This is a genomic window from Lederbergia citri (assembly GCF_018343625.1).
Taxonomy (GTDB): Bacteria; Bacillota; Bacilli; order Bacillales; family Bacillaceae_C; genus Lederbergia; species Lederbergia citri.
Genome location: NZ_JAGYPG010000004.1, coordinates 233,786 through 291,456, shown reverse-complemented (window position 1 = coordinate 291,456; position 57,671 = coordinate 233,786). Strand labels below are relative to the sequence as shown.

Here is a 57,671-nt window from a genome sequence, read left to right as displayed (position 1 = left end):
GCCATTAAAACTGCTGAGGCATGTTCTGCAGCATTTCCGACAATTGCTACAATGATAACACCAATGAATAGCTCGCTCCATCCAAATTTTTCTCCTACCTCATGAAACGTATGAACAAGTTTTTCGGAAGTAAAAGCTACAGCCAATGTAGCAATACCCAAAATGAGAATGGCTTTGCCTTTTCCCCATTCAGGTTCTTCATGCTTAATATTTTGTTTCGATTCTTTTGTGTTGTAGACGCCTCGATGAGTAACTAATTTAAAGTACAAAGCAGCTATATAGAGGATAATCATAATAATCGATACACCAATACTCAATGTAATGGTTTTGGAATCGTTCATATTTTTCGAAAATAACTCTGGAATAATAAAAGCTACAATGACCGCAAACATAAGCAGCCCAGAATTATGTCTTGCATCAAACACATTGAAATTTTGACGTTTAAACTTTAAACCTCCAATAAAAAAGGATAACCCCATTACAAGTAGAAGATTTCCGATTACAGAGCCTGTTAAAGAAGCAAGCACAACACCGATAAGCCCGGCCTTTAATGAAAAAATCGAAATAATTAACTCTACAGCATTTCCAAACGTGGCATTCAATAATCCGCCAATCCGTGGTCCTACTACAATCGTCAAACTTTCAGTAGCTCTCCCCATAAAACTTGAAAGACCGATAATAGTAAGGCATGACAGACCAAATATCAATATACTTGGAAACTGCAATAACGAGCCGATAACAATTAAAGGAAAACCAATGAAAACGACAATTAGAAATATTCTATTTACCAAAGCCTTCAATTCCTCTCTAGTTCTTAAAAAACGTGCAAGCTGCTTGCATAACACATTTAAATCGCGAGTGAAATTTATTAACTTTCCACCATCAATCACATCTGGATAGCGGCGAATACTACATATCCGCCCAATCTTTTTCCAAATGCCTCCTTAGTTTATACAATATAACCGTAATTCCATTCATTTAACATTTATCTTTTTCTCTTGAAATAAGGGAGTTTATTTCTCCACCAACCATAATGATTAAGGCAGTGATATAAAACCAAAGCATTAATACAATGATTCCTCCTATACTTCCGTATGTGGCTGAATAGTTGCCAAAGTGAGAAATATAAAAGGAAAAGCCAATTGACACAATTATCCACCCTATACTTGAAAAAATGGCTCCGGGAACTGCCGTAATGCATCTTATTTTAATGCTTGGAGCTAAATAATAAATAGCAAGAAAAACAATGAATAAGATGACAGGGCTAAGAGCCCAGCGTACTACTCCCCAAACTTTCAAAAAAATGTCTGAATAACCTAAGGTTGAAAAAAGGAATATTCCTATTTGTTTTCCAAAAACAGGTATCAATAACGCAAATATAAATACGAAAATCATTGCAAAAGTAAAAGCTATTGCAAGTGATCTTGCAACAAAAAATGAACGTTTTTCCTTAACATCATAGGCGCGATTCAAAGATTTCATCAATGCATTCATTCCATTTGATGCAGACCAAAGTGTACCAATAATTCCAACTGTCAATAAACCGCCACTTCTATTTTGCATAATTTCATTAAGTGTCTTTTCGATCATCAAGATAGTTTCAGCTGGAGCAACATCCTTAATTAAATTAAATATGTCCTGCTGGGTTAAAGGGGTAAATGGAAGCAGCGTAACAACAAAAAAGAGTAATGGGAATAAGGAGAGCAAAAAGAAATAAGCTAATTGTGCAGCCATTCCAGTAACATCATTATCCAATATTTTACGAATCAATGGTTTCATAAATTTCATTAGTTTATTTTTTTCTTTTCTAATTTTTAATCTTGCCTTTCCCACATTACCACCTCAATCTCTAAGTCAAGCTTTGTATATGTTTTACCTTTCTAAAGAGCAATAAAACATAAATTAAAATAAAGCTTGACATACCCATACATTTTTCTGAATAATTTAAGTTGAAGCAAGATTAAAAAAGGAGGGAAAGCCTGAAATGTCGGATAAGATTTTAAAAGTGTTGGAAGCAATTAGTGGTCAAGTATGGGGAATACCATTGCTCATCCTTATTGTCGGTACTGGAATCTACTTAACTATTAGAATCGGATTTTTACAATTAAGACTTCTCCCCTATTCGTTAAAGCTTGCATTTAGTTTTAAACAAGATAAAAAATCAGAAGGCGATATTTCTCATTTTCAAGCATTAATGACAGCGCTTGCAGCAACAGTGGGAACAGGTAATATTGTTGGGGTTGCTACAGCAGTTGTTTTAGGTGGACCAGGTGCTGTCCTTTGGATGTGGCTATCTGCATTTTTTGGTATGGCTACAAAGTACGCCGAAGCTGTTTTAGCCGTAAAATATCGAGTTGTCGATGAGAATGGTGAAATGTCGGGAGGACCGATGTATTATTTGGAACGAGGCTTGAAACAAAAATGGTTAGGAGTATTATTTGCCATTTTTGGAGCGATTGCTGCATTTGGAATTGGAAATCTTGTTCAATCCAACGCCGTTTCCAAGGTTGTTAATACGACTTTCCATGTCCCGTCAGCTGTTACTGGACTTGTGTTAATGGTCTTTGCTGGGCTTGCAATTATTGGGGGAATCAAAAGTATTGGAAGGGTAACTTCCTTCTTTGTTCCTTTTATGGCAGTATTTTATGTAATCGGTGGACTAATTATTTTAGTGATGAATATTAATTTAATCCCAGAAGCAGTCGGAGTCATTTTTTCTGATGCATTTACTGGAAAAGCTGTTGCCGGTGGAGCAATCGGAGCCGTTATTCGATATGGGGTTGCTCGTGGAGTCTTCTCCAACGAAGCAGGTCTTGGATCTGCGCCAATTGCTGCCGCGGCCGCTAAAACGGATATGCCTGGTCGTCAAGCTCTCGTTTCCATGACTCAAGTATTTATCGACACCCTCATTATATGTTCGATTACAGGAATTACGATTGTTATGGCAGGGTTATACGGTGACACATCAATTGAGGCAGGAGATTTAACTACTGCATCATTTGCTCATTTCCTCGGAAATACAGGATCCATCATTGTTGCACTTGGTTTATTGTTTTTTGCGTCTTCTACGATTATCGGTTGGTCCTATTATGGAGAAAAATGTTTCTCCTATTTATTCAATGCAAAAATAGTGATCTATTATCGAGTTATATTTGTACTAGTTGTTTTCATCGGAGCGATTATCGAATTAGAAATCGTTTGGACATTCTCAGACATTATGAATGGTTTAATGGCCATTCCAAACTTAATTGGACTGTTAGGTCTCTCTGGTGTCGTCATACATGAAACTAGAAAAGTGTTAAAAACGATTAAAGAGGAAAAAGCGGAAATGAAAAAAAGCGCTTAAAACCTAAAATACCTTTCCTTGCTTGGGAAAGGTATTTTTTCATACCTGGAAATTACAGATTGGAACCTTGTTGGATAACTTTTAAGCAGGTAGTTCACGTCTAGTTCCAGCGCCTAGCGACTAGCAAACTTTCAGTTTCTTCCTACGATAAGTCAACATCGGCTCGCCTTTAGGCTCACTGTGTTTCCTTTATCTCGTCAGAACCCTAAAAAGTTTGTACGTCGCTGTACAGGCGCTTCTGCTTTTGTTCTTGACAATACTTATCCTACATGGAAGGATAGGTATTATGGACGACAGAGAGGATGAAAGTTATATGGATTTATCGAAAAACACCCCTGAAAATATTGAATTTATGGTTAATGAAATTGTAACAAAGATGAAGATGGTTAATATAGGAGCAATTAAATCAGATAGCATGGATTCTGAAATGTATGAGGAACTGCATGAAATCTATGAAATGGTTATGAGAAAAGATAATTTTAGCCCGAGTGAAATGCAAGCGTTGGCTGAAGAACTCGGTCGATTAAGGAAAGTAAAATAAGGAACTGCGCCTCAATAAAGAGGCGCAGTTCACTTTTTTATCTAATGATAGAAGGCTCTCTATCTACCATACAAAGACCTTTTAGAATGGAAAGCATTTTTCTAATGTCTTTTTCTCCTACATCATTAATACAAGAAATCTGCATCCAATTTCTTTCATTTAAATAAGAACTTTCATAATGAAGATTGTACCCATTCAAATATAAATTATCTCCTAGCTCTTTTGCAGAAATCTCTTTTGGCAGCAAAATCGTCATGATTGGGTTTGCAGAATCACTTTTTTCAGATAATATCGTTAACCCAGCTTCCTCCACGCCGTTTCTTATCAAATCATAGCGCTTTTCTATAATATCAAACTCTACTTCAGGGCTTTTATATCTTTTTAACGCCTCAGCAAGCGCAGTTACTAAATTAGAAGATTGAGAATAAGGAATGCCATCAGCTGCTGCATAAGCACCTAGATCCAAATATCTTGGAAGATTTTTATTCGGACTCACCTGTACATTATGGAAGACAAATGAAAGACCTGAATAACTTGCCAAGGCTTTTCCACTGACTCCAGAAGCAAATAATACACCATCTAAATTCAACGGGACTGCTCCGATTGAACTAATGCAATCTAGTGAAAGTTGTAAATTGTTTGATTCACAAATGCTTTTAAGCAACTCAATATCATTTAAAACGCCAGTGGACGTTTCACAGTGAACTGCCCATAACCAATGATGCACACCACTTTTTACAGCTTCTTCAATATGCTCTTTACGAAAAGGGGTTCCCCATTCTGTTTCAACAATATCAAAATCAAGGCCAAATCGTTCTGCATGATTTACAAGCCGCTCTCCAAACTCGCCATTAACTAAAATTAACCCTTTTCCTGACATCAACGATAATTGTCCAGCTACAACATCATTTGCCAAAGTGCCAGTTCCATGTAATATCTGGACATACTTTGCATTAGCAAGTGTAGTTAGCTTATTTTGGACAGCTTGCAGAAGCGTTTCAAAACCTTTTGATCTATGTGAAAATGGCGATGCCGACAGTGCTGCCTTTACAGATTCGGAAATGGTTGCAGGTCCAGGTAAAAAATTCACCTGCTCCTTTAATATTCTCCCAGCAATCCCTTCATCAAAAGTTGTCTTTGTAAGATACATAGGCTGGAACGCCGCATCTTCATCACCAGTTAAATACGCAAATGGCTGGAATCCCATTTGTCCATATAGTTTTTGCTCGCGTGTAGTACCAGATATAAGTGCTGCATCGTACCCCAATTTTAAGCAGTAACGTATCAATGCCTGTGCCAAGCCTAAAAAAGCCCTTCCATTTCGATATTGAGGATCCACAGCTAAAAGTCTAATTTCACAAGGGTTTTCAACTATAACAGGCAAATGCTCCTCGACCTTGCCTATTTTTCCGTCCAATGAAAACGGACGGTTACTTCGTACACAGATCATTCCAATTAGTTGTTCGTCTTTCATGCAGACAATATATTTATTTTCATTATGAAACTTATCTATTAAAGTACGAGATTCATTTTCATTATGCTGAGGAATTTCTTCCACAAAAGTTCGGTAATTTAGTTTTAAAATTTGTTCGAATTCTGATTGTTTAGTAGCTATTTTATAAATTAAGCTCATCAGCTGATGTTCCTTTCACTGAAAAATTTATCTCTAATATTTTGCCGATGTGCAAAAATAACAATGGCAGAAAGTAAAATTGCGGAAAGAATTAAGTATAAGTCGAATGTAAAAAAATATATTATGGCTGGCAAAAAAAGGACAGCAGACATACCGGCTAAAGTTAAACTTTTTAAAAAGAAATAAGATAAAATAAAGACGCCTGCGAATGCAGAAAATAATAATGGATCAAAAGCTAATAGTCCTCCTATAAAAGTTGACATGCCTTTCCCACCTTTAAAATGAAGTAGTATGGGAAAAATGTGTCCAAGTACTACAAAGAATAATGCAAGAATTTGAGCTTCAACACTGAATTCGAGCCATTTCGAAATTAAAACTACGATAGCCCCTTTACCTGCATCACCTAAAAACGTGATGACAAAAGCTTTTTTGCCAAATATTCTACCCGCGTTCCGAGCACCTACATTCCCACTCCCTTCCAAATGGATGTTTTTGTGAAAAAAAAACTTAGCTAAAACAAAACCTGTTAAAATGTTTCCTACTATGTAAGCCCCTAAAAACAAAAGAGTCTCTCTCATTTTACTTCCTTTTTTAAATTGGTTATTTTTTAATAATATTAACATAATTTTAAAGTTTTTGTGTCAATTTTTGTAAAGCTCCCTTTATCTTCACACCATTGTGATAATTTCTTTCATGTATTTTTGATAAAATGATATAGGAACAATTTGAAAGAGTGAATATGATGACAAAAATTATTGTAATATATACGAGTATGACAGGTAACACCGCATTACTTGCGGAAGAAATAATAAAAGGTCTAGAACAAATGAATGTGGAAGTTACAGTCAAGGAAGCATTTGACTCCATCCCGACTGATTTACTTGATTATGATGGTTTTTTAATTGGAACATACACGTGGGAAGGCGATATCCCTGATGAATTTATGGATTTCTTTGAGGAATTGGATCATATAAATTTGTTGGAGAAAAAAGCTGCTATTTTTGGCTCTGGAGATTCTTATTATAGATCTACTTTTGGAGCGGCAATAAAATTATTTTCGGAAAGAATAAAGGATATAGGTGCTGATATACTACTACCTAATCTAATAGTTGACGTTTATCCAGATGAAGGAGAACTTTTGAAATGTAGAGATTATGGTAGAAAATTTGCAGAATTAATAATAAGCAGTTAAAAAAATCGGGGAATGAACTTCCCCGATTTTCTTTATTCGACGTCATTTTTATTTCGCGGCAAAATTAATACTTCAACACGACGGTTTTTTGCCCTACCCACTTCTGAATTGTTATCACCTATAGGTTGAAATTCACCATATCCTTTTGCGCTAAACCACTTTGGATCAAGGTTTTCATCCTCAAGTAGAACTTTCATGAAATTAACTGCCCTCATGACACTTAACTCCCAATTCGATTGAAAGCGAGCATTTCCAATCGGTACATTATCTGTATGACCACTAATGATGATATTTCTAGGAGGATCCATTTCTAGTAAAGTAGCTAATTCATTTGCTGTTTTTTTATCAGCTTCCCGCACTTCCGCTTTACCAGATTGAAACAGAACATTATCACGAATCGTGAGGAGAAGTCCTTCTGTCGTTAAAGATGTATCAAATTTATTATTCAGATCATTTTTTTGAATATATGCATTTATTTTTGATTGAATGGCTTCAAGTTCTTTCTGCTCTTCTAAATCTAGAAAGATCTCATCCTCTTGAACTGGCTTATCATGATCTTTATCTTCTTCTTTTTCCTTATCCTTATCTTTATCTGTTGGTTTTGGGTGGTCCTTGCTATTGTCATCATTTTCTATCGGCTGCTGAAAGTCCATTGGACCCGTTCCTCCGAGGAAAATACCGTTAAAAACTTGTGAGAGCTTTTGAAACTTCTGTGCATCTACAGAACTTGCTGCAAATAGGACGATGAATAACGCCAATAACAGTGTCAGTAAATCTGCATAAGGAAGAAGCCACGATTCATCTGTATGTGGCCCCTCTTGCTTTCCTCTTCTACGCCTGGACATTTCGGCTTTCACCACTTTCCTCAAATATTTCCTTTCGTTCTGAGGCAGGGAGGTAAGAGGCCAATTTTTGCTCAATGACGCGAGGTGCTTCTCCTTCCAATATGGATAAAATACCTTCGACCATCATTTCTTTAATCCGTACTTCTTCTTTCGATTTACGCTTTAATTTATTGGCAAATGGATGCCACCAAACATAACCGGTGAAAATACCGAGCATAGTAGCCACGAATGCTGCTGATATAGCCTTACCAAGCTCATCTGTATTATCCATATTTCCAAGAGCAGAAATTAATCCAATAACGGCACCAAGTACCCCAAGCGTTGGTGCATATGTACCAGCTTGCGAGAAAATAGAAGCCCCGACAGAGTGGCGCTCTTCCATAGCATCAATTTCTTCGTTTAATACATCTCGAATATAATCCGCACTATGTCCATCTACTGCAAGACTCAAGCCGTTTTTCATAAATGGATCTGCAATTTCATCAATCGATGCTTCTAATGCAAGCAAGCCTTCTTTTCTAGCCATCTGGGCTAGATCGGAGAATTCGCCGATAAGATCCTTCGCATTATAAGAATTTTTATCCTTAAATACTATTCCGAATAGTTTGGGAACCTTTTTTATTTCTGAAGTTGGAAAAGCAGTAACTACACTAGCCGTCGTCCCCACTATAATGATTAGTATAGCTGCAGGATTAATAAGTGCTCCAGGACTAACACCTTTTAACACCATCCCCACACCAACTGCTACCACTCCAAGAATTAATCCAATAAGCGATGTTCTATCCATAATGTTTCACCCTAAACTTTATAAATGTCTTATTCTATATATCGACAGATAGAAACAAATTTGAATCACTTTTCACTTAGAAAAACTTTTTTTCAATTTTGCTCTCATACTGTTTAAATACAGAAGAGTTTGTTTTGATTCTTTTTTTCGAAAGTAAACTGTTATAGTGGAGGATTTTTTCGTTTAATTTTCTTTTCAACCCTTTGACTTCCATCTCATCTTCCGTCTTACGAATTAAATCTTCTATCGTCATTATTTCTTTTTTCACATCCATCTCATCAGGCGAATACCCAGCGTTCTTCATAATCCTGTACGCCATTTTCAAATTATCCGGAATACCTTCCAATGAATCTTTTGGCAGTGGCTTTCCCATACCAGGAAGATTGTCAAATTCCCCTTCCTCATAAGCTTTGAGAATTCGTTCTTCAGATATCCCTCCAAATTTATCCATGATTCCGCCTCCTTTTTAACTTTGCTTTTATTATACCTTCTTGTAGGAAAAGGTTTGCATGGTAAAAATGACAAAGGAGTTACGATATGGTGCTGCATTGGATTTAGAAAGAAAGCGATTTGAACACTTCATTGTGACCTTTAAAATGAAGATATTAACTTTGAGGGCAGGATAAGCAGTGCATCGTTACCTTTGAAGCTAATAATTTCGATGTAAGAGAACTTTGACATAGATTATATTTTTAAACAGTGGGAAATTTTGTGAATTCAGTGATTGATTGAGGCTAAAAACGATATGAATTTAGGTTCCGGCCTTATTATTGCTCGACTGTGACTGAAATACGAAATAAGCATCCGTTCTGTCCTTATTCTCGCTCTATCGAGACTGAAATTCGAATTAAGCATCCGTTCTGTCCTTATTCTCGCTCAATCGAGACTCAACTCTGAAATAAGTATCGTTTTTGTCTTTATTCTTACTCAATCAGGACCGAAATCTGAAATAAGCATCGACTCTGTCCTTATTCTCGCTCAATCTAAACTGACAAACATATATTTGCGCAAAAAAAAAGAGAAGCGTCTGCTCCTCTTTATTCACTATATTGATATCTTTTTTCAAGGTAGGACTGCCCTAGTTCAACAATCGAACAAATCCCCCAATAAATCAACGCTACAAGAATATACATCGTCATGTAATCGAATTCCCTGCCCCCGACAATTTTTGCACGATTGAAAAGATCTGGGACCGTAATCATTGCTGCTAAGGACGATGCTTTTATTAAATCCAATAATACGTTCGATAATGGCGGCAAAGCTATCCTGGTCGCTTGTGGCAAAATAATCAATTTCATAGTTTGCCAATAGGACAAGCCGAGAGCTTTAGAAGCTTCCCATTGTCCCTTATTGACAGCGGTCAGGGCTGAACGATTAATTTCAGCCATATAGGCTGCAGAATGTAGGCTAAATCCTATCAAAGCACATGTAATCGCACTGAACTCAATTCCTACCATGGGAAGTCCGAAATACAATAAAAACAAAAAGACAAGCATCGGTGTTCCTCTCATGAAAGAAATATAAATTCGAGATGGCCAATTTAGAATAACTAACTTTGACATGCGTCCTAGCGCTAAAAAGAATCCAATCAATAATCCTACTATCATTCCTACAAATGAAATGAGGATTGTGTACCATATTCCCTGTATTACATACGGAAAGGATTTAATGGCAAGTGGAAGGTCGAAAATATATTGCCATTGAATATTACTCAATTTTCCAACCCCCACTTACTGAAAATCAAGATCTTGTTTAACAGAAACATCTGCTCCATTAAAAAATTTCTTAGATAGTTCGGTAATCGTTCCATCTTCATGCATTTCTTTTAAAACTTCATTGATTTTCTTTAAAAGTCCATCATTATCTTTTTTCATTACAATGGCCATTTCGCTAGGATGATACTGAATATCAGGATGAATCGTAATATTCAACTCTGGAAATGCCGCAAGAGCCAATGTTTGTAAATAATAATCATTTAAAATTACATCCGTTCTTCCAACGGAAACATCACGTAAATAAACCTCATTTGTCGCATTCTCATAGATTACTTCTTCTGCACCATGCTTTCGAGCAATGTCCATATATATAGATGTTGCTGCTCCTGCTGCTTTCTTTCCTTTTAAGTCTTCCAACTTTTTAATTCCGGAAAGATCATCTTTACGAACAATGGCTGTACCATACGAATATTTATATGGATCTGAAAAAGAGACTTTCTCTTTTCTTTCATCCGTTATTTCTATATCATTAGCAGCAATATCAATCACGCCACTCTTCAATGATGTTAAAAGACCATCAAAGCCCATTTCCTTAAACTCGATTTCAACGTCCAATCTTTTAGCAAGCTCTTTTAAAATTTCAGCTTCAAAACCAGTTAAATCATCAGAATCTTGTTCGTGATACGAAGTGGGATAAAGAGTTCCAGAAGTACCAGCAATGATTTTGCCTCTTTCTTTAATCGCCTCCCAAGAATTTTTATCTTTAACTGAATTTTTTGTTCCTGAAGAATTTTTATCCCCACTTGAACAGGCCGATACGAAAAATATAGCAATTAATACAACAAGTGAAAATAAGAAACTTCTACTTTTTAGCATTTCCATCCCCCTAATATAATTCCTAGTATTCCTACCAGTATTATTCAACCTTATAAAATATACATGGGAGTAGGAAATTTTGCAAATGATGTCCTATTTTTAAGCTAAATTTAATAATAACTTTGCCATCGTGAAATAAATGATCAATCCAGTGCCATCTACTAATGTAGAGATAAATGGTCCGGAAACGACAGCAGGGTCAATTTTCAATTTATGCAAAATCAATGGCATTACAGCTGCAACAATAGAAGCCCAAATGACTATACATATTGCAGTAATTGCCACAACGCTCCCAATGTCAAAGCCTACTCCTAATATTTGAGCACGAATAAATGCCACAAGCCCCATTACTGCACCAAGAAGAATACCAGTTGATAGTTCTTTCCGCAACACTTTGAAAACATCTTTGAATTCCACTTCCCCTACAGCCATTGCACGAACTAATGTAGTTACGGTCTGTGTTCCAGAGTTTCCACCAGTTCCAATTAATAATGGAATGAAAAAAGATAGTGCAATCACTTCATTAAGTGTGTCTTCATAGTGTCTTAAAACATTTCCGGTATAGGCCTCGGCTACAAATAAAATGAGCAACCAGCCAATCCGCTTTTTAAAAACGCTCCAAACAGAGTTTTTAAAATAAGGCTCTTCTAGCGGTTGACTTCCCCCTAATTTCTGAATATCTTCGGTTGCTTCTTCGTGGATAACATCAATCAAATCATCAACGGTGATAATTCCGATCATACGAGAATCATGTGTTACAACAGGGATTGCAACAAAGTCATATTTCGCTAAAATTTCAGCAACTTCCTCTTGGTGCATGTCAACTGTTACAGAGATGACTTCTTCAGTTAAAATTCCCTCTAATTTCGTCTCCGGTTTTTCTAAAATAATTTCTTTAAGGGATACTACTCCTGCCAATTTTCCATGTGTATCAATAACATATATATAGGAAACAAGTTCCGCATCGTGGCCAACCTTTCGAATATGTCGTAATGCATAGTCAATCGACCAAGTTTTTCTAGCTCCGATATAATCTACTGTTGCAAGACTTCCAGCAGTATCCGCTTCGTAAGTCATCAGTGTTTTAATTTTTTCACGGTAATCAGCCGGAATATATTTCATCAATCTTTTCGTCTGATGTGGATGGATAGCAAGGAGCAAATCCACCACTCTATCACTTGACATATGATCAAGTAATTCAACCGCATTGTCTTCAGACAAATGATCCATAATTCGATACTGTAATTCTGGCTCTAGATATTCAATAATTTCAGCACCTAAAGTAGATGGAGCTATTGTAAAGAAGCTGATTTGATCATCGTACTCAAGGTCAATGACCATTTCCGCCAAATCATATGGTTGATACTTCTCAATATATTCATCAAACTCTTTATTTTTCATTAATGCGATTTTTAATTCTTGTGTCATGTTTATTACCCCCAGTTGCATTAATTGACCATGAGGGCAGCTGCCATTCTCCATTTAGTGATAATGATTGGTGAAGAACCAACTGCCCTCATTTTGCGATATACAATTATGAATGTACAATTATCCGGGTCTCCTTCCATCATTATCACCTCCTTTGAGAAAAGCAGAAGCGCCTTGCTCATCGACGTACAAACTTCAGGTACTTTGACTGAGATAAAGGAAACACGACGAGTCCGATTGGACGAGTCGATGTTGACTTATCGTAGGGAAAAGGACAAGAAGTTTGCTAGTCGATAGGCGCTGGAGCTAGACACAAATTTACTATTTATTCATTTTCTCCTTACTGCAAAATAAAAATCCTCCCTAAAAATCATTAGGGAGGACTCACGTGAAAAAATCCCCCCTGTTGAGTTTTAGCACTGTACAACGTAGAGCATTCGCTCAGCCACATTATGTCATGCCTTAAGTCGACAAGACCTGTTCTACCCATTGGCATCTCTCGATGTTTTTGGGCAGTGGCTTATGTTTATACAGGAGCCTCACCTAACGAGGAATCATTATTTTTTTATCCTTATATACTATAATGCCAAATATCACACTTAATCAAGTGGCAGTTTCACTATTTTATTTAAGTGCCGCAACTTCTTCTGTACTAACATGATAGGTAGATAAAAACTTTTAATGCTTGTGTGTTTTTATCAAAATCGATACTTAAAACCGCCCCAACATCGACAAGTTCATTTGTTAACGTATCTTGTAGAGGTATTCTTAATGTCTCCATTGATATTTAATCCATTTACGTCTAGCTTTCTTTTTTTCTATTCTTCCCATAAGAGGTATCACCGATCTGTACGATATAACCACTTTCAAAAAGCTAGATGTTCTTCATTCTTTTGCAAGTAATTTGATTACGATGTTTACGGCAATCGCATCATCTAAATAGCCAATAGGAAAGATGTAATCAGGAATGACATCCACTGGAATAATAAAATATAAGAGGGTACCTCCAATTAAAGCTAGTTGATACTGAGTGCCTTTGCTAAGGCGAAACTTCTCAAATAAATCTTTTAATTGGCTAATAAATGGACCAATGCTACCTACTTTTTGCAGCTTTTCTTCAAAGCCATTATGGATGGTATCTCGTCCTTCATCAGTTTGTGAATATTGGCCGTAATTCGTGATTTTCTGTTCAACATTTGCTATCGAAAACTCATTATCATATACATTAGAGGATTCAAGAAAACTTTGAATCATTTCAACAGACTTTTGAATTTCAGAATGAGCCTCTTCTTCTTTATGTTCGATTGGGTAACCAGCTGCTTCAAATAACTCAGCTAATGGAACCTCTAGACATTCCGAAAATTTTTCTAAGTGTTGAAGATTTGCTTTTCGCTTGCCGTTAATGATTCTAGATATCGTAGCTGTATCGATTTCAGTAAGTTCACTAAATTTCCTCATTGACAAAGAACGATTGTTTAATAATTCTCTTAACAACAAACCGAGTTTATTATTTTTATTTATCTCAGACATGTGTTATTTTCCTTTCAAACTTATTTTGTGAGAATGATTTCGGTTGTCAGATGAGATGCGAACATTTCCAAATCTAGTATAATAACAAATCATTTTGTTTCTTGAAAAAGCTACCTACATCAAACCCATGTGTTCCTTTAACCCAGTCTGTATCTTGGTCCTTTCTTCTTCCGAAACAATATAATACCAAATGCCATCGATCATTGCGCCGGTCCCTTCAATTTGAAACTGTTCAATATGTTGACGGGCATCTCCATAGTTTTTTTGCATTTCTTTCATTTCATCAAACGAAATGTTCGTCTCAACATTTTTACTCAATGCATCTAGTATATCAGTATATTTCCATAGTGTAGACAAGTTTGCTGCTTTATTCAAAGCACCTTGGATAACTAAACGTTGGCGCATTTGACGTCCAAAGTCTCCACGTGGGTCCTGTTTGCGCATCCTGACAAAGTCTAATGCTTCTTCCCCATTCATGCTAATTTGACCAACCGGAAAATGATTTTTTCCAACAGAAAATTCATAATCATTATTAACATCTACCCCGCCTATCGCATCGACAATATCTTTAAATCCCGTCATGTCCATCTTCATATAGTAATCTACCGGAATATCAAGAAACTTCTCTACTGTATTCATAGACATTTCCACATCACCAAATGCATACGCATGATTAATCTTATCATCGATCCCCTTGCCGACAATCTCCACACGGGTATCGCGTGGAATACTTAGCATATCCATTGACATCTTTTCAGGGTTAACCGTTATTAATATCATTGAGTCTGAACGCCCCTTTTCTCCTTCATCCGCATCAATACCGAGGATAAGGACTGAAAATGGATCTTTCTTTTTCAATGAAAGCTCTGAGGTTCTCTCCACTTCAGGGCTACGGTCAATCGGGCTATGAACCTTATTGGCTGCATTATTTAAATTTTTGTAAACCGAAAATCCATAAGTGACTACACCTGCTATAAGAAGAAATATAGTTACTAAAATAATCTTTATCGTTTTTTTACTCTTTCTACGTAACTGTCTTTCCATCAATTCATACCTTCCCTCTATACATTTAATTCTCAAAATATAAGTATGTAATGTTTTATATTCATAATTGTATTTACAAGCCAAATCACCGGTTATAAAAAATATACTTCAAACGTTGACATTTTGTCAATTTAATTTTGTTGAATTAACAACCCAAAAGTTTAGTTTCAATAAAATAGTAGCTTTGATGGCAGTTAATGTTTCCGTTTATTCAATACAATATTTCTATATTGACAATTTTATGCTTGGTTTTTCAATTTATTAAACGATAATCATACACGGTTTGAATGAATCTCAATATAATAGTAAAAAAATGATGAGGATTAAGGGATGAGCTCATTTAAAGGTATGGTTGACAAAACCATATTGAGTCCTCTGGAGGTGATTAAGATTGAATAAGTATACAAGACAATCAATCTTTTTTTTAGCGGTCCATACTGTTTTTTTTCTAGACTTAACACTTTATTTTATTTTCCGATGATTCACGTTCAAATTGAGAAAGGTCATTCGTTTATAGTCTTACGAACTAATAAACGAATGACCTTTTTAGCATAAACTCTTCTTTATATCGTAAAATATTAAAAACGAAAAAGGCATGTGAGTATTGAAAAATGTAAGATAAACTTTCACATGACTCACAGCCCATTTTGTTAAAAGAATGCAGTGAAAGCGATAACCAATATGATGGCTCCACTTAAAACCGTTCCAAATTGTCCCAAAGTGAATGATCCAATCCGAACTTTGGCTACCTTTGCACCTAAATTCACACCTGCCCAAACACTGATAAAGCTTCCGATTGCAGCTGTTAAAGAAATAGCAAGTGGTGATAAACCAAGCAAACCAGCACCGAGTCCATTCGTAAGCGCATTTGCGGATAGCGCAACCCCAAGAAGGACTGCTTCCCCCCATCCAATATATCCCGACTTATCGAGATCTGCTAGTTCAGGATTTTTTAATATCTCTTTAATTCGATTGGAATGCTCATCTGTTTTGTTAACCACATTTACAGTTTCTTTTTTGCGAGGGGTCGCCAATAAAATGATCCTAATTCCAATAACAAATAATAAAAATGATCCAAAGATAACTGGGAGCATACCCGGAAGAATTTTTGAAAGCCAAAGCCCAAATGAAATGCCTGCCATACTAAACAGAAAGCAAATCACAGCAATCATAAAGTTCGGACCAGTTCTGATGTGTATTTTGCGAATTCCATAAGAAATACCTACTCCTAAATTATCAATGCTTGATGATACTGCAAAAGCTAAAATGATAAGCCACATAGACCAAATTGTCATTTTAAAAACACTCCTCTATTTTTTGTTACATGTTATTGTTCAAATTGAATAAATGTGCTTATCCACCTCAAAACCGTTGACAATTATTCAACATATATTATTAAAACAGAAAGGAGGTTTTATCATGAACAACGAAAATCTTGGTAGTTTAATAAAATCATTGTTAAAGGAACGATCGCTTTCAATGAGGAAGCTAAGTATGCTGACTGGAATTGACACTGCTACGATTTCAAGAATTGTAAATAATAAGCAGATGGCGAAACCTTCTCATTTACAACAATTTGCGAATCATTTAGGCGTTCCGATGGCAGTACTGTTGCAAGCTGCAGGATATGACATTGAAAAAGTTGAAAATAATACTATGGAGTCTGATATGTATGAATCAATTGATACGATACATCAAGTTCTTGTAACCTCTAACTTTTTAGGGGATACATTTAAAATAGAGCAAGTTCATCAAGAGTTGGTAAAGTACGAACAGTATGCACTAACTGAAGAAGGAGAAAAAAGGATTCGTGAAGAGTTTGAGGCGAAAATGGAACAGGTAAGAGGAGCAGGTCCATTTATGAATGAGTTGAAAAAAATGCATCAAATTTACCTCGATGAACATACATCTGAGGAAAAACGATCAATCCTGGGAAGCGCACTCCTTTATTTTATTTTATCAACAGACATTATACCTGATTACGTTTTTCCGTTTGGGTATTTAGACGATGCCATTGCTGTACAAATTGTAGCAGACCGCGTTTCAAAACTTGAAAATAGTAGTGAATAATAAAAAAAGATGTGCTCATTAAAAATGGCACATCTTTTTTATTAACTCAAAGGTGTGTAATATTCATACACATATGGATTTTCTGGCTCGTCAATCTTCTCTATGTTTGTAATTTGGAGAAATGGCAACTCCCAATCGTTCATTGTCGTGGTCGTTAACGTACCGCTCGCCCGTACCCATTGATCCTCTTCTATATGATCTTGCTTCTCTATCGTTGATATGATTCCATATACAGAAGCATCGGCAATACAACAAGATACTCCAAACCGCGCAACAACAAATTGATCTTTTTCAAAGTCTGGCTCCTTATAAACAAAACCGACAATCTCAATTTCTTTGCCAATAAATAAACTAGGATTTTCATGAAGTATGTTCAAAATTGCAAGATATTGATCATCGTCCACTACAACTTTATCGCTATGTAACAGCTCATTTTTTAACTTTTCTTGATCTTCGGATGTCATAATCCTTACATCGCTGCCATCTTGATTCGTTCCAAGTCCACTAGTTCCGTCCGCATTTCCATTTCCTGCTTCGCTTCCCTCTACCCCATCTTGAGATTCCGATTCAATTCTTTTATCTATATCAGCCATATATTCTTCTGGATTATCTAAATACTCTTCTGCTAGTGAAGTATCTAAGGAATTATCAGTATTCATCTCTGGTGGTTGAGTATATAGACTAGAGCCGTATTTTATCCCCCTCTTTGCAGCTACCGAACTATCAAGGGTCGTAATCGGAAACAATAGTCCTGTCAGTACGGGCAATAAAAAAATGGAATAAATCAAAATCGATTGTAAAGGCGAACCATTTTGATTATGGTCAAATCCGCAATTACAGTAAAGTTCTTCTTTATTCTTTGACCCGCTTCTCCAAATTTGAATCACACCCAAAATTAATAAAACAGCGATAGAAAAATAAGAAAACGGGACCATTTTTGGTGCTATAAAGCTTTGGATATTACCGGTTACAATTAGCTTAAACAGTAATAGAAAAAAACCGATCAAAATAATTCCACGCAAGTAAACATGAAAACTGTAATCCCGTTCTTTCTGCATCTCTAGCACCTCACAAAAACCAATATTGATAGATTAAAATCACCGCGTAAACAGATACCGTTACAATAACCATAAAACCGATGACAAATTTAGCCCGAAAGTATGCAAACATCATGATCGTATTTTTTAAATCTAGCATCGGACCATATACTAGAAATGCAAGAAGCGAGCCTGTGGAAAATGTATGTGCAAACGAGGATGCTACAAATGCATCGGCTTCCGAGCAAAGCGATAAAACAAACCCGAAACCCATCATAATAAGAGGAGATGCTGTGTCACTCGTACCCATGCTAATTAATACATTTCTGTCAAAGAACGTCTGAAATAAGCTTGCGATCATTGCTCCCATGATCAAATATTTGCCCATATCAAAAAACTCGTCGCTAGCATGGAAAAAGGTCGATTTGAGTTTATTTGTCTCTTGGCCGATTGATTCAACAGGTCTATCCAACAATTCATTTGTTGTCCACTTTAAATGGTCACGATTCCGGAAAAAAGCATAAGTAAGCCCTCCGATTACAATCGCAAGAACAAACGCCAATCCCATTCGAGCATAAGCGATGCTAGGAGTAGTCTGAAAAGCATAATACGTCGCTGCAAAGACAATCGGATTTAATATCGGCGCCCCTACGATAAAAATAACCCCAATATGCAATGGCATCCCTTTTTTTATGAGTCTTCTTACAACTGGAATAATGGCACATTCACAAACAGGAAAGATTGCGCTTAAAATTGCCGCAGGGACAATAGCAATTAAAGGATTCTTAGGTATATATTTCTGAACTGTTTCCTCTGCTACAAAAGTTTGAATCAATGCTGAAACGAATACACCGAGTAATACGAACGGCAAAGCCTCTAAAATAATGCTTAGAAAGATCGTATTCACATTTAATAAGCTTTTGGGAATTGCACCTTGTATTTTTGTGAACTCGGCAAAAAGAAATAAAAAGAGTAGTGTTCCGATAAGCAATAACCCTGTCCCTTCTTTAAGCCAAGCACTTCCTTGTCCCCGCATAATCAAACACCAATCCTTGTCATTTTTTTACTTAGTTACTACTATACTAATTGCTTCCAATGGTCATGAATTTGATTCTCTTCTAATCCCATTCCAATAAGAATAATGACAGGTTGACGATTTAAAGACTGAGGAACTAGGGAAAATGTCACCTTATTTGAAGCATATTGAAAACTGTACAATTGCTTTGATCCTTCTATTTCAATAATTCCCTTTCCCCGCAAAACATTGGGAGGCAGTTGCTTCAACCACTTTTCAAATATCTTTTGCTTTAGTGTTGGAACATTCTCCAACTTAATTGCTTGAACGGTTGAATGATGATGATGTTGATGATGTGAATGATCGTTTCCATGGCTGTTTCCAATAAATACGGATTGGATTCGCTTTTCAAAAAGAATTTCTGGATCTAATTGTCCATACACACTTTCGATCATTACTTTACCTTGTCCAGCTATTTTCGTAATTTTTTGTTTGATTTTCTCGAGTTGCCCTGAAGGAACTAGATCCGTTTTATTTAATAATAACAGGCTTCCACATACGGTTTGTTCCTTCATCAAATTGCGAACTTCGGCGGAACTTGAAAAGATGCTTTGATACTCTAAATAATGACTAGCATCCAACACAGTAATAATTGACATTAATTCAAACTGATCTAAATATTGACTGCTTAATAAAACTTCTTGAATTTCAAGGGGATTAGCCACTCCGGTCCCTTCAATAAATAAAATGTCCAAAGGCTGCTCTTCCATTTCTAACATTAGCTCGTCAATTGTTTCTTTTAAATCATCTTGGATCGTACAACAAATACAGCCGTTTAGTAATTCAAACACTTTTTCGTTTTCGAATAAATGGCTCTCGACATTTGCTTCCCCAAGTTCATTTAGAATGATACCAGGCTGCCATCCCTTGTTCTTGCAATGTTCAAGCATCTTCAACAAGACAGTTGTCTTTCCACTCCCTAGAAAACCACTTAATACAAAAACAGGAATCCTTCTCTCGTTTTTCATAGTATCACTCCTTTAAGCTTGACTATTTATTCGATTATTGATAACTATTCTATGATTGTATCCTAGCATATTATCACATTTAATATATTACTAATTAAAGTTTAATAATTACGTTGCTTAATAAACCCTGTAAACATAAGGGTCTTTCGGTTCCTCAATTTTTTTAAGTTTATTCACTTTTAAGATAGGAATGGTTTTTTTGAAAGGCTGATAATAGATAGAATCCATCGTACCTTCTACCTCCAACCATTCATCATTATGAAATGTTTCTCCTTGTGGCAGTTCAAGAAGCATTCCAAAGACACCAGAATCAGCGACACAGTGAATCATTCCAAACCGAAATAAGAAAACTTCGTTTGTTTCTTTATCAACGTATGTGAATCCTTTAAAACCAATTGTTTTCCCAATAAAGTATCCAGGATTTTTATAAATAGTTTCCATCCCTAAGAGGAAATCCGGGTCCTTTAATATTAGTCGATCTTTATTTCCGAACTGCCCCATTGCTTCCTTCATCAGTTCATCGAAACCTTCCTGACCGTAAAAGATACTCGTATCGGGTTCAAGAAATTGATGGGTACTATATGGATCATGATCATTATACACTTCAAAATTAAATCCTTTTGCCGCTACAATATTGGAATCCAAAGTGGCGATGGGAAGTAATAATGCCGATAAAATCGGAAAGATGAAAATGGGATAGCTTAGTTTTTCTTTCCATGACTTCTCTTCCTGAGAATGGTCGATTCCACAACCACATATATCGTTCAACTCCTCGTCGTCTTTCCCATCTCTCATCGTGAGATATAACTGAACGAGCATAAAGAAAAGAAAAACAAAGATTGCAATAAAAGATAGGGATGAATACTTCAAATTAATATATTTTGAAATATTACCAGTCGCATGTAAATGCATAAACAGGAATGAAAAGCCAAGCAAAATCCAGCATCGAAGCATCGAGCAAATCTCCCTTCTCTATAAATTAGGTATTAAGAGTGAACCTAAGAATACTAATATAGCTGTATACATAAATAAGAAAAAGACGAACTTCGTTTTGAAAACTCCGAGCATCATTAATGTATTTTTAATATCAAATTTTGCTCCGAACACTAAAAAGGCAATCAATGCACCTGTTGAAAATGTGCTTCTGAATGAAGCGGCAATAAAAGCATCAGCAGATGAACATAGTGACAATATATAGGCTAAGCCCATCATGACTAAGGATGAGGAATATTCCCCATGACCAATTGCTGTCAATGTAGATGTTTTCATAAAAGTTTGTACAGCGGCAGCAACCAGCGCACCTAGTATTAAATACTTCCCTACCGTGAAAAACTCATCAATCATATGTTTTAACGTACTAAGAATCTTTTTACTCTTTGCAACATTTCGTATAGGAACTTGGCGTGTCAGCATATGCTTTAATTGTGAATCCTTGAATTGAAACGAAAGGATAAATCCTACTAACAATGCAACCATAAACGAAAGTCCACCGCGGTATAATGCCATCTTCCAACTATTTCCGAATGCAACATACGTAGAAAATAATACGACTGGATTGATGACTGGTCCAGTAAGCATAAATGCAACTGCTGCATGAAGAGGCACCCCTTTTGCCATTAATCTGCGGGCAATCGGAATAATCCCACATTCACAGGCAGGAAAAATGGCTCCCAGTGATGTAGCCGATAAAACAGACAGAAAACGATTTTTCGGAATCACTTTTGCCAGCATCTCATCCGTTACAAATACTTGTATCAATCCGGAAATAATGACAGCTAACATAATAAAGGGTAATGATTCTATTAAAATACTAATAAAAATAGTATTGAATTGTAGAAAAAGTTGACTGGACATAATTTTTACTCCCTTAAAGATTCAAATCTATGCTTATACTATTAAAACAAAAATTATCTAAATAACAAAATGTGATTTTTTTCCGATACTAAAGTTTATCATTCATATCAGAACAATAAAAACATAAAATAAAATTATCCACTTGCCAATTTTATTTTTTTATTATACGATACAAATCGTAATGATTACGATTTAAGAAGGGAGATACATATGGAAAAAATACCTGTTACTGTGTTAAGTGGATATTTAGGAGCTGGAAAAACAACTGTCCTCAATCAGATTTTACATAATAGAGATGGCCTTCGTATTGCTGTCATAGTCAATGATATGAGTGAAGTTAATATTGATGCAGATCTTATTCATTCTGGAGGTTTTCGAAGAACGGAGGAAAAACTTGTAGAACTCCAAAATGGTTGTATTTGTTGTACATTACGTGAAGACTTAATGATAGAAGTTGAAAAATTAGTTGAATCAGGAAATATCGATTATATCGTAATTGAATCAACGGGTATAAGTGAGCCGATTCCCGTCGCACAAACGTTTACCTATTTGGATGAGGAACTCGGAATAGACCTAACAAGCAAATGCAGACTGGATACAATGGTCACAGTCGTAGATGCTAATCGGTTTTGGACAGATTTTTCTTCTGGAGAAAGCTTACTTGATCGTAATATTGGAACGAATGAATTTGATGAAAGAGAAGTTGTTGACTTATTAATCGATCAAATTGAATTTGCCAACGTCATCATTTTAAATAAAGTCGATCTTTTAGAAAAGGCGGATGCGGAAGAACTTTCACGAGTACTGCAAATCTTAAATCCTGATGCAAAATTAATCCAAACATCGTTCGGAAATGTCCCCCTAAAGGACCTAATAAACACACAAGCTTTTGATTTCGAAAAAGCCAGTCAAGCAGCTGGCTGGATAAAGGAATTAAATGAAGAACATATCCCAGAAACAGAAGAATATGGCATTTCTTCTTTTGTTTATAGAAGAAAACGACCATTCCATCCAGAAAGATTGAATCAATGGCTAGAGGAATGGCCAGTAGAAGTTATTCGTGCAAAAGGTTTTTTCTGGCTTGCAACTAGAAATGATTGGGCAGGACTCCTTTCACAGGCTGGAACATCTATTACTGTTCAAGCTGCCGGTCACTGGATTGCGGCATACCCAGAAGATGAGCGTGCCATCATTTTCAAGGAAGAACCGGAGTTATTGGATAATTGGGATGCCACATACGGTGATCGAATGATAGAGCTCGTATTTATTGGAATAGAAATGGAGAAGAATTTAATTGAAAGTCAGCTTGACGAATGTTTATTAACTGACGATGAAATGCTTTCAGACTGGAGCAAACTAAATGACCCTCTTCCCACTTTCACATCATACGCATAATACGACTTGCAAATCGTAATGATTACGTTTAATATATTCAAAGTGTAATAAATTCATATATGATAGTAAGAATCTTTTAGATCTCTTTAATAAAGAAAGGAACTTTTTTATGAAAATAAAATCTATCTTTTTCGTGATATTTTTGATCACTTCTGCTCTATTAGGTGGATGTAATACAGATTCATCAGCTAAAACTGATCAATCAGAAAACAAAAATAATGAAACTAAGCTAACTGTTTATACAACGATATTTCCGATTGAAGATTTCACCAAAAAAGTCGGCGGTAATCATGTAGAAGTAAAAAGTGTTTATCCTCCTGGAGCAGACGCTCATTCGTTCGAACCAACAATGAGAACGATGATGGATATAGCAGATGCAGATCTTTTCATTTTTAATGGGGCAGGTCTCGAACCTTTTATTAATAATACAAAAAGTTCATTATCAAAAGAAAAAGTTAAGATGGTAGAAGCTTCAAATGGAATTGATTTTTTAAGTGGCCAAGATGATCACGACCATGGGCCTGACGAAGCAGATCACGACAATGCAAACGCTGACGAACATGATGATCATGAACATGCGGATGATGAGCACGATCATCATCACGACAAAGATCCTCATATTTGGTTAGATCCTATCCATGCAATTAAGATTGCTGAAAATATTAAAGATGCACTTACTGAGGCAATGCCTTCAGCGAAAGACGATTTTGAAAAAAACTTCCAAGATGTTAAACAAGAACTAGAACAAATAGACAATGATTTGCAAAAGACAGTCGATGCTGCTGACCATAAAGAAATTTTGGTTTCTCATGCTTCCTATGGATATTGGGAACATCGATATGGCCTTAAGCAAATTAGCATTTCTGGATTAAGTCCTGAAAATGAACCATCTCAAAAACAGCTGCAAACCATTATAGAAACAGCTAATGAGCATCATATTTCCTATATTATTTACGACCAAAATCCAGTAACAAAAGTTGCAGATGTTGTAAAAAAAGAGACAGGAACTACACCTGTTACATTGCATAACTTGGAATACATTACAGAAAATGATCTAAAGAATAAAGAAGATTACTTTAGTATAATGCATAAAAATATAGAAACTTTAAAAAAGGTTTTAGCGAATTAATCCAAAGTGTATACTGCTTTGGATTTTTTTGTTGCTAAGGAAATTATAAAATTGACTTTGTGGACAACTTTCAAGGCGGGAAGTTTTCGTCCAGCTCCAGCACCTATCGACTAGCAAACTTCTTGTCCTTCTCCCTACGATAAGTCAACATCAATTCGTCCTATCGGACTCATCGTGTTTCCTTTATCTCAGTCGAAGGCCCTGAAGTTTCTACGTCGATGGACAGGCGCTTGCGCTTTTGTTCACTCTACATTTGCTTTCCTTCCATTGCTTGGTAAAATAAATAAGTAAATAAATTGCTAAAGGAGAATTGCCATGACCAAATTTCAAGAAACTCTTGAAAAGTACGCAGACCTCGCAGTTAAAGTAGGCGTGAATATCCAAAAAGGACAAACTCTTGCCATTAATTCAACAATCGATAATGCAGAATTTATTCGCTTAGTTGTAAAAAAAGCGTATGAAGCTGGAGCTAAAAACGTTGTTGTCAATTGGAATGATGATGTCGTTTCTAGACTTAAATATGACCTTGCTCCAGATGAAGTATTCAATGAATACCCGATTTGGCGAGCCCGCGAGGTAGAAGAACTTGCAGAAAACGGCGCTGCTTTCATGTCTGTCGTTTCTTCAGGCCCTGACTTAATGAAAGGTGTCAATCCTGAGCGAATCGCGAATTTCCAAAAGGCTGCAGGAAAAGCAATGGAAAAATATCGCCAATACATACAATCCGATAAAGTAAGCTGGACTGTCATCGCTGCTCCATCTAAAGATTGGGCTGCAAAGGTATTCCCAGACGCCGCTCCAGAAGAACAAGTTTCAAAACTTTGGGATGCCATTTTTACAGCAACTAGAGCTGATTTGGATAATCCAGTAGAAGTATGGAAAAAACATGATGAAACACTTCATGAAAAAGTGGACTATTTAAATAATAAGCGTTATAAAAAGCTTCACTATACTGCACCAGGTACAGATTTAACAATCGAATTGCCTGAAGGCCATCTATGGGCAGGCGCAGGAAGTATAAATGAACAAGGTCATGAATTTATGGCAAATATGCCAACTGAGGAAGTTTTCACTGTTCCACATAAAGATGGTGTTAATGGTTATGTTTCAAGCACAAAACCATTAAGCTATGCTGGAAATATTATTGATGAATTTACAATCACTTTTGAGAATGGTCGGATTGTAGATGTAAAAGCAAAAGAAGGCGAAGAAATTTTAAAGAAGCTCGTTGAGACTGACGAAGGCTCTCACTATCTTGGTGAAGTAGCTCTAGTCCCACATAACTCACCGATTTCCCAATCAAACATTTTATTTTATAATACATTATTTGATGAAAATGCTTCGAACCACCTTGCAATTGGAAGCGCCTATGCATTTTGTTTAGAAGGCGGTAAGAAAATGTCACAGGAAGAACTTGCTAAAAACGGCTTAAACTCCAGTATTACGCACGTCGACTTCATGATTGGATCAGCAAAAATGGACATCGATGGCATTACTGATGAAGGTGTAGCCGAGCCAATTTTCCGAAATGGAGATTGGGCGTTTTAAGACCACCTGCCTAAAAAAAGACGTGAAATGTTCTAATCAGTAATAGTTTTACACGAAAAAAGAGTCTGGGAGGAATAATTTTCCAGACTCTTTTTAATTAATATTGAAGATCAGTTTCCCAACCGTTATTTATATAAGCATTTTCAATTTCTTTAACTGCCACAGTCACATCATCGAAATTATCAGGTTCATTCAAAATCGCTTCAACCAGTTCACCATAATATTCCTTCCGTTCCCCATCAGTTTGTTCATAACCACTCGCTGTTTCAAATATTGCAACATATTTTCCTTTGAAGACAAGGGTGTTATTCCAGCTTTTGAAAAGAATGGATCCATCAGGATTACATCTAATTCTTCTCATCCCTTTATCCATTGAGCATCATTCCTCCCCGAGAATGGTTAATGGTAGTTGTACATACTTTGACGACTATAACATTGGGAACAGAATACATATTTTTATGAAGTTAATATACCCTGTTTTTTTCCTAATAAACCTCCGTTTCTACATAATGCTATCTAATAATCAAACAGTGGTATACTAATGAAACAACCATAGTTATGAGGTGAGTTAGATGGAACAGCCAATTACAAAATTTATGAAAGATACAGTTACAATCAAAACAAGTCTCGTTTTTCCACCAGATGCCAACCATCTTGGAACGCTATTTGGAGGAAAATTAATGGCATACATTGATGATGTCGCATCGATTGCCGCTATAAAATTTGCTCGAAATCTTGTAGTTACTGCATCTACTGATTCCGTTGATTTTATTAAACCCATTCGCATTGGTGATGCAGTGACATTAAAAGCAATGGTCACATGGACTGGAAGAACATCTATGGAAGTTTTTGTAAAAGTAACATCGGAACACTTGTTAACGGGTGAAAAATCAATTGCGGCCCTTTCCTTTTTAACATTTGTCGCCTTAGATGAAAGTGGTAAACCGATACCGGTTCCGCAAGTTATCCCTGAAACGAAGGAAGAAAAATGGTTGAATGAAACAGCAAACTCACGAGCAGCCCATCGCAAATTACGAAAACAAGAGAGTAAGGATCTTGCTATATTCTTTTCTAATAATTTGAACAACGAATAAGCTGCCCGAAAATGGCAGCTTATTTTTCTCTTCTATTCATATAGACTTACCGATATGTCATTAAATACTTTAAATATCGACTGCATGATATCGAACTTTCATTATGATGTATAACGATATATTGCAATTTATGAACGGGGGCCCTCTGGGGTATATGTGTTATATGAGCCAAATGTTTAAAAGTAGGTCTTGTGACGGAGTTTGTCAGAAATGCTGATCGAATGCTCCCTTGCTTTCTCTTTTCATTTAGCAATTGAATCATATGCCAAGCAGTCCTAATTCCTAACCCATGACCAAAAAATGTTCCATCTTCTAAAACAACGGCATTTTCCCCCCTCCACCAAGAAGTGTCGGGATCAACGTCCGGATTATTAAAATAGACAACATCACCTGGTAAAAATTGTTCAGTGTGTATGGTATGTATGCCAAGATCAGGATCAAAATGCCAGCTATATAAATAGATGTTTTGGAATAATTGATTAAATACATTCTCACCGATACTTTTTAGAGTGGCATGATAATAGATAATTATCATTGCCGTTGCGCATTCAAACGCATAAAGCGAGCTATTCCTATAGATGTCAAGAATGGCTTCAGATGGTTTTACACCTTTCTTTAATTGAAAACCACCAGCAATCGTCAAATTCCAATAACCAGGATTACAGTAAGATTCTTCAAAGGGTTCAAAATGTGAATCACCTTGATCCATTTCCCTGGCACTTTCTACGATATTTTTTCTCAATTTGAGTTCAAATGATAGCTCATCTATGGATTGAAACGAATAAACGACCGAATCATTTTGCATTCCTTGAATTATGACTCTTTCAATACTACTTAGTGGCAACTGGCCACTTTGTTGAAATGGTATTCCCGAAACTGTTATCAAACTCTCCCTCCTTCCAGAAATATCGTATAAACTATTACCTATTTTATTTTTACTTCCTTTTTATATGTCTTATCTTCCTTTTTCACTACGTACTTCTTTACAGAAAGGTTAAGTTTTTATAACAGCATTTGTTGGTCTCTTTTTCCAGACCTTCTTATATCAATAGGTTTAGAGCTTTCCTTTGTAACATTCCTTCATCTTCCAAATTCTGTTACAAGCAATCTGTTAAAAAATTGTCTATACTAATGGAAAACTGTACATAATTATATGTTCGGAAAAAATGAAAGGAATGGTAACGAACATGTTTTCTAATTCTGAAATTGGGATTGATTTAGGTACTGCAAATGTACTTGTATACACGAAGAACAAAGGGATTATTTTAAATGAACCATCTGTAGTAGCTGTAAATACAGATACGAAAAAAGTCTTGGCAGTTGGTGCTGAGGCGAAAAGCATGATTGGAAAAACACCTGGCAATATTGTTGCGGTAAGACCACTGCGAGACGGAGTCATAGCAGACTTTGATATTACTAGTCAGCTTTTAAAAGAAGTGATGAGAAAAGCGGGAAAAAATATCGGTTTTGCATTAAGGAAACCAGATGTAGTAGTTTGTACACCATCAGGAGCTACTTCTGTTGAACGTCGAGCTATTCACGACGCAGTTAAATCATGTGGTGCGAAACATGTGCATCTGATTGAAGAACCTGTAGCAGCAGCAATTGGTGCTGATCTTCCTGTAGAAGAACCTGTTGCGAATGTGATTGTTGATATTGGCGGCGGTACAACTGAGGTTGCCATAATTTCATATGGCGGCGTTGTAACGTGTAACACTGTTCGGATTGGTGGAGATTTATTTGATGAAAATATTATCCAGCACGTCAGAAAAAATTACAATTTATTAATTGGAGAATCCACGGCCGAACAAATAAAAATGGAAATTGGCTATGCTTTAATTGAGCATCCGGAACAGTTGATGGATGTAAGAGGGAGAGATCTCGTAACTGGATTGCCGAAAACTGTTACTCTTAGTTCCTATGAAATTCAAAATGCTTTGAGAGAATCATTGCTTCATATTTTGGAAGCCATTCGTGCAACATTGGAAAATTCACCAGCGGAATTAAGTGGAGACATCGTTGATCGAGGAGTTGTCCTAACTGGCGGCGGCTCACTATTAAACGGATTACAAGAATGGCTAAGCAATGAAATCATCGTTCCTGTCCATATTGCTCCAAATCCATTAGAATCAGTAGCAATCGGGACTGGACGTTCTCTAAAATTTATCAATAAATTACAAAAAGCTTCTAAATAAGGTGATGCCCCTGAGTGGATATTTTAGACTCAGGGGTTTTTGATTTAATGGCTCCTAGGAAAGATCCGAATTTGCGCGCAATAATTAAACGACTTTTGTAAGGCTGACAATTCAATCGGACAGAGAACTATGTTTTCCTGCTGGAACGGTCTCTTTGAACCCTCCAATCGGACAGGGAACCTCTTTTTCCTGATGAAAAGGGCTATTTAAACCCTCCAATCGGACAGGGGTCCTGGTTTTCCATTATAGCGTGTCCTTTGAATGATTCAGTCGAACGCCAAGCCCTTTTTACAATATGACCAGCTCTTCGGTGATTTTTAAAAAATAAAAAGGTTTCGTTCTCGATTCTATTGACTCGAGAACGAAACCTCATTTTAAACTGGTTCGCCTTCCTTAACTTCTTCCTTTTTCATTTCGTATGCTAAAGCATCAATACTTTCGCGAACATTATGTTTTCCGGATAGGTTTTCAAGTAGTTCCCTAACATCGATTCCGGAAGAGGCTTTCAATGACTCTTGCATTGTTGCCATTAAATTTGTAGCATATCCAGTTACTTTATTGGCGCCCCCTTCTCCATTGCTGCCAGTATCGACGACAGTAATTTTATCGATGTTGCCAAGTGGAGCTGCAACTTGCTTCGCGTATTCAGGAAGCATTTTTAAGACCATGTCGAGTACGGCTGCTTGACCGAACTTTTCGAAGGCTTCTGCTACTTTTTGTTTCGCTTCTGCTTCAGCAAGACCTTTTAAACGAATAACTTCAGCTTCTGAAACCCCTTGAGCTCTTTGTGCTTCGGCTTTCGCCACACCATCTAGACGCACACGTTCAGCGTCCGCTTTAGCGGTTGCCTCTACGCGATACTGATGCGCATCTGCTTCAGCCATTTGCTTCACTTTTTCAGCATTAGCAGCTTGCTCTACCGAATAACGATCAGCATCGGCTTTTTTCTTAACTTCTGCATCATATTGTAGTTCACGACGCTTAATTTCTCTTTCCTCAAGCTCGATTTGCTTTTGGCGCTCAATGATTTTAATTTGCATTTCATGTTCCGTAACTTCCTGCTTGGCACGTGCTGTTTCAAGATCGTAAGCTTGGTCGGCATTCGCACGAGCCATATCTTGTTCACGGCGGAATTCAGCCATTTTCAATTGATTTACTTTTTCAGCTTCGGCGATTTCTGTAGCACGTTCGAGCTCTGCTTTTTTCGCTTCTTTTGCAGCTTCTGCACGCTTAATGCGCGTTTCCTTATCTGCTTCAGCCGTTGCGATATCTGCATCACGCTTTACTTGGGCAATACGCGGTTTACCAAGAGAATCTAAATAACCATTTTTATCGCGAACTTCTTTAATTGTAAATGAAACAATGACTAGACCCATTTTCGCAAGATCTTGGGATGCCACACGTTGTACCTCTTGTGAAAATTTATCACGATTTTTATAGATTTCTTCAACGGTCATGGAACCAAGGATGGAACGCAAATGTCCTTCCAAAACTTCCTTCGCTTCCGTTTCACGATCTTCCTTTGATTTACCAAGAAATTGTTCTGCTGCTGTTGCAATTTCACCTATGGAACCACCAATTTTTATAATTGCTGTTCCATCAGCCATAACTGGAACACCTTGTTCTGTGTATACTTCAGGAGTTGTCACCTCAAGCTTACTTGATAATAAACTTAATGGCTGTGCTTGTTGGAAGACAGGCAATACAAATGTACCACCGCCACGGATGATTTTTATTTTATTTCCAGCATCATCCACGTGTACATTTTTTCCTCCTAAATAACTCCCTGTCACGATTAATGCTTCATCTGGTCCTGCTGTTCGATATTTCGAGACAAACACACCAATTAAAGCGATAAGAATAAAAAGAACTACACCACCAACAATCAAAAATTCAACTGGCATATATTTTCCCCCTTAAGATTATTTAAAATTTGGTTTATATGGCATTACATATAAAACTCCATTTTTCACTTCAATAACAAGTACTTCAGAGCCTTCTGGGATTGGAGTATCTTCAAAACTTGCAGCAGGTTTCGAGATCATCCCGCTGTAACTTTCTATCACCACTTCGCCAAATCCTTGTTGTGGGATGGATATAATCGCCTTTCCCACACGCCCTTCAAGCGATTTTTCTGTATAGCTTAATGATTGTTCCGCAGACTTCATTGGAACGAGTACGAATACATTTAAAAGTACATCCAGTAATGCTGATACAATAGCTGCAATTGCCATAATGAGGAAACTATTAAGCGTTGTAGCTTTCTCTAAAATATATCCCCCTGCGGAAAAAAATGTTATAAAGGCCAATATTAATACAGGGTTTAAAAAATCAGTAGCTTCCCCTACTCCTTCCAGAACGTCACCAAAGAATAAATATAGAATCGTTAAACTTCCGGAAATAATAAGTAAAACAAGATAGATCGTTTCAATCGACATTCCAAACAATGTCATATCCATCATCCCTTTACATTGTTTTATTTGCCTAACAATGCGTATCCGCTTTTATCTTCCCCCTTCCCTATTTATTACGTTATTCTTGTAGATAAAGTTTCATATTTCTAAATCTTTTTCAGAGGTTATTCCTTTTTTGTTTGATCATATTTTTGTAAAATGAAATAAAGGAGTTGAGGAAATGACATTACTATCAGAAATTCTGGAGTATAACAAAACATTTGTCGATGAAAAATTATATGAGCAGTATACAACAACAAAATTCCCTGATAAAAAACTTGTTATCTTAACATGTATGGACACACGTCTGATTGAGCTTTTACATAAAGCCATGAATATGAAAAATGGCGATGTCAAAGTCGTAAAAAATGCAGGAGCGATTCTCTCACATCCATTTGGTAGTATTATGAGAAGCTTGTTGATTGCGGTTTATGAATTGAAGGCTGATGAAGTGTATGTTATCGGACATCACGATTGTGGAATGAGTGTAATTGATGGGGAAAAAATGTTGGAAAAAATAACAGAACGTGGAATCGACAAAGAAACATTGGACATTATTAAAAATTCCGGTGTTGATCTTAACAAATGGCTTGAAGGATTTGACAGTGTTGAGGATAGTGTTAAACATAGTGTGGATATGATTCGAAATCACCCGCTCATGGCAAATGAAGTTCCCGTTCACGGATTAGTTATTGACCCCGAGACTGGTAAATTGGATCTTGTGGTAGATGGATATAAGCAATAAATTGTTAAAGGTGGAGCCATTTTAAAGGTCTCCACCTATTTATTTTTCTTTTCCTTCTTTTTATCCTTATGTTCCTTACTTCCAGCTTGGAGTTCATAAAATTTCACAGCATTTATGTCTCCCAATTCCATTCCAAATTCTTCTTTATGATTTCTTTGTTGCTTTTTATTCATGGCCTTTTCCTTTTCTGCCAATCTTAGAATTGCGGTTTGCACCTTTCATTGGATCTTCTCCTTGGGCAAATTCAGCTGTATAATCCGATTCCTCTATGTTTTTCTTTGGCGTTTTAGCATACTTTTCAACTGCATTTCTTGCTGCCTTTCTTTTCACCATCAAGTCATCACTCCTATAATGATTAAATCAGCATTATTTTCCTCAAAATCTATCGTTTTATCCATAAAGAAATGTAGTTTTTCCAAACAATTTATTTCAAAAACGTAAAAACGAATTATAATAGAAAAAGAAAACAAAAAAGGTAATTGGAGGAACAAAGTTGAAACGGAAAACACGCATAATCGGGATTGTCGCAGCACTATTTTTATCACTATTTTTTGCTCAATATATTACAAGTGCAGCTTCAAAAGATTTAGTCGTTCATTTCATTGATGTAGGACAAGGAGACTCGATTTTCATAAAAACACCTCAAGGAGAAAGTATACTCATTGACGCAGGAAACCGCGCAAAGGGCCACGACGTAGTCGCGTATTTGAAAAAACAAAATGTGAATACAATCAATTATATGATCGCAACTCACCCTGATTCAGATCATATCGGAGGCTTGGATGAAGTTATTAATGCCTTTAAGGTTGACAATATATATGCTCCAAAAGTTTCTCATACTACGCAGGCATATAAAGACTTTTTAAACGCCGTTAAGGACAAGAATTATAAAATTAAAACAGCTGCATCGGGAGTAAAATTGCCATTAAAAGATAAAACCGTAACAGCTTCATTTCTTGCTCCAGTCAAAAGTTATTCAACAAGTGATTTAAATAATTGGAGTGCCGTTCTCCATGTAAAATACAATAAAAATACATTCTTATTTACAGGGGATATTGAATCAAAGGGCGAAAAAGATTTGATTTCCAAGAAACTATTATCTAAAGTAGACGTATTGAAAGTAAGCCATCATGGTGCAAAAGAAGCTACGACAACCGAATTTTTAAATATCGTCAAGCCTAATTTTGCTGTGATTAGCGTCGGAAAAGGAAATAGGTATAAGCATCCCACTACCGAAACTTTAAAGCGACTTACAGCAGTAAAAGCAAATATATATCGTACGGATTTATCTGGCACCATCACAGCCACTTCTAATGGAACTACAATAAAAATGAACGAAAAACCAACTCAGGTTAAGGAACCTGTCGCTAATACAAGTAATAAGCTGACGGCTAGTGTAGATAATAAAACGCCGAAACAAAACTCAACAATTAATTTATCTGTTAATGGACTACCAAAAGGTACAAAATATACTGCCATTTTTCATTATAAAAGTACGAATACAACTTATTATGGAAAAGTGGGCGAAAAGCTCCCAGTAAAAATAAGTCGAGCAGCAATAGGTTTTAATGTAAAGGTTGATATATCAGCATCTTATAATGGAAAAACATATAAAACTCAAACATCATTTACGCCAAAATAAGGAAGTGAGAAAATGCGCGGAATCATCGATCGTTTTGAAGGTGAATGGGTTGTTGTTGAAATTGACGGGGAAACAAAGGATTTTGAAAAGTCACTATTTCCAGAGGAAGCTGTTATAGGTGATATCGTAGATATTAATGACGAAAATATAAAAGTTCTAAAAAACGAAACAGAAAAACGTCGAAAAGAAATAGAGAAGCTAATGGATGATGTTTGGGACGATTAAGAGTTAAAGGAGATTTTAAAAAATGCCTCAAATTGTAAGTATTAACAATGAAAATAACGATTTCCAGAAGTTCGAGGTTTTAAAGAAAAATAGAAATAAACGACATAAATACAAAGAATTTTTTGTTGAAGGTGTACGGAACATTAACGAAGCGATTAAGAATGAATGGGATATTAAGGCATTTCTGTATTCTCCTCAAAAACCGTTGTCCCAATGGGGAAAGGATATATTAGCTAACTCCACCGCTAATTTTCATTATGAATTGCAAGCACAACTGATGGAGAAAATAAGTGATAAAGAAGACACTTCTGAACTGATTGCGATTGTTACCATGCCAGAAGACGAATTTTCTCGGATTCCAGTGAATGAGAAAATGCTGGTCGTTGTTTTCGATAGACCGTCAAACAGAGGGAATCTTGGCTCTATTATTCGTTCCTGTGACGCATTAGGATGCCAAGGTTTGGTTATGACTGGTCACGCTGTTGATTTATACGATCCCGAAACAATCCGAGCCACAATGGGATCCTTTTTTAACGTACCAACAATCCGAATATCCTCACCTAACGATGTTAAAAATTGGGCTGACTCTTTAAGACAGAAATATCCGGATTTACAAATTGTCGGAACGAGTGCAGCTGGAAGTGATGAAATATATTATTGCGATTTTTCAAAGCCGACAATTCTTCTTGTCGGAAACGAGACTCAAGGACTAAGTCATTTCTACAAAGAAATATGCGATCGAATGATTAACATTCCAATGCATGGGTCGGCTTCTTCTTTTAATGTTGCATGTGCTACTTCGATCATGCTTTATGAAGTGAGTAGGCAGAGGCAGTTGGGGTATTAAACAAAGGTATACAAAAAATGGCAAGGTAGAGAAATTGCTACCTTGCCTTTTTTATAAAGCTGCCCCGGCAGAAATCGAACCCGCGAACGAACTAATGGATATATTAATGGATTATGATATGTTTTAATCTATTAATATACCTTGTTTCTACTTTTTAATATTTGTTTCAATAATATTATGTTTCCTCCCATTTGGACAGGTGTGTTACCAAATGCGTGACCATTGTGACCAGTTTAAAACCCCTGCCTAAAATGACAGGGGTTTCTTGATGCACATCAGCAGATGTTTTTTAATCTTTAAATTCCACACCAATAACATTGTCCTATTTATTTTTGTAAATCTCCATTCCATACAGTGATCCCAACAATCGTGTTAAGGTTGTCAATATTATGTACTCCGCCTACAACTTCATCAAAAAATCCTTCTGGCAGATTAAACCTCCTGTGCTGCAGCCAACTTTTCATTAATTGCTCTAGGTTGGTATTAAACTAATATTGGTTTTTCTCTTTATCATCCCTCATATCACATGTCCCCAAGCGATCCAATATGTTCGGCATCATGAAGCCATGCCATTTTCCATTCCGCAGTTTGATATCTTTGAAATCCATCATGCACTACTCCTATTTCTAAATTGTGCAACAGAAAGGATATTTTCCAAATTGAAAGTACGTTTGTTGTAAAAACAGCTTTTACTGAATGATCATTTACAGCCAACATTTTGTTGGTGATTTTTGGTTATCATTCATTAAGTAAATTTATTCAAGTTTTTGCTCTGTACCCAGCTGCTCGATGTAAGGCTACTGAAGCCCCTTGAATTGAGGAGTAAATCGAGCATTTGCTGGCTGTATTAACATGAGCAAAGGTTTTGCCAGCGTATTCTTGCAAGAATTCAAGGCGGGCGCTGGGCAGCTTAACGGAGAAGTCGTACACGGTTTTAAAAGACATCATCCTACATAACTAGCTACCATCATATCGTAATTTGCGAAACAATTTGCAAAAAAAATTATTGACATACATATCACACGATATATAATAATTGATATGGAACAGGTGATATGTAACGGATGTTCGATTAGAGGAGAGAGTAGATGGCACCAAGAACAAAGTTTACGAAAGAACAGATCGTTGATGCGGCGTTCGAAATTGCGATAATGAAAGGAGTCGATTCAATTACAATCCGCAAGGTAGCGGAGAAGCTGGGGAGCTCGATTGCCCCCATTTACGTGAATTTCAAAGAGATTGGCGAGCTAGTTGAAGAGGTGTACAAGAAGACCTTCGAGATCAGCAGGCAGATTTTGATGGAGCAAAACTCGGGGCATCCGTTCCACGATATCGGGGTGGCCAGCATCCGGTTTGCAAGGGAGTATCCGGTTTTGTTCCGCGATCTTGTGATGAAGAAGAACAATCAAGCGAAACACAATGAGGAAGAGACGCAAGGCTTAATAAAGATGATTAGAATGGATCCCGATCTTAACGGATTGTCTGATGATGAATTGCTGGCAATTTTGCTAAAGATGAAGATTTTTCAGATTGGGATGAGCGTGATGGTGGCGAATGAATTGCTGCCAGGAGATTTTACGGAAGAACAGCTGATTCAGCTGATGAGCAGCGCAGCTGAAGATGTAATCAGCACAGCGAAACGTCGTGCGGAACAACGATAATAAAGAGGAGATGTTAAAAATGTCAGCGACAAGAAGAAAGTTTAGTCTTATATTGTTCATTGTGGTGGTGTTAGCGAGCGGTTGGATTGGCGTGTTGGTAGACTCAAAGCTTCCGGAGCAGCCAGAGGAAAATTCACTCGGTATGGGCCTGTGGCTTATATTGCCGATTATCACGATGCTCGTACTGCGGCTTGTGAATCGCGACTGGAAGGATATTGGAATTCTGCCTAATTTTAAAGGGAACATGAAGTGGTATGGTGCAGCATTTGCGATCTATCCAGTTATGACGATTATCATTGTGGCTCTTGCATTGCTGTTTAATAGCGCAAATATTTTAGATGTTAAAATGAATTCGATCCTACCGCTTATTGCTATTTCGATTGCTGGCAACTTTATTAAGAATATCTTCGAAGAATTTGCTTGGCGTGGGTATTTGACTCCAAAACTTATAGAGTTAAAGCTTAATGACTGGATGCTCTATCTTGTATCTGGACTTATTTGGGCGCTTTGGCATGTTGCATATTATATGGTATTCCTGCCGGATCATTATTTTGAAACGACTTCCAGAATGGGCTTTGTTTTGACAGGCTGCGTATTAATGGTAGCGTGGTCGGTCATGTATGTTGAAATTTATAGGCTTACGAAGTCCGTATGGCCGTGCGTGCTAATGCATGCTATGGAAGACGGGGTGCCTACGTTGCTGCTGTCAGTACAGGGGGTAATTACATTAACGAAAACAGGCGAACTTTGGCTGAGCCCGACTACGGGTATCATTACAACGATTCTGTTCGTTGGATTCGGTTTGTGGATCAGATCAGTTAGAATTAAGAGAGATAATCGAGTAAATGCAGGGATTTTGAATGATAACAATGCTGTTAAAATTTAGAGGGAAACACCGAAAAAAGGCTCCTAATGAGGGGCTTTTTGACATTATAGAAGGGCAAAAAGTGGTCTCAATTCCGGAAGTAGAAAAGCAATTGTGACATAGCGGAAGAAATCGAAAAACAAAAGGTGGAAATATTACCAGTATGTTAAATATTTTTTTCATATGAACAAAAGTTTTCGGTGATGCAGCGATAATCAGAATAGGTAACAAAATGGGTTTTTGATTTAGTACACTAAAGGTGACCACTTGCATGTTTTCCATAAAAAATAGCAAGGACAGAAAAAACTGTAACCCTTGCTACTATTGACTTTATTTAAGCGGCCCCGGCAGGAATCGAACCTGCGACGCACGGTTTAGGAAACCGACGCTCTATCCTCTGAGCTACGGAGCCATGAATAAATGAAATTTATTTAGTACTATTAAGCGACCTTTATATTATACATTACCTCGTTCTATATGGAAAGACCCTAGTGAAGATCTACTTTATCGCCAATTTTGTTTTCTTGTCATATTTTTGACACAAAAAAGGATGATTTAACCGCTAAAGGACAAAATTCTTTTGATTATACCATTAAACTCTTCTATACTATTGATAGTGTTCGAGATTATTAAATAACATTTTCTATATACATGTGTTTGATATAAAGAGTTTAGGAGGGATTTCATATGCAAACTTGGATCTTAATTGGTATAATGGCGATCTTATGTACAATCGGTGGGTTTCTAATGTATTTTATTAGCTCTGTAATGAACTCAGAAGATGCAGAACGAATCGATGAAGTACCTCAAAATAATTTCAATCAATAATTAAAGTCAAACCTCCCGCATCGTTAATGATGTGGGAGGTTTTTTCTTTTGTCGAATGTACCAACTAAAAATACAAACAACAAAAATTATTTGAATTTTGCGTTTACTCACTCTAAAATAAGGGTAGATGTTATACACTTCACAGTATTTACTCTTCTTTTTTGCATATATTTTATAAGCAAGGGAGGGATTGAGTATGGATTTGTGGGTTACTCTTTGTCTTTTTGGAGTTTTAGCATCCGTTGCCTTTTTTCTCATTTATTTTATTACAGCAGGAATGGATATGGATTCCATAAAAAGAGTCGATAAGGCGCCGCCTAATAATTTCGATTGATTTTCCTTCAGAGTTGTCCCACGTAGGACAACTCTTTTTTATTTAAAGTGAATGCTGATCATCTTCATTCGAGTCATTTCTTTAATCGCGTATTTCACACCCTCATAACCGTAGCCTGACGATTTAATTCCTCCATATGGCATATTGTCAAAGCGCAATGTCGGGACATCATTAATAAGCACTTGCCCGACTTCCAATTCATGGGCAAAATGAAATGCCTGTTTTAAATTATTTGTAAAAACTCCCGCATTCAATCCAAATTGGCTATCATTCATTAATTTCAATGCCTCATCGTCATTTGCCACTTTGTTTACCATTACTACAGGACCAAACACTTCTTCACAAGCAACTTTTTCTGTAGGCTGTACATCGGTAAGGATAGTTGGCAGAATTCCATTATCCTTTCTCTCTCCACCGTAAAGTAGTTTTGCTCCCCCATCTACGGCTTCTTTTACCCATTCAAGCACCCTTATTTGTGATTTCTTATCAATCATTCCAGTAACGGAAGTATCTTCATCCATTGGATCTCCAAATTTAAGCCTCTTTGTCTTTTCAATAAAATTCGCTAAAAAGTCATCCGCGATTCGTTCATGGACATAAATTCTTTGTGTATGGATGCATACTTGTCCGTTGTAGCTAAATGCCCCGACAACTGCCTTTTCTACTATGTCATCCAAGTTGTCTTCTCCTGATTCATCTACATATAATGCTGAGTTACTGCCTAATTCAAGCGTCATTCTTTTTAGTCCCGCTTTATTTTTAATTTGCTTCCCGACTCTTGGGCTCCCTGTAAAGGAAATCTTTTGAACACGATTATCTTCTAACATGGCTCCAACAAGGGTAGCGCCATCGCCAGGAATCACATTTAACACCCCGTCTGGCAACCCGACTTTTGTAAAAAGCTCTGCTAGCTTCAAAGCTGTAAGGGGAGTTTTTTCAGCAGGCTTTACAATGATCGTATTTCCTGATGCAATCGCAGGTCCAACCTTATGAACAACAAGGTTAAGCGGAAAATTAAAAGGTGTGACCGCTCCTACAACACCAATTGGCTCAAAGATAGTATATGCATCTCGTCCAGAACCTCCTACCGCTGCGTCTAGTGGTATAAATTCTCCTGCGATTTTCTTAGCTTCTTCCCCAGAAAATTGCAATGTTTGTACAGATCGATCTACTTCTGCACGGGAGGCTGAAATTGGCTTTCCAGATTCTGCTGTAATTAACTTCGCAAATTCTTCTTTTTTTTCAGCAAGCAAACGAGCTGCGGCGAATAAAATATTGGCCCTATCAACTGAAGGCATTTTTTTCATTGTTTTAAAAGCTTCATAAGAAGAACCAATTGCTTTTACCATATCTTTTGTTTGCCCTTCTACAACTTCAGCGATCACTTCATCATTGTAAGGATTAGTCAGTTCGTACGATTTCTCCCCATCTTCAAACTTTCCATCGATGAAAAATCCAATTTTCATTCCATTCACCTCATTTACAATGTCGTTTCTTCTACTATAACAAAACAAAATAAAAATCACACAGTTGACAAATCTGTTCATACTGTATATATTCATTAATAACAGTTATAACAGGCAGGTGATCAAATGAATGTCATCATTTCAAATAGCAGTGAACAGCCCATCTATATTCAAATTAAAGAACAAATCAAAGAACAAATTTTGCGTGGGGATTTGAAAAAAAAGTCTGCTCTCCCCTCCATCCGCAAATTAGCAAAGGACTTGCAAATTAGTGTGATTACAACGAAGCGAGCCTATGATGAATTGGAATTAGAAGGCTTTATTGAAACATTCCCTGGGAAAGGTTCATATGTCGCTGCTCAAAATCACGAATTTTTAAAAGAAAAGCAATTAAAAATGATTGAAGAAAAATTGATTGACGTTATTAATGACAGCAAAGCATTTAATATAAGTCTCGATGAAATTAAACAAATATTATCAGTGCTGTATGAGGAGTGAAGATTTTGGAAAATATTATTGAACTCAAAAATGTGAGCAAAAAAATTAAAGATTTCAAACTTAAAAATGTCTCCTTTGATTTTAAAAAGGGATATATTATGGGTTAATTGGACCTAATGGCGCCGGTAAAAGTACTTTGATTCGCTGTTTGATGGATTTAGTGAAGGTTGACACTGGCACAGTAAAATTATTTGGAATGACTCATGAAGAAAACACTAAGGAAATTAAACAAAGAATTGGGTTTGTATATGATGAGAGTCAATTTTACGATGACCTAACGGTAGAAAAGAATAAAAAGATCCTTGCCCCTTTTTATCGTAATTGGGATGATCAAACTTTTTACACCTATATTGAAAAATTTGATTTACCTTTGAAGAAAAAAATAAAATCTCTATCCAAAGGAATGAAAATGAAATTTGCCATTGCGATGGCTCTATCGCATAACCCTGATCTCATTATTTTAGATGAACCAACAGCAGGTCTTGACCCTGTATTTAGACGTGAAATGTTAGATATATTACTTGATATTATTCAAGATGAAAATAAATCCGTGTTCTTTTCTACACACATTACTACTGATTTAGATCAAGTGGCTGACTATATTACATTTATTAATAACGGAGAAATAGTGTTTAGCAAGGAAAAGGATACGATTTTTGAGGAATATTTTTTACTGAAAGGTCCAGATAGTTTAGTGGATGACGTCAAAAAAATGAATCTGATTGGCGGAAGAAAAACAGGTGTCGGCTTTGAAGCTCTTGTCAATGGGCTTGATCATATTGAGCAGCAACTCCTTAGTCAATTACATGTAGAACGTCCAACTCTCGAAACTATTATGTACTATACAATTAGGGGAAATTCACTATGAAATCGTTAATATTAAAAGATTTGTATACTCAAAAATTATTCGGTTACTTTTTTCCAACATTTTTACTACTTCCTTTTTATTATAATGCTATCCATGCATTTAACGAGTTTGGTTTTGTTTCGTTCTATGTAGCTTTTGCGGCAATCTGGATGTCGGTTTATTCTAATTTCGGAACAAAAACACTGAATAGAACTGAGCAAAAACTAATCTCAAGTCTTCCAGTTACAAGACAAAAGATTGTTTTGGCAAAATACTGTGCTGCAATTATGTGGTGGGGGATCGCATTAGTGGTTTACGGAACACTTGCTTTACTAATCTCAACATTAAATACAAATTCGATTAATTTTAATGGTATTTCTGATTTAATTTTGTCTATCTTTGTGACTTTGGGGATCATCTCTATTTTTTATCCGCTCTATTTTTGGCTTGGTTATCAAATTGCTGTATTTATAGCAATGTTAATACCAATGATTAGTTTTTTTGGATTTACTTTTAGCTCTATTGATAATAGCGAGCCTGTGTTGGTGTCATCTATTCCAACGGATCGTCCATTGATCTTTTTTTTGATTATTATCATGAGTATTTTCATTAGCCTTTTCTCATATTTGATTTCGGTAAAAATATTTGAAAAGAAAGACTTATAAAGAGGTGGAGCCATGATTAATCTTTTAAAGGCAGATTTGAAGAGTATCAAATTCCATGAATATATCATATTGGTTTTGTTTGTATTCCTTCTTGCTTTTCTAGTGAACCCTGGCTTTAAATCTCCTTATTATATGTGGATTTTCTATTTTACATTTGCGCTTTGTACTAGTTCGATAGATCAAAAAAGAAAAGACAAGGTACTTCATGAAATTATCAGCTTACCTATTAATCGAAAAGAATACATAGGAGCTAAATATTTGCTTGTTTTTGTAGGATTTTTATTATCCACATTTGGTGCAACGATTATTGGATTGTTTTTTGATTGGAAAATGGAATTTTTTCATTTTGATCTTTTGATAACTGTATTTTTATTATTATTTATGTCTATTTTTCTGCCTTTGGCATTTTTCTATTTACCAGCAACCTTCATTGTTCCTTTTATCCTTATTTTCTATTTAACTATGTCGGAAAATTTTTCAGGAGTATCATTGATTAAATATCATCCTTCTTTTTTACTTTCAATTATTTTTTTCTATCTGTCCTACCTTCTATCCGTAAAAATATTTGAAAGAAAAAGCATCAACCGAGGCTAGTTATTCAGCCTCGGTTATTTTTAAAATAACATAACCAAATTCGAAAAATTTATGATATTATATTTTTTTGGAGTTTTTATAGAAAGGGAATCATTTCATGAAAAAAACGAATTTATTTGCTGATTCCAGTCTCCTCCTAATCGCATTCGTTTGGGGAGCGACTTTTGTACTCGTTCAAAATGCCATTGCATTTTTAGAACCATTTTCTTTTAATGGAATTCGTTTCTTGATTGCAGCATTACTTCTTGGAATATGGTTTTTTCTTTTTGAAAAAAGGCAATTACAGCATTTGGATAAAAAGATTCTGATCTCCGGATTTATCTTAGGAATATGGCTATTTTTAGGCTATGCTTTCCAAACAATGGGGCTGCTTTATACATCATCATCAAAAGCAGGATTTATTACGGGATTAAGTGTTGTCCTTGTTCCTCTTTTTTCCTTCTTTATACTAAAATTAAAACCAGGAGCAAATGCAGTCATTGGTGTTTCTGTCGCCACAATCGGTTTATACTTATTGACGATGACTGATAAGGTTTCCTTAAATATCGGGGATGGATTCGTATTCCTTTGTGCTATTGCTTTTGCACTACATATTATTTTTACAGGAAAGTATAGTCAAAAGTATCCTTCTCTACTTTTGACGCTTATTCAAATTTCTACGGTCTCGATCCTTTCTATTATTTTTGCACTTTTAACAGAAGACTGGCGACTTGCTTTACAGCCCGAAGTTTTATTGAGAGGCAACGTATTAACTGCATTGATCATTACATCGGTATTTGCAACCGCTCTTGCTTTTTTAGCACAAACGAGTGTTCAAAAGTATACAACCCCTACGAGAGTTGCTTTAATTTTCGCAACAGAACCTGTTTTTGCTGCTGGAACAGCTTTTCTATGGGCAGATGAACGTCTATCGTACAGTGCTCTTTTCGGCTGCTTGTTTATTTTTGTAGGCATGATCTTTGCAGAATTGCCGACAATCAGACGCACACGCAACAATAAGATAGAGAAGTTGAAAAAAGGTGCATAATTAATTGGATTTTTACTCATTTTATATACCGAGATAGAATTTGAATGAGGTGAATGAGATGAGTAAAACGAAATTAAATAGAAACGCAAAAGATGGTGGAAATACGAGAGGAACGCAAGCGAATAGCGTAAATCCTCAAGGTTATGGTCAAGATACGGAATTTGCTCAAGAACCGAAAACTAAGCTAGAAAATGCAGCTAAAAAGAAAAATACAAAGTAAATATGAGTAGGCGCACAAATTATTAGTGCGCCTACTCTTTTTACATTAATCTTGTTTAATTGAAATGATGTTTTTTTCTCCAGCTGTGACGCTTCCAGTTCTTTCAATCACTACTTCTTCATTTTGCTCTAAATTAGTAAAAACGATTGGAGTTATGCTTGATGTAGCGTTAAGATTAATGAAGTCAATATCAACTTTCATTAATAGGTCACCAGCCTTGATGGTATCCTCCTCTTTCACAAATACTTCAAAACCTTCACCTTTTAGCTTAACCGTATCAATCCCCACATGGAGAAGGATTTCTTTTCCACTGTCAGCTACTAGTCCTAAAGCGTGCTTTGTAGGGAACACGTTAATGATTTTCCCATTTATCGGTGAAACAATGTTCCCATCTTTAGGCTTAATCGCGAATCCATCCCCCATCATTTTTCCAGAAAATACAGGATCGGGAACATCTGTAATCGGAAGTAACTCACCCGTTACAGGAATAACGATTTTCGTTTCGGCCACATCATTCCGAAGTGCTTCTGGAACAGTTAATTCAATCTCTTTTTCAATTTCTTGACTAGAGGGTGTATTTACTGGAAGTGGAGTGTTTCCTTTCATTATTTCGGACATTTGATGCTTTAAACTATCGGATCTCGGACCAAAAATAGCTTGTATGTTATTTCCGACCGTCATCACACCCGCTGCTCCAAGTTGTTTCAACCGATTTTTATCTACTTGATTTTGATCATTTACCGCAACACGAAGTCTTGTAATACAAGCATCTAAATTTGAGATATTCTCTTTTCCTCCCATTGCTTTAAGAATTTCATAAGGTAAATCATTCGCAACCGTCGGAGCTGATTGTTCACTTGTACCTTCATCCTTTTCCCTTCCTGGTGTTGCAAGATCAAACTTTCTGATTGCAAAACGGAATCCGAAATAGTATATAACAGCAAATACTGCTCCTACAGGAATGACAAGCCAAGCATGAGTTTGCGGATTGATTACCCCAAACAAGATATAATCGATCAAGCCGCCTGAAAAGGTCATTCTAATTTTGACATTTAATAAATGCATCGTCATAAAAGAAAGTCCTGCAAAAATAGTATGAATAGCAAATAATAGCGGGGCAACAAATAAAAATGAAAACTCAATTGGTTCAGTAATTCCTGTTAAGAAAGAGGTTAATGCGGCAGAACCTATTATTCCAGCCACTACTTTTTTCCTTTCAGGTCTTGCTTCATGATAAATGGCAAGAGCGGCTGCCGGAAGTCCAAACATCATAAATGGATATTTACCTGTCATGAATGTACCAGCAGTTAAATTCTTGACCCCGTCTTTTATTTGCGCTTGAAAAATCGGATTGTCTCCTCTGATCGTTTCTCCAGCCTGATTCACATAAGTACCGAAGTGAACCCCACCCACCAAATCATTTGGAAGGTGCATCCCTTATCTTAAATACAGTACAAAACAAGCAGTTGGCCACCATCGGTGACTCTATGCCAAATTAAGACTAATTAATGAAGACAAGGTTTGTAATGTTCTTTTTGACAACTCAGGAACATTTGCCTGAATGGTCAACCATTTCTTTTCAGGAATGGTTTTTTGTATGCCGCGAATAAAATAGCGAGCTCCAATATTGTAGGAAGCCTGTAAATCCGCATGATACACTTTCCCCGTCGTAAAGGTGGCAAGGTCTTTCCTTGGATTTCTCTCTACCTTGCCAGAACCATCGAATGCCAAAGCACTTGTATTATGGGCATTAATTCTTGATATCCGTATCCCTGTATAATGAGCCATTTCCGTCACTTTATTTTGAATCCCTTTTTTACGCCAATAACGAAGTTTGAAACGGAGTTTCTTAGCACCCCAAAATCCCTTGGGCATTTTCATGCTATCGAGGTATTCGAACACGATGACGTGGCAACCATTTTCTTTAGCGAATTTGACAATTTCGGAAGATGTGTGATGAACGATGTGAGTTTGGATTCCATTGATCCGCCTCCAATAATTAGGTGCGGATACCCCTCCAGAAACAGATTGTGCTTTGCGAAGCTTGCTAGTCATGCGATACAATCGGTCTTTTTCTTTTGGCTGGTTAATGAATTTCCTAGCCAAGACAGTGCCTTTTGCATCCATGACAGAACAAACGGCGGAATTATTGATTCCAAGATCAACCGCACATATTGTTTGTTCCTTTATGTCGACTTTATTCAGTTTCACCCTGCTTTCGTAGCTGAAATGAAGGAAATATTTCTTCCCTACTTTGACCAACTTCGGATTATTCTCTTTCCAATTCCAAACATCCCGTTTATAAAGGTCTAGTTCTTTAAATAGGATCTCTTTCCATACCCAATCATTGTTATGAAAAACTTTGATTTTGGCTGTAGAACCAGATGTTTTCTCGAACATGTTTCCTTTATAAAACACAGGAAAATCTTTGTGCCGCAACTGTAAAGTAGGTGGTTTCTTCTTAAACTTTCTTCCTTCGGAAAGGGCTATTTTCCTTTCTTCTTCCCAATTTCTAAGATTGGTAAGATGGCTTTTCACTTTCCCAAAGGCAGAAGCAATCGCTGCCCTGCGGAAATAGGATGGAAATTTGTAAAAACGTATATTGAATTCTTGATACTTTGGGAGAGGGTTTAACTTAGTGGTGTGGATGAGACGCTCGACAGCAGCAATCATGGTCTCCGTTGAAACGTTATGGATATCAACAAATTCTTTATCGATAACATCGATGATGAATGACAAGGCTTCATTGTAAATGTCCAATGTCGCATCAAATATCCGGCTATGATTAGTGATTTTAGACTTAAGCGTTTTCACTACTTTCATGATCAAACCCTCCTTCCAAAACCATTTTATGTAGGTTACCATTATTATACCAAACATTTGTTTGGTTGTCATGAAAATGAGGGTATTTTAGTGTCCTATTTTAAAGGAATAGACATGCCATATTTAAACTTAATATCATCTAGTTATCGCTATAAAGTACTGGTTATACATGCTTAAACTAGGACATCTTAAACCGCTTAAAAGAGATTGCGAACGATTTATTTACTGGATGGGATTGCGAGATCATAGAAATGAACGGGGAAGAAGACAAGCGGTGATATTGATTCAGATATTTGCAATATTTTTTCTTTTAGACAACAGATAGAAGGCCATCCAAATCCTTCTCAAGTTATTTGTGAAAATATTATAGAAACGACACTGGGAGAAAATCAATTTGATATAGTTACAATTATTGGTTCTACTTTAGAAGAATCCAAACAATATGAAAATGTATTGGATAAATGTTTTAACCTATTGAAAGATAAGGGTTATATAATGGTCATGGATTTTGAAAAGAATAAATCATTCGAGGATTTTAAAAAGGTAATCTCACAATCTGATCATCTCATTATTGATAAAGAGGCTTATGATACATACGAGAGTCTTTCATTTTATATTTGTAAGGTTCGCAAATAGTGATAACAAAACAAAAACGCTTTTGTTTTCTGAAAATTAGGGTTAATATTGGTAAGTAAAACATAAAGAACATAAAGTAAAAAAACCGCTTCGATGCTGGTAACATCGAAACGGCCATACGATAGCTGGTTCCCTTTGTTGGCACAAAAGTACCAAAACATGGAGTAACTCAAAGTATGTCCCGTAAAGGAAACTGTTATGACAACGCTGTAATTGAGAATTTCTTCGGCATTATGAAGTCTGAATTTCTTTATATAAACGAATTTGAAAACATTGAACACTTTAAACATGAACTGGAGAAATATATGGATTACTATAATAACAAACGTATAAAAACAAAATTAAAAGGCAAGAGTCCGATACAGTATCGAACTCTTGCCCAACAAGCCGCTTAATAAAAAATATGTCACTTCAGCTAACTCAGTGGCGGTTTTAGTCTTTTTTAAATGACAGTAAGGCGACGATTAATAGTGAGAATGAAATCATGATAGTTATTGCTTCGAATACTGTCATACGGGATTCACCTCCCTCCTAATTGAAGGAGCATGTACCGACCGCCCTGAGAAACCAAATCTATCGCTTCTACCATATGCTTTTCTGATTATTTAAAATTCAAATTACTTTTATATATCTGACTCAGCTTTTTAAAGTATTCACCATTTTTTCCTGGATAGATGCTGTCCTTCAATTTATTCACTGGAACAATTTCTTGAACAGAATTTGTTAAGAAGATTTCATCCGCATCTTCTAATATATCTATTTTATAGAAGCCTTCCTCGACTAACATTCCTGCCTGACTAGCCAATTTCATTATGAACTGACGAGTGATGCCATTTAATATCCCCGTTTTTAATGCAGGTGTATATAACACTCCATTTTTCATCCAAAAAACATTCGAAGTGACCCCTTCAGCTATAAACCCTTTATCCGTAAGAAATATCCCTTCTTTACTTGGGTCTGATCCTAATTCTCTTTTTGCCGCAACATTATTTAAAAAATGATGCGATTTTAGACGGTACGTTGTTTCTGGAGTATTTCGCCTTAGTTCTAAAACAACCGCTTCTTTTTCCACTACTCCACTAATATAGGGAAGAGGCTTTTGGAACGTGATAACAGTTGGGTCATCGTAGAAATCAGTTTGCAGTCCAATTTCGCCTATACCTGCGGAGACATTGAATCTTATGTATGAATCCTTCAAACCATTTAATTCCGAAAGCTTTTCAATAATTTGAAGAACTTCTTCATATTCAAATGTCCTAGAGATTAACATTTCTTTTAATCCAGCATTCAGTCTTTCCAAATGTTCCTTCAATAAAAACGGATGGCCATCGTACGTTCTAAAGGTTTCAAAAACTCCAAGTCCATAGATATAGCCATGGTCGAATGGAGAAATGGTCGCCTTTTCTTTTTCTAAAAATTGCCCGTTTATATAAATAAACATTTTATATTACTTCCATTCGATAGCAGATAAGAAAATTGTGCAGGAGCTGTTTGCCTGCCTCCGTCATTATCGATTCCGGATGGAATTGAACGCCTTCAATTGGTAATTCTTTATGACGCACTCCCATAATTTCCCCTTTATTTGTCCATGCGGATACTTCTAAACAATCCGGCAAGCTCTCTTTTTTTACAATTAAAGAATGGTAGCGAGTGGCACGAAATGGATTACGGATATTAGAAAAAATCGATTTACCGTCATGATAGATGTCAGATGTTTTCCCATGGAGAAGTCGTTCTGCCTTTACAACTTCACCGCCAAACACTTGTCCAATCGCCTGATGACCAAGACAGACACCGAGAATTGGAATTTCACCTGCAAAATGTGCAATTGCCTTAAGAGATATTCCCGCTTCATTAGGCGTACACGGACCTGGTGAAATGACTAAATAGTTCGGTTGAAGTTGTTCGATTTCTTCGATTGAGATTTCATCATTTCTTTTAACGACTATTTCTTCACCAAGCTCGCCTAAATATTGCACTAGATTGTACGTAAAGGAATCGTAGTTATCGATCATCAATATCATAATCCCAATCTCCTCTCTTCTGCCTCTTCCTTCGCTTTCCAAAGTGCTGCCGCTTTTCTTAACGACTCTACGTACTCAGCTTTTGGGTCAGAATCAATGACAATCCCTGCACCTGCCTGAACATGGCATATACCATCCTTGACTAGCATCGTACGGATCACAATGTTTAAATTAACATCATGATTAAAACCAATCCAGCCTAGAGATCCCGTATATACACCACGTTTGACTGGCTCTAGCTCTTCAATGATTTCAAGCGTACGGATTTTTGGCGCACCTGTAATTGTACCTCCGGGAAAAACTGCTTCGATTAAATCGTAGGAGCTTTTGTCAGGAGATAATTGACCAGTAACTAGCGACACGATGTGCATGACATGTGAATATTTTTCAACGGTCATCAATTCGTCTACTTTTACCGACCCGTATTCGCACACTCTTCCAAGATCATTGCGTTCCAAATCGACAAGCATAATATGCTCGGCATTTTCTTTTTCATTTTGTATTAATTCATTAGCAAGGCGAGCATCATCTTCATCGTTGATACCACGTGGCCTCGTTCCTGCGATTGGTCTTGTACTTACGACATCTCCTTCTTTTTTTATTAAAAGCTCAGGTGAACCCGAGATAATTTGAAATTCTGGAGTATGTAAATATCCCATGTATGGAGAAGGATTCAGTATACGCAATTCTTTATATACTTCAATTGGGGCGATATTTAATTCCTTTGATTGTCTAACCGTTAAGTTAGCTTGAAATATATCTCCTTCTGAAATATATTGCTGAATTTTTTCGACTGCGCAAACAAATTCCTCTTCGGAAAACGATACTTGGAGTTCTTGACTCCCTACTTTGAGAACCTCCGAATTTTTTATAGTAGTAGGAGTTTCATTCCATTTTGCAATTGCCTCAGCCAGTTTTCCCTTCGCATTATCACGATTCAGCACCATCACCCATAAGCACTCTTCCTCATGGTCAAAAACCGCCCATTCATCGAAAACTAAAAAGTAAATGAGTGGGAAATGCAAATCGTTCTTCGCTATATTAGGCAGCGATTCAATGCACCAAGCGTAGTCATAGCTAATATATCCAATGGCTCCTCCTTGAAAATCCGGAATTCCTGGAATTGGAGTAAATTCAAATTGTTTCATCCAAGATTCCAGTACGTCTAATGGTTTCCCGGATAAAACGGTTTTCTCTCCCATACGATTAATGACAACTTCATTCTCATTTCCCTGAATGATTGCGAATGGTGATATACCAGCTATGCTATATTTTCCAACACGTCCACTTTCAAGTAGCACATGATGATTGCGATCTGCGGTTAAATGAACATATGTATCGAAAAACTTCTCTTTCGTAAAAGGTATTTTTTCATATATTAATGCTTCCAAAGCTAAACCTCGCTTCCAATCTTGGTTATCAGCTTAATTTTAATCGTATCTGGAAAGATTGCAATATCCATGACAAAAATATGTTTTCAACTCTATCAATTCACCTTATAATGGAAGAAATGAAGGGTGGGATAATGGTTGGAGATATTAAAATGGTCGTATACGAGACATTATAATATTAAAGCTCGTTTTGATGAATTTCCCAACTCAGATGTGATATTCAGACAAATAAAAGATTACTATTTTATCTATACAGTAGCTTGGTCAAAGGACGACCCTGTTGTTGAGAGAAAACATTTAGATGAAATGGAGTTTCTTTTAAATTGTGAACTTGGAACGATAGATTACTATAAAAAGAGATTGGCATATAAGAAAGCTTAAAGGGAAATCGTACTTAATGACGATTTCCCCTTTTATTTTTCAACTTAATGTATTTAATCTTGCAAGGCGTAAAGTTGTAATTGGATTCCTTCTTCAAACTTAAAACAGACAGCTTTGCCCTGCAAGTTATCATACTGAAGATAAATTCCAAACCTGCGTCCCTGCTATAACGCTAGTTTTAAATTATTTCTTTGATTGTCTTACACCTTTATTGTTTAATTCAACGAACTGCCCTTTAAAGATTCTTCGTGGTTGAATTGATATTTTTAATGTCTTTCCATATTTCTTTAGTTCTCGTTCATCCCTCGGAGTTACGAATGAAACTACTGTCCCAGCAGCTCCCATCCTCCCTGTCCTTCCCGAGCGATGTATATACTGGTCCATATCATTTGGAAAGTCGTAGTGAATGACATGAGTCAAACCATCGATATCGAGTCCTCTTGCAGCTACATCTGTCGCAAGCAATAAATTAATTTCTCCATTTCGAATGGATCTGATCGCTTTTTCGCGTTGATTTTTTCCTAATTCACTATGCAGAATCGCTAAGGAAACTTTTTCGAATTCAAGCTTTTCAGCTAGAACAGTCATATTTCCTACATCCCTAACGAACACAAGTGCTTTTACACCTTTCATGGCAGCTATCTTTTGAAGGAGCTTTGCTCTCTCCCTCTGTTCACAAAGTAAGTAGAAATGGTTTACTTTCGCTGTTTGACTTTCTGTTCTTTCAACTTTAATAAATTCAGGTTTTCGCCCAATCATTGCGATAATTTGATCTGGTTCAACCAATTGGGTTGCTGAAAATAATAATAGCTGTCTGTCATTCATTGTTGATTTTGCAATGGTTCTCACTGAATCTAAATGTTCTTTATTTAAAAGTTGATCCCCTTCATCCAGCACAACTGTCTTCACTTCATGCATTTTTAACTTTTTCATTTTTATTAATTCTAAAATTCTTCCTGGTGTTCCGACTACAAGCTGTGGTCTTTCTTTCAACTTATCAAGTTGCCGTTTAATATTGGCACCGCCTACAAGTGAAGTGCTTTTTATATTTGTTCCTTCTGTCCATTTTTGTACCTCTTGATAGATCTGCATGACGAGTTCGCGGGAAGGCGCTAAAATGACAGCTTGCAATCCGTTATGTTCTTCATAAATTTTTTCTAAAATCGGCAATAAATAGGCCACTGTTTTACCAGTTCCAGTTGGAGATTCTGCAATTAGGTCTTTCCCTTCTAATATGGCAGGTATTGCTTTTTCTTGTATTTGAGTTGGGTTTTTAAAGTTGGATTTTTCCCAAATTGTTTGCAGGGAAGGTTTTAAATTAGAGAATATATTCATTTTGTTTCCTCACTTTTACGTTATAAAGAATATCATACTACACTTTACACCTTGAATAAAAATGATTTCCTGTTGCTTTCCAAATGGTAAACTAGAGAATATACCATAATTGTGAGGAATTATCATGGAAAATAAACGTTATGAAAACTTAGATAATGTTTCTACTGCCAAATCATTTAAAGATTTACGAAATTGGAGAAAAGAAAGAAAAGGCAAGAAAAAAGATTTGTCATATCAAGTTCCAACTGTAAATCCCGAGGTCAGTTTTTTACAATCAAATAATTCCGAACCAACGATTACGTGGATTGGCCATTCAACTTTTCTTATTCAACTGAATGGAAAAAACATATTGACGGACCCGGTTTGGGCTATGCGACTCGGTATGGATAAACGTCTTACACCGCCTGGTCTAGCAATAATTGATTTGCCGTCGATTGACTTGGTGCTTATCTCACACAGTCATTATGATCATCTGCATTACTCTTCTATAAAAAAATTAAAAGGTAACCCTACATTTTTAGTTCCAATTGGACTTGGAAAATGGTTTAAGAAAAAAGGGTTTCGAAGTGTAGAAGAATTTAGTTGGTGGGACAATCAAAAACTGGAAGACGTGGATGTTACTTTTACCCCCGCACAACATTGGACAAAACGAACGTTAACCGATACAAACCGATCACACTGGGGTGGTTGGATTATTAGTGATGAAAATCATTGTATTTATTTTGCAGGAGATAGTGGCTATTTCAAAGGATTTCAAGAAATCAGCAAGCGGCATTCCATAGATTATTGCCTAATGCCAATCGGAGCTTATGAACCTGAATGGTTTATGTCGAGCCAGCACGTAAATCCAGAAGAAGCTATCCAAGCTTTTATAGACACTGAAGCTCGTTACATGATTCCGATGCACTACGGTGCCTATCGCCTTGCTGATGACACCCCGAAGGAAGCGTTGGATCGAATGAATGCTGAGTGGGAACGACGTGATTTAGATAAAGAGCGCTTGAAAGCCATGAACATTGGAGAGACGATAAAGTTATAGCCTCGAATACTATAAAAGGTCGCACCGTTATGGTACGACCTTTCTTTTTAATGGAATTTGATATTCTTTTTTTATATTCAGTGTAACTTTTAAACTTACGAAAATTCTATTAGATAGATGATTTGAACAATCTATCAGCTGTTTTCACGATTCTATTAGCTAATTCCCAATTATATTAGCTGTTTGGACGGCTTTATTAGAAGTTGTGACACATTTATTCGCCGTCAGACACGCTCTATTCGCCATCGAACACGGTCGCTTTCGAAGTCGAACCGCTCTATTTTCCGGTCGCTCGGTATCCTCACGAAACGCCTCCCAATGTTAGCATTCCCACCTGATGTGAGCTCTATTTCCCACTACCGCCCTTCATTACAGGAGGCTTTCTATGTTTGGTTGCCTGTTCGAAGGCGTAGGCTATTTTTAACAAGGTCTCTTCGCTATACGCGGTGCCACTAAAAGATACACCGAATGGTTCACCATTAGGAGTGTAGCCTGCAGGTACTATGACTGTTGGATAACCAGCTTTAGCCGCAATTACGGAGCCTCTGTCGCCTCCGAAGAAGATAGCGTCCAAGTTGTGTTGTTTTAAGGCAAAGTCAATTCCTTGTTCTTGTGATAAGTATTGGTCTTTTTCCAATGCATCAATATATTCTTTTTCTATTAATGTACCGCTTGTATCCTCGGATTCTATTAGCAACTTTTGTCCGTATTTAAGCATTGCCTTCGGGTGTTTGTAATTAAATGCAATCAGATCTGCAAGTGAACGGATTTCATTCGAAGAAGATGTTGAACGTAAATAACCATTTAAATCTGGCTTAAACTCATATACTAATACTTCATAACCCCATTTTTCTTCGGCAGATGGTATGACAATGTCTTCTACGATGTCTGCCCCTAACTCACGTAAACGATCAATTGCCTCTTCTATCAGTTTTATTTTGTGCTTATTTAAACGATCGGAAAAAGGTTTTCCGGCAATACCGATTCGATACCCTTTTAAGCTTGTTTCGGTTAATCCAGCAGCATAATCAATACTACTTCCAGAATTGGTTAATGTAGCAGGGTCTTTTTCATCTACTCCCGCAATCGCAGTTAGTACATGTGCTGCGTCTTTCACGGTTCTTGCCATTGGTCCTGGTGTATCTTGAGTATGGGCAATTGGAATAACTCCACTTCTACTTACGAGTCCCACTGTTGGCTTAATCCCCACGAGTGAATTTTTCAAAGATGGGTTCAGGATAGAACCAGACGTTTCCGTTCCAATTGAAGCAGCTGCAAAATTTGCTGCGATCGCCGCTCCTGATCCAGAACTAGATCCTCCAACATCAAATTCACCATACGGATTTAATGTCTGCCCACCTCTAGAACTGTAACCACTCGGCATCCCAATTGTCATAAAATTAGCCCATTCGGTCATATTCGTTTTTCCGAGTAAAATCGCTCCTGCTTCACGTAGTTTAGCTGCCACGAAAGAATCCTTTGCAGCAAAGTGTCCATCTAGAGCCAACGAGCCAGCAGTCGTATGCATTTTATCCCCTGTATCAATATTATCCTTCAATAAAACTGGGATTCCATGCAGTCCACTTCTTGGCCCTTTTTGTGTTCGTTCCAGATCCAATGCCGCCGCAATATGTAAAGCATCTGGATTTACCTCAAGTACTGAACGAATCTCCCCATCAAAATGGGAAATTCGATGCAAATACATATGTACAAGGTCAACAGAGGTAATTTGACCAGAAGCTAATTTTTCCTGCAAATCATCAATTGTTGCTTCAATCAACCATTCGTCGTGTAATGTTTTCAAATTAGGATTTTGCATTTTTCAATTCTCCGTTTCTTCTATTTTTAATACAAAAAAGCCGCCAATAAATAAAATAAATGAACTCACATAAAAAATAATATCCAAAGTAAATAAATCAATGATAAATCCGCCAAGCATGACGGCAATTCCAGTAAAAACCGATGTCCAAAAATGATACTTTCCAATAGCGATTCCACGTTTTCCATGCTCGGTAAAATCAGCGAGCATTGCCTTTTCACTTGTCTTCTGTGCTGCTCCAATAATGCCAAGGACGATTTGCAACGAATATACTTGCCATACATCCGTTACAAGAGGGAAGCATAACAATAGAACCGACATTCCCCAGCTTCCAATTAACAAAAATAATCTTCTCCCTAATCTATCTGACCATTTGCCTACAATGATATGGACGAGTGACGAACTAATCGTAAACAAACCATAGGAAATGCCGTACTGTAGAAAACCTCCCCCGACTTCTTTAATAAAAATTAAATAAAATGGAAAAACGAGACTGCTCCCGAGAATAGCAATACTTTGCGATATGACGATCCATCTCATTTTCCATACTCCTCATAAAACTGATTCATGAATCTCTCATCTGGATCATATTCTCTTTTCTTTTGGAAAAATTCGTCTGTGAGTGGATAGGCTTCCCTCATTTGCTCCTTCGTGGGATACTGGTAGTAAGGCAAATAATAGGATCCATTCATTTCAATTGTTAAATCTATTATTTTTCTAACTACTTCCCCTGTCTTTTCGATTTCCTTCGCTGAAATTCCTTGGTTAATATAAAAAACGAGTGCAAACATATCCTCTTTAGCGTATGAAAGATAGGCTTCTTTGTTTTTCGGAACGTATCTGATGGTAATATTCAAAACGTTTAAATCACTTTCGGATAAAATGCCTCTTAACCTATCAATATACTTTGGAAAATCATCAACAGGGACAAAATATTCCTGAAGTATGTCAGTATCATTTCTTCCTTCATAATTTAAAAATTCTACTTCTGGACGCATGACATTATTTCTAGATATAAACTCTGATTTTCCTTCTTTAAAAGCATGCTTTTGAACGAACCAAACAAAGTTTTTACCCCAATTTGAACGGCGTGAAAGACCAAAGGCAAACTTATTTCTACGAATATATTTTTCATCCACTAAATCAGTGAAATCTTCCAATTTTTCTTCATCGGTCCTATAATAATTCGTCACATACATTTCGATTAAAAAACTTTTAGGAGCAACGGAAATTCTTGAATTATGCATTTCTACTTCGGGATTATCCAAAACTTTTTCTTTAAAATATAGGGGGTAGTCGTGATAGTCAATCCACTCATTCGTTGCCTTATATAAAACATTGTCTGTTAACTCAATATCTACATCTAAAATAATTCCGAATAAACCGTAGCCCCCGTTAACAAGTCGAAATAATTCTTCGTTTTCTGTCCTGCTGACATTCAATATGTCACCATTCGCATTCATTATTCGAAAAGAACGGATACTTTCAATTAGTGGTCCAAAACGAATATCCCTTCCATGAACATTCACGCTCATGGAGCCTCCTATTGTAAAAATATTAGGAGCCTGCATTGTCTTTATAGATAAACCATAATGGTTAATCGCTTCTTGAACGTCTGCCCAAGTAGCCCCACTTTGGACAGTTACTAGTTTTTCGTTGGAATCTACTTTAATCACTTTATTGTATGTAGTCATATCAAGAACAATTGCATCCTTATAATATGTATGTCCACCTTGACTATGCTGTTTTCCGGCGATTGATATTTTTAAGTTTTTCTTTTTTGCATCTAATAATAGCTGGTTGAATTGTTCTATTTCCTGACCTTTTACTACCTCTCTTACTTTTATAGGTACTAATCGTCCTACATCATTCATAAGTAGATTATCCTGATCTTTTTTTAGATAAGAAAATACAAAAAAGCAACAGTAGAACAATATAAAAATGATTAAAAAAATGGCTAATCGCTTTTTGTGAAAAATATTATTCACCATACCCTCCCGTTTC

General features: G+C 36.5%; 61 protein-coding genes, 1 tRNA gene, 4 pseudogenes and 1 riboswitch (1 of these 67 cut by a window edge). Of the genes and pseudogenes, 27 read left to right on the top strand and 39 right to left on the bottom strand.

Annotated features, from left to right (window positions below):
* Positions 1-791 carry the 5' portion of a calcium/proton exchanger gene (gene cax, locus KHA97_RS21010; protein WP_213126750.1) on the bottom strand. 268 nt of this gene lie to the left of the window's left edge, so only the first 791 of its 1,059 coding nucleotides appear in the window; its start codon is at positions 789-791; its stop codon lies beyond the left edge, outside the window.
* Positions 792-978: 187 nt separating this feature from the next.
* On the bottom strand, positions 979-1,788 hold the full coding sequence (locus KHA97_RS21005; RefSeq protein ID WP_213126882.1) for a YihY/virulence factor BrkB family protein: 810 nt from the start codon (positions 1,786-1,788) through the stop codon (positions 979-981).
* A 196-nt stretch (positions 1,789-1,984) separates the two neighbouring features.
* Between KHA97_RS21005 and KHA97_RS21000 the strand changes: the two genes are divergently transcribed.
* Entirely contained in the window at positions 1,985-3,346 is a 1,362-nt protein-coding gene (locus KHA97_RS21000) for an alanine/glycine:cation symporter family protein (protein ID WP_213126749.1), read from the top strand.
* Between the two features lie 313 nt (positions 3,347-3,659).
* Complete coding sequence (locus KHA97_RS20995; RefSeq protein ID WP_213126881.1) at positions 3,660-3,887, top strand: DUF1128 domain-containing protein; 228 nt, start codon at positions 3,660-3,662, stop codon at positions 3,885-3,887.
* A gap of 37 nt (positions 3,888-3,924) precedes the next feature.
* Here the strand turns inward: KHA97_RS20995 and KHA97_RS20990 are convergent, their stop codons facing one another.
* Together KHA97_RS20990 and KHA97_RS20985 are read right to left on the bottom strand one after the other, a co-directional pair.
* Entirely contained in the window at positions 3,925-5,520 is a 1,596-nt protein-coding gene (locus tag KHA97_RS20990) for a GNAT family N-acetyltransferase (protein WP_213126748.1), read from the bottom strand.
* Positions 5,520-6,098, bottom strand: a complete 579-nt coding sequence (locus KHA97_RS20985; RefSeq protein ID WP_213126747.1) for a glycerol-3-phosphate acyltransferase — start codon at positions 6,096-6,098, stop codon at positions 5,520-5,522. The genes KHA97_RS20990 and KHA97_RS20985 overlap by 1 nt, the downstream gene beginning before the upstream one ends.
* A gap of 164 nt (positions 6,099-6,262) precedes the next feature.
* On the opposite strand from KHA97_RS20985, the gene KHA97_RS20980 reads away from it, so the two are divergent.
* A complete protein-coding gene (locus tag KHA97_RS20980) occupies positions 6,263-6,712 on the top strand; it encodes a flavodoxin (RefSeq protein WP_213126746.1) in 450 nt (149 codons plus the stop codon).
* A 32-nt stretch (positions 6,713-6,744) separates the two neighbouring features.
* Here the strand turns inward: KHA97_RS20980 and motB are convergent, their stop codons facing one another.
* The 11 genes from motB to ytaF form a co-directional block, all read right to left on the bottom strand.
* Complete coding sequence (gene motB / locus KHA97_RS20975; protein WP_213126745.1) at positions 6,745-7,557, bottom strand: flagellar motor protein MotB; 813 nt, start codon at positions 7,555-7,557, stop codon at positions 6,745-6,747.
* A complete protein-coding gene (motA, locus tag KHA97_RS20970; RefSeq protein ID WP_213126744.1) occupies positions 7,544-8,344 on the bottom strand; it encodes a flagellar motor stator protein MotA in 801 nt (266 codons plus the stop codon). Before motA ends, motB begins: the two co-directional genes overlap by 14 nt.
* Before the next feature lie 76 nt (positions 8,345-8,420).
* Entirely contained in the window at positions 8,421-8,795 is a 375-nt protein-coding gene (locus tag KHA97_RS20965) for a DnaJ family domain-containing protein (RefSeq protein ID WP_213126743.1), read from the bottom strand.
* A gap of 586 nt (positions 8,796-9,381) precedes the next feature.
* Entirely contained in the window at positions 9,382-10,059 is a 678-nt protein-coding gene (locus KHA97_RS20960) for an amino acid ABC transporter permease (protein WP_213126742.1), read from the bottom strand.
* 15 nt (positions 10,060-10,074) lie between these two features.
* Entirely contained in the window at positions 10,075-10,935 is an 861-nt protein-coding gene (locus tag KHA97_RS20955; RefSeq protein WP_213126741.1) for a transporter substrate-binding domain-containing protein, read from the bottom strand.
* A 99-nt stretch (positions 10,936-11,034) separates the two neighbouring features.
* Positions 11,035-12,363, bottom strand: a complete 1,329-nt coding sequence (gene mgtE / locus KHA97_RS20950; protein ID WP_213126740.1) for a magnesium transporter — start codon at positions 12,361-12,363, stop codon at positions 11,035-11,037.
* Positions 12,364-12,383: 20 nt separating this feature from the next.
* Positions 12,384-12,506 carry a hypothetical protein gene (locus tag KHA97_RS24345; protein WP_267912466.1) on the bottom strand — a complete coding sequence of 41 codons (123 nt, stop codon included), beginning with the start codon at positions 12,504-12,506 and terminating at the stop codon, positions 12,384-12,386.
* Positions 12,507-12,755: 249 nt separating this feature from the next.
* A riboswitch (M-box (ykoK) riboswitch) is annotated at positions 12,756-12,921 on the bottom strand.
* A 94-nt stretch (positions 12,922-13,015) separates the two neighbouring features.
* Entirely contained in the window at positions 13,016-13,144 is a 129-nt protein-coding gene (locus KHA97_RS24340) for a hypothetical protein (protein ID WP_267912465.1), read from the bottom strand.
* Positions 13,145-13,248: 104 nt separating this feature from the next.
* Positions 13,249-13,893 (bottom strand): DUF1232 domain-containing protein, encoded by a 645-nt coding sequence (locus KHA97_RS20945; RefSeq protein ID WP_213126739.1) that lies wholly within the window; start codon positions 13,891-13,893, stop codon positions 13,249-13,251.
* 114 nt (positions 13,894-14,007) lie between these two features.
* Entirely contained in the window at positions 14,008-14,937 is a 930-nt protein-coding gene (locus tag KHA97_RS20940) for an LCP family glycopolymer transferase (RefSeq protein WP_213126738.1), read from the bottom strand.
* Positions 14,938-15,587: 650 nt separating this feature from the next.
* Positions 15,588-16,232 (bottom strand): sporulation membrane protein YtaF, encoded by a 645-nt coding sequence (ytaF, locus tag KHA97_RS20935; RefSeq protein ID WP_213126737.1) that lies wholly within the window; start codon positions 16,230-16,232, stop codon positions 15,588-15,590.
* Between the two features lie 124 nt (positions 16,233-16,356).
* Between ytaF and KHA97_RS20930 the strand changes: the two genes are divergently transcribed.
* Positions 16,357-17,007, top strand: a complete 651-nt coding sequence (locus KHA97_RS20930; RefSeq protein ID WP_213126736.1) for a DUF1232 domain-containing protein — start codon at positions 16,357-16,359, stop codon at positions 17,005-17,007.
* Positions 17,008-17,048: 41 nt separating this feature from the next.
* Here the strand turns inward: KHA97_RS20930 and KHA97_RS20925 are convergent, their stop codons facing one another.
* The 5 genes from KHA97_RS20925 to KHA97_RS20905 form a co-directional block, all read right to left on the bottom strand.
* Entirely contained in the window at positions 17,049-18,065 is a 1,017-nt protein-coding gene (locus KHA97_RS20925) for a TIGR03943 family putative permease subunit (RefSeq protein WP_213126735.1), read from the bottom strand.
* Positions 18,066-18,075: 10 nt separating this feature from the next.
* Positions 18,076-19,080 carry a permease gene (locus KHA97_RS20920; RefSeq protein WP_213126734.1) on the bottom strand — a complete coding sequence of 335 codons (1,005 nt, stop codon included), beginning with the start codon at positions 19,078-19,080 and terminating at the stop codon, positions 18,076-18,078.
* Between the two features lie 41 nt (positions 19,081-19,121).
* The gene (locus tag KHA97_RS20915) at positions 19,122-20,087 is read right to left on the bottom strand and encodes a CobW family GTP-binding protein (RefSeq protein WP_213126733.1); all 966 of its coding nucleotides are present in this window, start codon (positions 20,085-20,087) and stop codon (positions 19,122-19,124) included.
* Between the two features lie 117 nt (positions 20,088-20,204).
* Positions 20,205-21,041 carry a TIGR03943 family putative permease subunit gene (locus tag KHA97_RS20910; RefSeq protein ID WP_213126732.1) on the bottom strand — a complete coding sequence of 279 codons (837 nt, stop codon included), beginning with the start codon at positions 21,039-21,041 and terminating at the stop codon, positions 20,205-20,207.
* An 18-nt stretch (positions 21,042-21,059) separates the two neighbouring features.
* Positions 21,060-21,941, bottom strand: coding sequence for a permease (locus tag KHA97_RS20905; RefSeq protein ID WP_213126731.1), 882 nt, complete (start codon positions 21,939-21,941; stop codon positions 21,060-21,062).
* A gap of 210 nt (positions 21,942-22,151) precedes the next feature.
* Here KHA97_RS20905 and KHA97_RS20900 point away from each other — a divergent pair, with 210 nt between their 5' ends.
* From KHA97_RS20900 to KHA97_RS20890, 3 genes are all read left to right on the top strand, one after another.
* Positions 22,152-23,336: a GTP-binding protein gene (locus KHA97_RS20900; protein ID WP_213126730.1), complete on the top strand. Its 1,185-nt coding sequence runs from the start codon at positions 22,152-22,154 to the stop codon at positions 23,334-23,336.
* Between the two features lie 109 nt (positions 23,337-23,445).
* Complete coding sequence (locus KHA97_RS20895; protein ID WP_213126729.1) at positions 23,446-24,465, top strand: metal ABC transporter solute-binding protein, Zn/Mn family; 1,020 nt, start codon at positions 23,446-23,448, stop codon at positions 24,463-24,465.
* A gap of 315 nt (positions 24,466-24,780) precedes the next feature.
* Positions 24,781-26,013 (top strand): aminopeptidase, encoded by a 1,233-nt coding sequence (locus KHA97_RS20890; RefSeq protein WP_213126728.1) that lies wholly within the window; start codon positions 24,781-24,783, stop codon positions 26,011-26,013.
* Positions 26,014-26,110: 97 nt separating this feature from the next.
* Here KHA97_RS20890 and KHA97_RS20885 read toward each other — a convergent pair whose 3' ends face one another.
* Positions 26,111-26,386 carry a hypothetical protein gene (locus KHA97_RS20885; RefSeq protein ID WP_213126727.1) on the bottom strand — a complete coding sequence of 92 codons (276 nt, stop codon included), beginning with the start codon at positions 26,384-26,386 and terminating at the stop codon, positions 26,111-26,113.
* Between the two features lie 199 nt (positions 26,387-26,585).
* On the opposite strand from KHA97_RS20885, the gene KHA97_RS20880 reads away from it, so the two are divergent.
* Positions 26,586-27,107 carry an acyl-CoA thioesterase gene (locus KHA97_RS20880; protein ID WP_213126726.1) on the top strand — a complete coding sequence of 174 codons (522 nt, stop codon included), beginning with the start codon at positions 26,586-26,588 and terminating at the stop codon, positions 27,105-27,107.
* A gap of 46 nt (positions 27,108-27,153) precedes the next feature.
* On the opposite strand, the gene KHA97_RS20875 is transcribed toward KHA97_RS20880, so the two are convergent.
* Positions 27,154-27,993 (bottom strand): protein-glutamine gamma-glutamyltransferase, encoded by an 840-nt coding sequence (locus KHA97_RS20875; protein WP_213126725.1) that lies wholly within the window; start codon positions 27,991-27,993, stop codon positions 27,154-27,156.
* 301 nt (positions 27,994-28,294) lie between these two features.
* Here KHA97_RS20875 and mreBH point away from each other — a divergent pair, with 301 nt between their 5' ends.
* The gene (gene mreBH, locus KHA97_RS20870; protein ID WP_213126724.1) at positions 28,295-29,302 is read left to right on the top strand and encodes a rod-share determining protein MreBH; all 1,008 of its coding nucleotides are present in this window, start codon (positions 28,295-28,297) and stop codon (positions 29,300-29,302) included.
* Positions 29,303-29,676: 374 nt separating this feature from the next.
* On the opposite strand, the gene KHA97_RS20865 is transcribed toward mreBH, so the two are convergent.
* Together KHA97_RS20865 and KHA97_RS20860 are read right to left on the bottom strand one after the other, a co-directional pair.
* Positions 29,677-31,206: a flotillin family protein gene (locus KHA97_RS20865; RefSeq protein ID WP_213126723.1), complete on the bottom strand. Its 1,530-nt coding sequence runs from the start codon at positions 31,204-31,206 to the stop codon at positions 29,677-29,679.
* An 18-nt stretch (positions 31,207-31,224) separates the two neighbouring features.
* Positions 31,225-31,755, bottom strand: coding sequence for an NfeD family protein (locus tag KHA97_RS20860; protein WP_213126722.1), 531 nt, complete (start codon positions 31,753-31,755; stop codon positions 31,225-31,227).
* A gap of 181 nt (positions 31,756-31,936) precedes the next feature.
* On the opposite strand from KHA97_RS20860, the gene KHA97_RS20855 reads away from it, so the two are divergent.
* Complete coding sequence (locus KHA97_RS20855; protein ID WP_213126721.1) at positions 31,937-32,500, top strand: beta-class carbonic anhydrase; 564 nt, start codon at positions 31,937-31,939, stop codon at positions 32,498-32,500.
* Between the two features lie 35 nt (positions 32,501-32,535).
* Here the strand turns inward: KHA97_RS20855 and KHA97_RS20850 are convergent, their stop codons facing one another.
* Entirely contained in the window at positions 32,536-32,673 is a 138-nt protein-coding gene (locus KHA97_RS20850; RefSeq protein WP_213126720.1) for a hypothetical protein, read from the bottom strand.
* Positions 32,666-32,833, bottom strand: coding sequence for a hypothetical protein (locus KHA97_RS20845; RefSeq protein ID WP_213126719.1), 168 nt, complete (start codon positions 32,831-32,833; stop codon positions 32,666-32,668). Before KHA97_RS20845 ends, KHA97_RS20850 begins: the two co-directional genes overlap by 8 nt.
* A 160-nt stretch (positions 32,834-32,993) precedes the next feature.
* Here KHA97_RS20845 and KHA97_RS20840 point away from each other — a divergent pair.
* The 3 genes and pseudogenes from KHA97_RS20840 to KHA97_RS20830 form a co-directional block, all read left to right on the top strand.
* A pseudogene (locus KHA97_RS20840) lies at positions 32,994-33,845 on the top strand (ComEC/Rec2 family competence protein); the annotation flags it as partial.
* Positions 33,846-34,154: 309 nt separating this feature from the next.
* Positions 34,155-34,367, top strand: a complete 213-nt coding sequence (locus tag KHA97_RS20835) for a DUF3006 domain-containing protein (RefSeq protein ID WP_213126717.1) — start codon at positions 34,155-34,157, stop codon at positions 34,365-34,367.
* Positions 34,368-34,389: 22 nt separating this feature from the next.
* Positions 34,390-35,214, top strand: a complete 825-nt coding sequence (locus tag KHA97_RS20830) for an RNA methyltransferase (protein WP_213126716.1) — start codon at positions 34,390-34,392, stop codon at positions 35,212-35,214.
* Positions 35,215-35,540: 326 nt separating this feature from the next.
* Here KHA97_RS20830 and KHA97_RS20825 read toward each other — a convergent pair whose 3' ends face one another.
* Positions 35,541-35,678, bottom strand: coding sequence for a hypothetical protein (locus KHA97_RS20825; RefSeq protein WP_213126715.1), 138 nt, complete (start codon positions 35,676-35,678; stop codon positions 35,541-35,543).
* Positions 35,679-36,302: 624 nt separating this feature from the next.
* On the opposite strand from KHA97_RS20825, the gene KHA97_RS20820 reads away from it, so the two are divergent.
* Both KHA97_RS20820 and KHA97_RS20815 read left to right on the top strand, forming a co-directional pair.
* Positions 36,303-36,875, top strand: a complete 573-nt coding sequence (locus KHA97_RS20820; protein ID WP_213126714.1) for a TetR/AcrR family transcriptional regulator — start codon at positions 36,303-36,305, stop codon at positions 36,873-36,875.
* Between the two features lie 19 nt (positions 36,876-36,894).
* Positions 36,895-37,761, top strand: coding sequence for a type II CAAX endopeptidase family protein (locus KHA97_RS20815; RefSeq protein WP_213126713.1), 867 nt, complete (start codon positions 36,895-36,897; stop codon positions 37,759-37,761).
* Positions 37,762-38,079: 318 nt separating this feature from the next.
* Here the strand turns inward: KHA97_RS20815 and KHA97_RS20810 are convergent.
* Positions 38,080-38,152, bottom strand: a tRNA-Arg gene (locus KHA97_RS20810).
* Positions 38,153-38,427: 275 nt separating this feature from the next.
* Between KHA97_RS20810 and KHA97_RS20805 the strand changes: the two genes are divergently transcribed.
* Entirely contained in the window at positions 38,428-38,568 is a 141-nt protein-coding gene (locus KHA97_RS20805) for a hypothetical protein (protein ID WP_213126712.1), read from the top strand.
* A gap of 196 nt (positions 38,569-38,764) precedes the next feature.
* On the top strand, positions 38,765-38,902 hold the full coding sequence (locus tag KHA97_RS20800) for a hypothetical protein (protein ID WP_213126711.1): 138 nt from the start codon (positions 38,765-38,767) through the stop codon (positions 38,900-38,902).
* Positions 38,903-38,940: 38 nt separating this feature from the next.
* Here the strand turns inward: KHA97_RS20800 and KHA97_RS20795 are convergent, their stop codons facing one another.
* Positions 38,941-40,368 carry an aldehyde dehydrogenase family protein gene (locus tag KHA97_RS20795; RefSeq protein WP_213126710.1) on the bottom strand — a complete coding sequence of 476 codons (1,428 nt, stop codon included), beginning with the start codon at positions 40,366-40,368 and terminating at the stop codon, positions 38,941-38,943.
* A 126-nt stretch (positions 40,369-40,494) separates the two neighbouring features.
* Here KHA97_RS20795 and KHA97_RS20790 point away from each other — a divergent pair, with 126 nt between their 5' ends.
* From KHA97_RS20790 to sspL, 6 genes and pseudogenes are all read left to right on the top strand, one after another.
* Positions 40,495-40,866: a GntR family transcriptional regulator gene (locus KHA97_RS20790; RefSeq protein WP_213126709.1), complete on the top strand. Its 372-nt coding sequence runs from the start codon at positions 40,495-40,497 to the stop codon at positions 40,864-40,866.
* Positions 40,867-40,871: 5 nt separating this feature from the next.
* Positions 40,872-41,734, top strand: a pseudogene (locus tag KHA97_RS20785) (ABC transporter ATP-binding protein).
* Complete coding sequence (locus KHA97_RS20780; protein ID WP_213126708.1) at positions 41,731-42,378, top strand: ABC-2 transporter permease; 648 nt, start codon at positions 41,731-41,733, stop codon at positions 42,376-42,378. Before KHA97_RS20785 ends, KHA97_RS20780 begins: the two are co-directional and overlap by 4 nt.
* 12 nt (positions 42,379-42,390) lie before the next feature.
* Positions 42,391-42,972: an ABC-2 transporter permease gene (locus KHA97_RS20775; protein ID WP_213126707.1), complete on the top strand. Its 582-nt coding sequence runs from the start codon at positions 42,391-42,393 to the stop codon at positions 42,970-42,972.
* A gap of 97 nt (positions 42,973-43,069) precedes the next feature.
* Positions 43,070-43,999: a DMT family transporter gene (locus tag KHA97_RS20770; protein WP_213126706.1), complete on the top strand. Its 930-nt coding sequence runs from the start codon at positions 43,070-43,072 to the stop codon at positions 43,997-43,999.
* A gap of 58 nt (positions 44,000-44,057) precedes the next feature.
* Positions 44,058-44,219 (top strand): small, acid-soluble spore protein L, encoded by a 162-nt coding sequence (gene sspL / locus KHA97_RS20765; RefSeq protein WP_213126705.1) that lies wholly within the window; start codon positions 44,058-44,060, stop codon positions 44,217-44,219.
* 45 nt (positions 44,220-44,264) lie between these two features.
* On the opposite strand, the pseudogene KHA97_RS20760 reads toward sspL, so the two are convergent.
* Together KHA97_RS20760 and KHA97_RS20755 are read right to left on the bottom strand one after the other, a co-directional pair.
* Positions 44,265-45,617 (bottom strand): annotated as a pseudogene (locus KHA97_RS20760) (glucose PTS transporter subunit IIA); the annotation flags it as partial.
* A gap of 87 nt (positions 45,618-45,704) precedes the next feature.
* Entirely contained in the window at positions 45,705-47,042 is a 1,338-nt protein-coding gene (locus KHA97_RS20755; protein ID WP_213126703.1) for a transposase, read from the bottom strand.
* 279 nt (positions 47,043-47,321) lie between these two features.
* Here KHA97_RS20755 and KHA97_RS24685 point away from each other — a divergent pair, with 279 nt between their 5' ends.
* Together KHA97_RS24685 and KHA97_RS20745 are read left to right on the top strand one after the other, a co-directional pair.
* Complete coding sequence (locus KHA97_RS24685; protein WP_213126880.1) at positions 47,322-47,678, top strand: methyltransferase domain-containing protein; 357 nt, start codon at positions 47,322-47,324, stop codon at positions 47,676-47,678.
* 155 nt (positions 47,679-47,833) lie between these two features.
* Positions 47,834-48,073, top strand: a pseudogene (locus KHA97_RS20745) (transposase); the annotation flags it as partial.
* 37 nt (positions 48,074-48,110) lie between these two features.
* Here the strand turns inward: KHA97_RS20745 and KHA97_RS24680 are convergent.
* The 4 genes from KHA97_RS24680 to KHA97_RS20730 form a co-directional block, all read right to left on the bottom strand.
* Positions 48,111-48,191: a putative holin-like toxin gene (locus KHA97_RS24680; protein WP_407658057.1), complete on the bottom strand. Its 81-nt coding sequence runs from the start codon at positions 48,189-48,191 to the stop codon at positions 48,111-48,113.
* An 88-nt stretch (positions 48,192-48,279) separates the two neighbouring features.
* On the bottom strand, positions 48,280-49,119 hold the full coding sequence (gene pabC / locus KHA97_RS20740; RefSeq protein WP_213126702.1) for an aminodeoxychorismate lyase: 840 nt from the start codon (positions 49,117-49,119) through the stop codon (positions 48,280-48,282).
* Position 49,120: 1 nt separating this feature from the next.
* On the bottom strand, positions 49,121-49,702 hold the full coding sequence (pabA, locus tag KHA97_RS20735; RefSeq protein WP_213126701.1) for an aminodeoxychorismate/anthranilate synthase component II: 582 nt from the start codon (positions 49,700-49,702) through the stop codon (positions 49,121-49,123).
* A complete protein-coding gene (locus KHA97_RS20730; protein ID WP_213126700.1) occupies positions 49,699-51,093 on the bottom strand; it encodes an anthranilate synthase component I family protein in 1,395 nt (464 codons plus the stop codon). Before KHA97_RS20730 ends, pabA begins: the two co-directional genes overlap by 4 nt.
* A gap of 138 nt (positions 51,094-51,231) precedes the next feature.
* On the opposite strand from KHA97_RS20730, the gene KHA97_RS20725 reads away from it, so the two are divergent.
* Positions 51,232-51,474, top strand: a complete 243-nt coding sequence (locus KHA97_RS20725) for a hypothetical protein (RefSeq protein ID WP_213126699.1) — start codon at positions 51,232-51,234, stop codon at positions 51,472-51,474.
* A 183-nt stretch (positions 51,475-51,657) separates the two neighbouring features.
* On the opposite strand, the gene KHA97_RS20720 is transcribed toward KHA97_RS20725, so the two are convergent.
* On the bottom strand, positions 51,658-52,809 hold the full coding sequence (locus KHA97_RS20720) for a DEAD/DEAH box helicase (RefSeq protein ID WP_213126698.1): 1,152 nt from the start codon (positions 52,807-52,809) through the stop codon (positions 51,658-51,660).
* Positions 52,810-52,933: 124 nt separating this feature from the next.
* Here KHA97_RS20720 and KHA97_RS20715 point away from each other — a divergent pair, with 124 nt between their 5' ends.
* Positions 52,934-53,848 (top strand): MBL fold metallo-hydrolase, encoded by a 915-nt coding sequence (locus tag KHA97_RS20715; RefSeq protein WP_213126697.1) that lies wholly within the window; start codon positions 52,934-52,936, stop codon positions 53,846-53,848.
* Positions 53,849-54,194: 346 nt separating this feature from the next.
* Here KHA97_RS20715 and KHA97_RS20710 read toward each other — a convergent pair whose 3' ends face one another.
* The 3 genes from KHA97_RS20710 to KHA97_RS20700 are packed head-to-tail and all read right to left on the bottom strand — an operon-like array spanning position 54,195 to position 57,658.
* Positions 54,195-55,667, bottom strand: a complete 1,473-nt coding sequence (locus tag KHA97_RS20710; RefSeq protein WP_213126696.1) for an amidase family protein — start codon at positions 55,665-55,667, stop codon at positions 54,195-54,197.
* Between the two features lie 3 nt (positions 55,668-55,670).
* Positions 55,671-56,207, bottom strand: coding sequence for an MFS transporter (locus KHA97_RS20705; RefSeq protein ID WP_213126695.1), 537 nt, complete (start codon positions 56,205-56,207; stop codon positions 55,671-55,673).
* A complete protein-coding gene (locus KHA97_RS20700; protein WP_213126694.1) occupies positions 56,204-57,658 on the bottom strand; it encodes an FAD-binding protein in 1,455 nt (484 codons plus the stop codon). The genes KHA97_RS20705 and KHA97_RS20700 overlap by 4 nt, the downstream gene beginning before the upstream one ends.
* Between the last annotated feature and the right edge of the window lie 13 nt (positions 57,659-57,671).

Coding starts and splice junctions, on each gene's coding strand:
- KHA97_RS21005 (WP_213126882.1), bottom strand. CDS start 1,788: ATGAAATTTATGAAACCATTGATTCGTAAAATATTGGATAATGATGTT.
- KHA97_RS21000 (WP_213126749.1), top strand. CDS start 1,985: ATGTCGGATAAGATTTTAAAAGTGTTGGAAGCAATTAGTGGTCAAGTA.
- KHA97_RS20995 (WP_213126881.1), top strand. CDS start 3,660: ATGGATTTATCGAAAAACACCCCTGAAAATATTGAATTTATGGTTAAT.
- KHA97_RS20990 (WP_213126748.1), bottom strand. CDS start 5,520: ATGAGCTTAATTTATAAAATAGCTACTAAACAATCAGAATTCGAACAA.
- KHA97_RS20985 (WP_213126747.1), bottom strand. CDS start 6,098: ATGAGAGAGACTCTTTTGTTTTTAGGGGCTTACATAGTAGGAAACATT.
- KHA97_RS20980 (WP_213126746.1), top strand. CDS start 6,263: ATGACAAAAATTATTGTAATATATACGAGTATGACAGGTAACACCGCA.
- motB (WP_213126745.1), bottom strand. CDS start 7,557: ATGTCCAGGCGTAGAAGAGGAAAGCAAGAGGGGCCACATACAGATGAA.
- motA (WP_213126744.1), bottom strand. CDS start 8,344: ATGGATAGAACATCGCTTATTGGATTAATTCTTGGAGTGGTAGCAGTT.
- KHA97_RS20965 (WP_213126743.1), bottom strand. CDS start 8,795: ATGGATAAATTTGGAGGGATATCTGAAGAACGAATTCTCAAAGCTTAT.
- KHA97_RS20955 (WP_213126741.1), bottom strand. CDS start 10,935: ATGCTAAAAAGTAGAAGTTTCTTATTTTCACTTGTTGTATTAATTGCT.
- mgtE (WP_213126740.1), bottom strand. CDS start 12,363: ATGACACAAGAATTAAAAATCGCATTAATGAAAAATAAAGAGTTTGAT.
- KHA97_RS24345 (WP_267912466.1), bottom strand. CDS start 12,506: ATGATGGAAGGAGACCCGGATAATTGTACATTCATAATTGTATATCGC.
- KHA97_RS24340 (WP_267912465.1), bottom strand. CDS start 13,144: ATGGAGACATTAAGAATACCTCTACAAGATACGTTAACAAATGAACTT.
- KHA97_RS20945 (WP_213126739.1), bottom strand. CDS start 13,893: ATGTCTGAGATAAATAAAAATAATAAACTCGGTTTGTTGTTAAGAGAA.
- KHA97_RS20940 (WP_213126738.1), bottom strand. CDS start 14,937: ATGGAAAGACAGTTACGTAGAAAGAGTAAAAAAACGATAAAGATTATT.
- ytaF (WP_213126737.1), bottom strand. CDS start 16,232: ATGACAATTTGGTCTATGTGGCTTATCATTTTAGCTTTTGCAGTATCA.
- KHA97_RS20930 (WP_213126736.1), top strand. CDS start 16,357: ATGAACAACGAAAATCTTGGTAGTTTAATAAAATCATTGTTAAAGGAA.
- KHA97_RS20925 (WP_213126735.1), bottom strand. CDS start 18,065: ATGCAGAAAGAACGGGATTACAGTTTTCATGTTTACTTGCGTGGAATT.
- KHA97_RS20920 (WP_213126734.1), bottom strand. CDS start 19,080: ATGCGGGGACAAGGAAGTGCTTGGCTTAAAGAAGGGACAGGGTTATTG.
- KHA97_RS20915 (WP_213126733.1), bottom strand. CDS start 20,087: ATGAAAAACGAGAGAAGGATTCCTGTTTTTGTATTAAGTGGTTTTCTA.
- KHA97_RS20910 (WP_213126732.1), bottom strand. CDS start 21,041: ATGCTTCGATGCTGGATTTTGCTTGGCTTTTCATTCCTGTTTATGCAT.
- KHA97_RS20905 (WP_213126731.1), bottom strand. CDS start 21,941: ATGTCCAGTCAACTTTTTCTACAATTCAATACTATTTTTATTAGTATT.
- KHA97_RS20900 (WP_213126730.1), top strand. CDS start 22,152: ATGGAAAAAATACCTGTTACTGTGTTAAGTGGATATTTAGGAGCTGGA.
- KHA97_RS20895 (WP_213126729.1), top strand. CDS start 23,446: ATGAAAATAAAATCTATCTTTTTCGTGATATTTTTGATCACTTCTGCT.
- KHA97_RS20890 (WP_213126728.1), top strand. CDS start 24,781: ATGACCAAATTTCAAGAAACTCTTGAAAAGTACGCAGACCTCGCAGTT.
- KHA97_RS20885 (WP_213126727.1), bottom strand. CDS start 26,386: ATGGATAAAGGGATGAGAAGAATTAGATGTAATCCTGATGGATCCATT.
- KHA97_RS20880 (WP_213126726.1), top strand. CDS start 26,586: ATGGAACAGCCAATTACAAAATTTATGAAAGATACAGTTACAATCAAA.
- mreBH (WP_213126724.1), top strand. CDS start 28,295: ATGTTTTCTAATTCTGAAATTGGGATTGATTTAGGTACTGCAAATGTA.
- KHA97_RS20865 (WP_213126723.1), bottom strand. CDS start 31,206: ATGCCAGTTGAATTTTTGATTGTTGGTGGTGTAGTTCTTTTTATTCTT.
- KHA97_RS20860 (WP_213126722.1), bottom strand. CDS start 31,755: ATGACATTGTTTGGAATGTCGATTGAAACGATCTATCTTGTTTTACTT.
- KHA97_RS20855 (WP_213126721.1), top strand. CDS start 31,937: ATGACATTACTATCAGAAATTCTGGAGTATAACAAAACATTTGTCGAT.
- KHA97_RS20850 (WP_213126720.1), bottom strand. CDS start 32,673: ATGAATAAAAAGCAACAAAGAAATCATAAAGAAGAATTTGGAATGGAA.
- KHA97_RS20845 (WP_213126719.1), bottom strand. CDS start 32,833: ATGGTGAAAAGAAAGGCAGCAAGAAATGCAGTTGAAAAGTATGCTAAA.
- KHA97_RS20835 (WP_213126717.1), top strand. CDS start 34,155: ATGCGCGGAATCATCGATCGTTTTGAAGGTGAATGGGTTGTTGTTGAA.
- KHA97_RS20830 (WP_213126716.1), top strand. CDS start 34,390: ATGCCTCAAATTGTAAGTATTAACAATGAAAATAACGATTTCCAGAAG.
- KHA97_RS20825 (WP_213126715.1), bottom strand. CDS start 35,678: ATGAAAAGTTGGCTGCAGCACAGGAGGTTTAATCTGCCAGAAGGATTT.
- KHA97_RS20820 (WP_213126714.1), top strand. CDS start 36,303: ATGGCACCAAGAACAAAGTTTACGAAAGAACAGATCGTTGATGCGGCG.
- KHA97_RS20815 (WP_213126713.1), top strand. CDS start 36,895: ATGTCAGCGACAAGAAGAAAGTTTAGTCTTATATTGTTCATTGTGGTG.
- KHA97_RS20805 (WP_213126712.1), top strand. CDS start 38,428: ATGCAAACTTGGATCTTAATTGGTATAATGGCGATCTTATGTACAATC.
- KHA97_RS20800 (WP_213126711.1), top strand. CDS start 38,765: ATGGATTTGTGGGTTACTCTTTGTCTTTTTGGAGTTTTAGCATCCGTT.
- KHA97_RS20795 (WP_213126710.1), bottom strand. CDS start 40,368: ATGAAAATTGGATTTTTCATCGATGGAAAGTTTGAAGATGGGGAGAAA.
- KHA97_RS20790 (WP_213126709.1), top strand. CDS start 40,495: ATGAATGTCATCATTTCAAATAGCAGTGAACAGCCCATCTATATTCAA.
- KHA97_RS20780 (WP_213126708.1), top strand. CDS start 41,731: ATGAAATCGTTAATATTAAAAGATTTGTATACTCAAAAATTATTCGGT.
- KHA97_RS20775 (WP_213126707.1), top strand. CDS start 42,391: ATGATTAATCTTTTAAAGGCAGATTTGAAGAGTATCAAATTCCATGAA.
- KHA97_RS20770 (WP_213126706.1), top strand. CDS start 43,070: ATGAAAAAAACGAATTTATTTGCTGATTCCAGTCTCCTCCTAATCGCA.
- sspL (WP_213126705.1), top strand. CDS start 44,058: ATGAGTAAAACGAAATTAAATAGAAACGCAAAAGATGGTGGAAATACG.
- KHA97_RS20755 (WP_213126703.1), bottom strand. CDS start 47,042: ATGAAAGTAGTGAAAACGCTTAAGTCTAAAATCACTAATCATAGCCGG.
- KHA97_RS24680 (WP_407658057.1), bottom strand. CDS start 48,191: ATGACAGTATTCGAAGCAATAACTATCATGATTTCATTCTCACTATTA.
- pabC (WP_213126702.1), bottom strand. CDS start 49,119: ATGTTTATTTATATAAACGGGCAATTTTTAGAAAAAGAAAAGGCGACC.
- pabA (WP_213126701.1), bottom strand. CDS start 49,702: ATGATATTGATGATCGATAACTACGATTCCTTTACGTACAATCTAGTG.
- KHA97_RS20720 (WP_213126698.1), bottom strand. CDS start 52,809: ATGAATATATTCTCTAATTTAAAACCTTCCCTGCAAACAATTTGGGAA.
- KHA97_RS20715 (WP_213126697.1), top strand. CDS start 52,934: ATGGAAAATAAACGTTATGAAAACTTAGATAATGTTTCTACTGCCAAA.
- KHA97_RS20710 (WP_213126696.1), bottom strand. CDS start 55,667: ATGCAAAATCCTAATTTGAAAACATTACACGACGAATGGTTGATTGAA.
- KHA97_RS20705 (WP_213126695.1), bottom strand. CDS start 56,207: ATGAGATGGATCGTCATATCGCAAAGTATTGCTATTCTCGGGAGCAGT.
- KHA97_RS20700 (WP_213126694.1), bottom strand. CDS start 57,658: ATGGTGAATAATATTTTTCACAAAAAGCGATTAGCCATTTTTTTAATC.